36 protein-coding genes are annotated in these 43,788 nt (G+C 63.1%); 16 read left to right on the top strand and 20 right to left on the bottom strand.

Features of this window, described 5'->3' with window-relative positions; all coding sequences use genetic code 11:
- Positions 1-391 (bottom strand): (4Fe-4S)-binding protein (locus tag QZY07_RS03700; RefSeq protein WP_295399851.1); only part of this gene is annotated, 391 nt, incomplete at its 3' end.
- A gap of 367 nt (positions 392-758) precedes the next feature.
- Here QZY07_RS03700 and QZY07_RS03695 point away from each other — a divergent pair.
- A complete protein-coding gene (locus QZY07_RS03695; RefSeq protein WP_363183679.1) occupies positions 759-1,178 on the top strand; it encodes a Uma2 family endonuclease in 420 nt (139 codons plus the stop codon).
- Between the two features lie 227 nt (positions 1,179-1,405).
- Entirely contained in the window at positions 1,406-1,537 is a 132-nt protein-coding gene (locus tag QZY07_RS03690) for a hypothetical protein (RefSeq protein ID WP_295399849.1), read from the top strand.
- Between the two features lie 25 nt (positions 1,538-1,562).
- Here the strand turns inward: QZY07_RS03690 and QZY07_RS03685 are convergent, their stop codons facing one another.
- The 4 genes from QZY07_RS03685 to sat form a co-directional block, all read right to left on the bottom strand.
- Entirely contained in the window at positions 1,563-2,540 is a 978-nt protein-coding gene (locus tag QZY07_RS03685) for a diguanylate cyclase (RefSeq protein WP_295399848.1), read from the bottom strand.
- An 11-nt stretch (positions 2,541-2,551) separates the two neighbouring features.
- Positions 2,552-7,243, bottom strand: coding sequence for a CHASE domain-containing protein (locus tag QZY07_RS03680; protein ID WP_295399846.1), 4,692 nt, complete (start codon positions 7,241-7,243; stop codon positions 2,552-2,554).
- A 35-nt stretch (positions 7,244-7,278) separates the two neighbouring features.
- Positions 7,279-8,553, bottom strand: a complete 1,275-nt coding sequence (locus QZY07_RS03675; RefSeq protein WP_295399844.1) for an aminotransferase class I/II-fold pyridoxal phosphate-dependent enzyme — start codon at positions 8,551-8,553, stop codon at positions 7,279-7,281.
- A gap of 421 nt (positions 8,554-8,974) precedes the next feature.
- Entirely contained in the window at positions 8,975-10,162 is a 1,188-nt protein-coding gene (gene sat / locus QZY07_RS03670) for a sulfate adenylyltransferase (protein WP_295399842.1), read from the bottom strand.
- Positions 10,163-10,452: 290 nt separating this feature from the next.
- Here sat and QZY07_RS03665 point away from each other — a divergent pair, with 290 nt between their 5' ends.
- Positions 10,453-10,671, top strand: coding sequence for a hypothetical protein (locus QZY07_RS03665; protein WP_201095218.1), 219 nt, complete (start codon positions 10,453-10,455; stop codon positions 10,669-10,671).
- 41 nt (positions 10,672-10,712) lie between these two features.
- Here QZY07_RS03665 and QZY07_RS03660 read toward each other — a convergent pair whose 3' ends face one another.
- The gene (locus tag QZY07_RS03660) at positions 10,713-11,390 is read right to left on the bottom strand and encodes a lytic transglycosylase domain-containing protein (RefSeq protein ID WP_295399839.1); all 678 of its coding nucleotides are present in this window, start codon (positions 11,388-11,390) and stop codon (positions 10,713-10,715) included.
- Positions 11,391-11,696: 306 nt separating this feature from the next.
- On the opposite strand from QZY07_RS03660, the gene QZY07_RS03655 reads away from it, so the two are divergent.
- Positions 11,697-12,284, top strand: a complete 588-nt coding sequence (locus QZY07_RS03655) for a YcbK family protein (RefSeq protein WP_363183674.1) — start codon at positions 11,697-11,699, stop codon at positions 12,282-12,284.
- 184 nt (positions 12,285-12,468) lie between these two features.
- Here QZY07_RS03655 and QZY07_RS03650 read toward each other — a convergent pair whose 3' ends face one another.
- Together QZY07_RS03650 and QZY07_RS03645 are read right to left on the bottom strand one after the other, a co-directional pair.
- Positions 12,469-14,295 (bottom strand): RNB domain-containing ribonuclease, encoded by a 1,827-nt coding sequence (locus QZY07_RS03650; RefSeq protein WP_295399853.1) that lies wholly within the window; start codon positions 14,293-14,295, stop codon positions 12,469-12,471.
- A gap of 32 nt (positions 14,296-14,327) precedes the next feature.
- Positions 14,328-16,346 (bottom strand): ABC transporter ATP-binding protein, encoded by a 2,019-nt coding sequence (locus QZY07_RS03645; RefSeq protein WP_295399835.1) that lies wholly within the window; start codon positions 16,344-16,346, stop codon positions 14,328-14,330.
- A 259-nt stretch (positions 16,347-16,605) separates the two neighbouring features.
- On the opposite strand from QZY07_RS03645, the gene QZY07_RS03640 reads away from it, so the two are divergent.
- From QZY07_RS03640 to QZY07_RS03625, 4 genes are all read left to right on the top strand, one after another.
- Positions 16,606-17,787 (top strand): hypothetical protein, encoded by a 1,182-nt coding sequence (locus QZY07_RS03640; protein WP_295399833.1) that lies wholly within the window; start codon positions 16,606-16,608, stop codon positions 17,785-17,787.
- Positions 17,788-17,790: 3 nt separating this feature from the next.
- Entirely contained in the window at positions 17,791-19,422 is a 1,632-nt protein-coding gene (locus QZY07_RS03635; RefSeq protein WP_295399831.1) for an exonuclease domain-containing protein, read from the top strand.
- A gap of 116 nt (positions 19,423-19,538) precedes the next feature.
- A complete protein-coding gene (locus tag QZY07_RS03630) occupies positions 19,539-19,847 on the top strand; it encodes a BrnT family toxin (RefSeq protein ID WP_295399829.1) in 309 nt (102 codons plus the stop codon).
- Positions 19,828-20,055: a hypothetical protein gene (locus tag QZY07_RS03625; RefSeq protein WP_295399827.1), complete on the top strand. Its 228-nt coding sequence runs from the start codon at positions 19,828-19,830 to the stop codon at positions 20,053-20,055. Before QZY07_RS03630 ends, QZY07_RS03625 begins: the two co-directional genes overlap by 20 nt.
- 43 nt (positions 20,056-20,098) lie before the next feature.
- Here the strand turns inward: QZY07_RS03625 and QZY07_RS03620 are convergent, their stop codons facing one another.
- Genes QZY07_RS03620 through gltA form a run of 4 tightly spaced genes read right to left on the bottom strand, consistent with a single transcriptional unit; the run spans position 20,099 to position 27,024 of the window.
- On the bottom strand, positions 20,099-21,523 hold the full coding sequence (locus QZY07_RS03620) for an ABC transporter permease (protein ID WP_295399825.1): 1,425 nt from the start codon (positions 21,521-21,523) through the stop codon (positions 20,099-20,101).
- 13 nt (positions 21,524-21,536) lie between these two features.
- On the bottom strand, positions 21,537-22,514 hold the full coding sequence (locus tag QZY07_RS03615; protein ID WP_295399823.1) for an ABC transporter permease: 978 nt from the start codon (positions 22,512-22,514) through the stop codon (positions 21,537-21,539).
- Positions 22,511-24,679, bottom strand: coding sequence for an ABC transporter substrate-binding protein (locus tag QZY07_RS03610; RefSeq protein ID WP_295399821.1), 2,169 nt, complete (start codon positions 24,677-24,679; stop codon positions 22,511-22,513). The genes QZY07_RS03615 and QZY07_RS03610 overlap by 4 nt, the downstream gene beginning before the upstream one ends.
- Before the next feature lie 8 nt (positions 24,680-24,687).
- Positions 24,688-27,024 (bottom strand): NADPH-dependent glutamate synthase, encoded by a 2,337-nt coding sequence (gene gltA, locus QZY07_RS03605; RefSeq protein ID WP_295399819.1) that lies wholly within the window; start codon positions 27,022-27,024, stop codon positions 24,688-24,690.
- A gap of 353 nt (positions 27,025-27,377) precedes the next feature.
- On the opposite strand from gltA, the gene QZY07_RS03600 reads away from it, so the two are divergent.
- The 3 genes from QZY07_RS03600 (at position 27,378) to QZY07_RS03590 (ending at position 32,504) form a co-directional block, all read left to right on the top strand.
- Positions 27,378-28,154: an enoyl-ACP reductase gene (locus tag QZY07_RS03600; protein ID WP_295399817.1), complete on the top strand. Its 777-nt coding sequence runs from the start codon at positions 27,378-27,380 to the stop codon at positions 28,152-28,154.
- A 176-nt stretch (positions 28,155-28,330) separates the two neighbouring features.
- Complete coding sequence (locus QZY07_RS03595) at positions 28,331-29,791, top strand: deoxyribodipyrimidine photo-lyase (RefSeq protein WP_295399815.1); 1,461 nt, start codon at positions 28,331-28,333, stop codon at positions 29,789-29,791.
- A gap of 214 nt (positions 29,792-30,005) precedes the next feature.
- Complete coding sequence (locus QZY07_RS03590; protein WP_295399813.1) at positions 30,006-32,504, top strand: bifunctional diguanylate cyclase/phosphodiesterase; 2,499 nt, start codon at positions 30,006-30,008, stop codon at positions 32,502-32,504.
- A gap of 121 nt (positions 32,505-32,625) precedes the next feature.
- Here QZY07_RS03590 and QZY07_RS03585 read toward each other — a convergent pair whose 3' ends face one another.
- The 4 genes from QZY07_RS03585 to QZY07_RS03570 all read right to left on the bottom strand — a co-directional run bounded on the left by QZY07_RS03585 (position 32,626) and on the right by QZY07_RS03570 (position 35,516).
- Complete coding sequence (locus tag QZY07_RS03585; protein ID WP_295399805.1) at positions 32,626-33,360, bottom strand: tRNA threonylcarbamoyladenosine dehydratase; 735 nt, start codon at positions 33,358-33,360, stop codon at positions 32,626-32,628.
- Positions 33,357-34,133, bottom strand: a complete 777-nt coding sequence (locus tag QZY07_RS03580) for a TatD family hydrolase (protein ID WP_295399803.1) — start codon at positions 34,131-34,133, stop codon at positions 33,357-33,359. The genes QZY07_RS03585 and QZY07_RS03580 overlap by 4 nt, the downstream gene beginning before the upstream one ends.
- An 84-nt stretch (positions 34,134-34,217) precedes the next feature.
- Positions 34,218-34,964: an NYN domain-containing protein gene (locus QZY07_RS03575; RefSeq protein WP_295399801.1), complete on the bottom strand. Its 747-nt coding sequence runs from the start codon at positions 34,962-34,964 to the stop codon at positions 34,218-34,220.
- A gap of 12 nt (positions 34,965-34,976) precedes the next feature.
- Positions 34,977-35,516: a DUF2058 domain-containing protein gene (locus tag QZY07_RS03570; RefSeq protein ID WP_295399799.1), complete on the bottom strand. Its 540-nt coding sequence runs from the start codon at positions 35,514-35,516 to the stop codon at positions 34,977-34,979.
- Between the two features lie 274 nt (positions 35,517-35,790).
- Between QZY07_RS03570 and QZY07_RS03565 the strand changes: the two genes are divergently transcribed.
- The 4 genes from QZY07_RS03565 (at position 35,791) to QZY07_RS03550 (ending at position 40,410) form a co-directional block, all read left to right on the top strand.
- Positions 35,791-36,306, top strand: coding sequence for an OmpH family outer membrane protein (locus QZY07_RS03565; RefSeq protein WP_295399798.1), 516 nt, complete (start codon positions 35,791-35,793; stop codon positions 36,304-36,306).
- 228 nt (positions 36,307-36,534) lie between these two features.
- Positions 36,535-36,771, top strand: a complete 237-nt coding sequence (locus tag QZY07_RS03560) for a DUF465 domain-containing protein (protein ID WP_295399797.1) — start codon at positions 36,535-36,537, stop codon at positions 36,769-36,771.
- 36 nt (positions 36,772-36,807) lie between these two features.
- Complete coding sequence (locus QZY07_RS03555) at positions 36,808-37,440, top strand: MBL fold metallo-hydrolase (protein WP_295399795.1); 633 nt, start codon at positions 36,808-36,810, stop codon at positions 37,438-37,440.
- Between the two features lie 78 nt (positions 37,441-37,518).
- Entirely contained in the window at positions 37,519-40,410 is a 2,892-nt protein-coding gene (locus QZY07_RS03550) for a DUF349 domain-containing protein (RefSeq protein ID WP_295399793.1), read from the top strand.
- A gap of 42 nt (positions 40,411-40,452) precedes the next feature.
- On the opposite strand, the gene QZY07_RS03545 is transcribed toward QZY07_RS03550, so the two are convergent.
- On the bottom strand, positions 40,453-40,926 hold the full coding sequence (locus QZY07_RS03545) for a universal stress protein (RefSeq protein ID WP_295399791.1): 474 nt from the start codon (positions 40,924-40,926) through the stop codon (positions 40,453-40,455).
- Between the two features lie 127 nt (positions 40,927-41,053).
- On the opposite strand from QZY07_RS03545, the gene arfB reads away from it, so the two are divergent.
- Positions 41,054-41,476: an alternative ribosome rescue aminoacyl-tRNA hydrolase ArfB gene (gene arfB, locus QZY07_RS03540; protein ID WP_295399789.1), complete on the top strand. Its 423-nt coding sequence runs from the start codon at positions 41,054-41,056 to the stop codon at positions 41,474-41,476.
- A gap of 7 nt (positions 41,477-41,483) precedes the next feature.
- Here the strand turns inward: arfB and QZY07_RS03535 are convergent, their stop codons facing one another.
- The 3 genes from QZY07_RS03535 to ispG form a co-directional block, all read right to left on the bottom strand.
- Positions 41,484-41,663: a hypothetical protein gene (locus QZY07_RS03535; protein WP_295399787.1), complete on the bottom strand. Its 180-nt coding sequence runs from the start codon at positions 41,661-41,663 to the stop codon at positions 41,484-41,486.
- A 126-nt stretch (positions 41,664-41,789) separates the two neighbouring features.
- Positions 41,790-42,281, bottom strand: a complete 492-nt coding sequence (locus QZY07_RS03530; protein WP_295399786.1) for a heme-binding protein — start codon at positions 42,279-42,281, stop codon at positions 41,790-41,792.
- A 118-nt stretch (positions 42,282-42,399) separates the two neighbouring features.
- Entirely contained in the window at positions 42,400-43,647 is a 1,248-nt protein-coding gene (gene ispG / locus QZY07_RS03525; protein WP_295399784.1) for a flavodoxin-dependent (E)-4-hydroxy-3-methylbut-2-enyl-diphosphate synthase, read from the bottom strand.
- Between the last annotated feature and the right edge of the window lie 141 nt (positions 43,648-43,788).

The raw sequence follows: 43,788 nt of genomic DNA, 5'->3' as shown, positions 1-43,788 counted from the left end.
TGTCGCAGAAAGGCTTGTTCCTGGACGCGCCGCAGCGACAGAGCGCGGCACGGGTGCGAACGCCGGGCATGTCCTCGCCAGCGCCCTCGATCCGCAGATCGCCGGTCAGATAGAGCGGACCGTTGTAGACGACCGTCACGGTGTTCCCGGCGGGTGCCGCTTCGGGTACCCCTGACTTGTCGGTATAGCTCAGCGCGCCGCTCGGACAGCGTTCCACCACCTCGCGGACCTCCGCCCTGCTCGCCGCATTGGGGAGGCACCAGGGCTCCCGTCCCCCGACGAAGAGATCCCCCTTGGCCAGGCCGCACTCGCCGATATGGAGACAGAGCCGCGCGTCCCAGCGGACATCGATCTCGCCGCCGGGATAGTCGATTGCCTGTTTGTCGCTCATGCCGATTTCCTCATCGTGACGTTGTGATAGGGAACGGACCTCTATCGCTTCGGCGGCTGCGGGAACGCATGTCCAAACCCATCGCGTGACCCACCTAGCGCAACGACCTCCATTTGCCGGAACTCGCCGAATGCATGCCGCAACGCCGCGACAAGAACAGTGCGCGGAGCAGAGGGAAAACCGCGAGTGGCATGCCGAAGTCCGTTGACTGACTTGTGCGAACGATTCGGCCGAGTTTCAATCCATGTCCCCGCAAGAAGGGCTCACGGATGACGTGGCTCCAGCAAGCGGGCTCCTATTGTACGGAACAGCGATCGGCGGTCAGGCGCGTATCCCAAGCAATTTTCAGTATGGCTGAACGTTCGCCATCGTCTCCGGAAGCCGTTCGTGGCGATCCGGGCGCGCAACGAGCCCTGGCATTCACTGTCCCTGCGAGGCGCTGTACGAGATCGATGTCGAGTTTGCCGAGGACACCGTCACGCGCCCGGATGTCATCGTCGTCTGCGGTGCGCTGGAAGGCGAGCGTATCGTGCGCGCGCCGGCGTTGATCGCCGAGGTGATCTCGCCGAAAACCGCGAGTCGCGACGAGCGGACCAAGTTCCAGCTTTACCGCGAGGAAGGTGTCGGCTACTACCTCCTGCTCTATCCCCGCCAGACCAAGGCCAAGGTGTATCGGCTGGTCGATGGCGAATATCGAAAAATCGGCGATTTCCAGCGCGAAACCTGCACCATCGAGTTGCCCGATTGCATCATCGACCTTGATATCGGCAAATTGTGGTCGCGTTGACCGCCCGGATACCCGACCGTTCGCGCCGCACGCCAGCGTCCCAAACCGCGCCGCCCAGGGTCAGCGAGCGAGGGCGGCGGCGGGGTGGCAATGTAGAAACAAGGCATTGCCCGGTGGCCGCCAGTTGCTTCCACGGCGCGCGGAAGAAGGATGGCGGATATCGCTCGACGACCAACAGGTCGGAAGGATGGCCCAGTTCTCGCGTCGTTCTGACCAACTGGACCGCCATGCTGCTCTGGGCCGCGCTGATCGTCCTGCTCGGCGGGATCGGTCTACTGACCCTGTTCGTCGGGATGATCCTGCTCTTTCCGGTCCTCGGATATGCCACCTGGCACAGCGATCGGCGGCTGGTCGCCTGACAGGACTCGGCATCAGGCTGTCCTGTCAGGAAATCGCCTCAGTCGTCGTCAACACGGTTCGATTGCGCCCCATTTCCTTGGCGCGATAGAGCATTCGATCGGCACTTTCCAGCAGATTCTCCGGCGAGTCGATGTCGCACAGGGCTTCCGCCGTGGTTCCACCGATGCTGACGCTCACCACCTGCGCGGCGCTCGAATACGCATGGGGGATGTTCAATTGCACGATGTTTTCGCGCAGTCGTTCGCCCAGTGCATAGGCATCGGCGCTGTCGGTCGCGGGCAGAATGACGACAAACTCTTCTCCGCCGTAGCGGGTGACCAGATCCCCTGGCCGGGACAGGCTGTTCATTAAGGACGAGGCGACCTGGCGCAGACAGACATCGCCCGCGCCGTGCCCGTAGTGGTCGTTGTAATCCTTGAAATGATCGATATCGACGATCAGGACCGAGAGCGACAGCCCCTCGCGCGCGGCGCGCTTGAACTCCATCTCGAAGGTGGTCGCCAACTGGCGTCGGTTCGCCAGGCCCGTGAGCTGATCGATGTGCGACAGTCTTTCCAGCGCGTCGGCCTGTCGCTTGAGCCGCAGGTGCGTGCGGACCCGCGCCTTCACGATGGGGACCGAAAACGGCTGGTGCGTGCGGACCCGCGCCTTCACGATGGGGACCGAAAACGGCTTGGTGATGTAATCCACGCAGCCTAGATTGAATCCCAGTTCCTCATCCTCCTCCGTATCCCGGGCCGTGACGAACATCACCGGAATGAACTCGGTGACCGGGTCGCTTTTCAGGCGTCGGCACACCTCGTAGCCATCCATCTCCGGCATCATCACATCCAGCAGGATCAGATCGGGGCGGGGCTCAAGCCGCGCGCCTTGCAGCGCGTCTTCGCCACAGCTGGCGACCTTGACCCGGTAGTCGTGCCGCAGCGCACGGGCGAGCAGTTTGATATTGGTCGGTACGTCGTCGACGATCAAGACAACCGGAATCGTCTCATTGGGCGTCATTGTCGGTATCCTTAATACGTCCGCTTTAGGTGAATCAACTGTTCCAGGCACACAATCGCTTGACGGTAGTCGATCTGATCGACCTGGCGTCTGAAGGCGCGGTAAAGCCCCTCGTCGCGGGCTGGAACCGCCGCCTTTAGTTCCTCCAACAACTGATCCGGGATCAAGTCCATCCCGCGCAGCAGCGTCTCGATTCGGGTCGCCAGTTCCACCAGCGCCTCGGAGGGCACGTCCGTCGCGTCGGCGGATGGCGGCTCGTCGGTGAGTGCCGCGATCTGGTCCAATGCTCGGGCATACGCCTGGCGCAACGCATCCAGCGCGGGTGTCGGATCATTCCCCTCTCCCAGTGCGGTGTCAAGCCGCTCCGCCGCCGCCGCCAGTTCGATGGCGCCGACATTGCCGGAGACGCCCTTGAGCTGATGCAGACGTTGACAGGTCCGCTGAAGATCGCCGACGGCGAGCGCGCCCCCGATCCCGTCCATATCGTCGCGAATCGTCTCGGCGAACTGGCGCAGCAGATCGATCGCGGACGCTCGATCCTCCAAGATGACCGCGAGATCGGTCAGATCGAATCCGGGCAGCACGGGCATCCAAGGCGCAGCCGGGGTGTCGAGGGCACCGATGTCGCTCGCGTCCGGCCCGAGGATCCAGCGCGCAAGCGTCGTCAGGAGTGCGTCGGGATGGATCGGCTTGCCGATGAAATCGTTCATTCCGCTGTCCATCGCCTGCTGGCGTTCCCCTGGAGTGATGCCCGCGGTCAAGGCAATCACCGGCAACGCCGCCAGCGATGCGTTCTCGCGAATCCGCCGGGTGGCGGTCATCCCATCCATCTCCGGCATCTGCACGTTCATCAGGACGGCATCGAAGCGTTCGCTCGCCAGCCGGTCCAGCGCCGCCTGACCATGCTCGGCCAAGGTGACCTGGATGCCCGAACGCTCCAGCAATTGCCGGACGATGCGTTGGTTAACGGGGTCGTTTTCAGCGATCAAGACCCGCGCGCCCGCCAGCGGAAAACGACACTCCATGCTAGTCCATCCATCCCAGGGCGGCGCCCCCTGGTCGGACGCTAGCACGGCTGCCCGTCCCAACGTTATGTCAAACGCGAACGCGCTGCCGCTTCCGGGCATAATCTCGATGTCGAACTGGCTGCCCATCAAGGACAGCAGTTCGCGACTGATGACCAGCCCCAGGCCAGTGCCGCCGAAGCGTCGCGAGATCGATCCGTCGGCCTGGGCGAAGGGCCGGAAAAGACCGGACAGCGTCTCCGGCGACATCCCGATCCCGGTATCCTCCACTCGCCAGCGCAGCCGGGCCTGCGTCGCGTCGACCGCAAGCGCGATAATCCGCAGCAAAACCCCGCCCTGCTCGGTGAACTTGATGGCATTGCCCAGCAGATTGGCAAGCACCTGTTGCAGACGCAGCGCGTCGCCGATCAAACGACGGGGCACCTCGGGCGCGACCTCGATCCGAAAAGCGAGTGCCTTTTCCTCGGCGGCGAAGGCAAACAACGCCTGGAGCGTCTTCAGCAATTCGTCCAGATCGAAGTCGGCCTGCTCGATGGTCATCCGCTCCGCTTCGATCTTCGAGTAATCGAGAATATCGTTCAGAATCCGCATCAGACTCCACGAGGAGCGATGAATCGTCTCCAGATCGTCGCGCACGTCGGGGGGCAGCGGTTTATCCAGCGCCAGTTGAGACAACCCGATGATCGCGTTCATGGGCGTGCGGATTTCATGGCTCATGTTGGCCAGGAATTCGGACTTCATCCGCGCCGACTCCTCGGCCAGTTCGCGCGCCCGCTCAATCTCGGTCACGTCATGGAAAGTCGCCAGATGCACACCCTCGAAGATTTGACCCGGCAGCGCGGTTAGGGCGACGACCACCGTGCGGATCGTGCCCTCTTTGCAGCGGATGTTCAGTTTCATCGGCTCGAATGTCCCGCCCTCGCGTTTGATCCTTGCCAGCCCATCGCACATGAAATTGCTGATCCAGTGGCGATACTCAGGATCGGGATAGGTCAGGCGCCGCCAAGCCGCCAAGGTCGGAATGTCTTCCAGGTTATAGCCGAAGGTCGCGACGAAGGCCGGGTTCAGATAGGTGATGTCGCGCATCGCATAGACGATAGCCAGGGGCGCCGGAGAGGCGTCGATGATGGCGTGCGCCTTCGCCTCGCTTTGTTCCAAGGCAAGTTGCGACTGCTTCCGCGCCGTGATGTCCGAATGCGTACCGATCATGCGCAGGGCTTGACCGTCGGCGGCACGGCTGACCACCATGCCGCGATCGAGTATCCATTTCCAACCGCCATCCTTACAGCGCATCCGATGCTCGTTCATGTAACTGGGCGTCTTGCCGTCGAGATGGGTCTGCACATCCGCTCGCGCTTGTGCCGCATCCTCCGGATGAACGCGCGTTTCCCATTCGTCGATGTGCTCGCCGATCTCGTTGTCGGCAAATCCCAACATGGCCTTCCAGCCGTTGGAAAAGAAGATCTTACCCGTCTGGAGATCCCAGTCCCACACCCCATCGCCTGGACCTTCCAGCGCGAATTGCCAGCGCCGCTCGCTGTCGATCAAGGCCGCTTCAGCCTCCTTTTGCGCGCTGATATCGTGCATGAAACCAAAGGCATACAGTATCTCGCCCGCGGCATTGCGCACCGCTCCGGCGCGCTCCCAGAGTGGGAAGCAACGCCCCGTGCGATCGCGGACTTCCAGCTCGCCTTCCCAGCTTTCGCCGCGCGCCAACCGGGGCGCGACCTCTTGATTCAGGCGCTCGACGGATTCCGGCGGATAATAACCGCGATAGTTCAGATGGAACGCCTGCTCCAGTGGCCACCCGAATAATGTTTCGTGCGCGGGATTGATGTAAACCAATGCGCCGTTCGGATCGCTGATCGCGATCGCTTCCTCGGAGGTTTCGACGACGGTCTTGAAGAGACGCAGCGTCTCTTCCGCCCGCTTGCGCTCCGTGATATCCACGAAGGCGATAACCACTCCATAGTCGGGATGATTGGAGAGCATGGCGCTGACCGAGAGCCAGGTGACGCCTTCGGGCCGGACGATGCCCATCTCCACGTCGCGCACCGCGCGCCGTTCGACCATCGCGCGCACGCTGGCGTATTCCTCCGACGGCATGGGCGAACCGTCCGGTCGAATGATCGCCCATTCCTTGCCGTCATAATCCCGCTGGAGATGTTCGTCCCGCGTGATGCCCAGCAGGGATTCCGAGGCGCGGTTGCAATCGACGAGATGCCCCGAGGGATCGGTGATAGAGATCCCTACCGGCACCAGATCGTAGACGGTCCGCAGCATGGTCTCGGACGCGCGCAGCGCCGCCTCGATCCGTCGACGCTCGGTGATGTCATGCACGATCGAATGCAGTAGGGTGCGCCCGCCGACGGTCACCGGGCCGGTATGGATTTCCACATCACGGATGTCACCGGACGCCAGGCGCTGCTGGCGCTGGCAATAGAGTCTTGTGCGCGCGACCGCGGCTGCCATCTCGCGGCGCATCTCCTCGGCGGGCAGCGGGTTGATGTCCGTGATGGACAACGCCAGGAGTTGCTCGCGCGGATACCCATAAAACGCGACGGCCGCCGAATTGGCATCGACGATCCGCCCGGTCTCCGGATCGATCAGCAGCTTGATCGCTCTATTGACCTCGAAGGCCTGGGCGATCTGCAAGGCGCGCGCGCGATTACGGATCAGAAGCCAGACCACCAGAGTCAGGGCGAGCGTCCCGGCGCCGCCGAGGATCGCAAGATCGCTTGCCCGCTCGCTCGGTTGTCTGGCGTCAAAACCGGGCAGCGAGCGCATCACAACGAACCAACGATGCCCGGCGATCTCGATCTCCCGCTCGACGCGAAAGGCCGCCCGGTCAGGCGTTTTTTCGAGATCGGACGCGAACAGCAGGGCGGCCGGCGCAGACGAGTCTCCATCATGGATGGCCAGGCTCATGGAGCGACCCATGTCCTCGTAGTGATCCTTGAGAATGCCCCGCATCAGATCGTTCATGCGAAACGGCGCATAGACCCAACCCAAAAGGTGACGTCGGCGTTCGTCCGGGGTCGCCTGCGGCGCCTGTTTGACGTACAGCGGCACGTACATCAGAAAACCGGCCTGCACGTCCTGTTCCGTCTCCTGCACCAGCGTGACCTTGCCGGAGATCGCCGGTTCGCCCCGATCCCGCGCGCGTTCCATGGCCGCCCGCCGCACCGGCTCCGAATACATGTCATAGCCAAAGGCGCGGAGATTGCGGTCGGCAAAGGGTTCCAGATAGAGGATCGAGGTCCAGTCTTCGCGGTCGTTCTCGGGCCAGATCCGATACTCCGGGAACCCTTCCCGGCGGACCCGGTCGAGATGCGCGGCCTTCTCGTGGGCCGGAATCCAGCGCGCGAAACCGATGCCCTGGATGCCCGGATAACGCTGCTGCAAATTCAGCCCGTTGACATACTCCCGAAACTCCTCGCGCGTGACTGTCTCGGAGACGTTGAACAGACCCGCCGTGCCCCGCAGAATCTCTTCGTAGCGACTCAGACGATCCCGAATATGGTCCAGGGTTTCGTTGGCGCGAAACTCGAATTCCGCCTGGAGTTGCTCCAGGGCATCCTGCCGCGCGTTGAACCAGCTCGCGTAAGCCACGATAAGACCGGCGACCAGCACAAGCCAGGGCAGGAGCCGAGTGGGCAGGAAGCGATCACGCTGCATGATGGATCGTCAGTGCGCGGAGATGAGCGGTGGATTTATGCTGCCGCCAGTGCCTGCTCCAGATCGGCAACGATGTCGTCGATGTGCTCGATGCCGATCGACAACCGGATCAGATCCGCCGAGACCCCGGCGCGCGCCAGTTCCTCCGGCGCAAGCTGACGATGGGTGGTGGTGGCCGGATGACAGGCGAGCGTCTTGGCGTCGCCGATATTGACCAGACGCACCGCAAGCTTGAGCGCGTCGATGAAGCGGGTGCCGGCCTCGATCCCGCCCTTGATCCCGAACGACAGAATGGAACTCGCCTTGGCGCCGTCCATGTACTTCTGGATCAGCGGATAATCCGGGCTGTCGGGCAGTCCGGCATAGCGAACCCAGCCCACTTTGGGATGATCCTTCAGGAAATTAGCCACCGCGACGGCGTTCTCGCAATGGCGGTCCATACGGACATGGATCGTCTCGATCCCTTGCAGGATCAGAAAGCTGTTAAAAGGCGAAATGGCGGCGCCCATGTTGCGCAGCGGTACCACGCGGGCGCGTCCGATAAAGGCCGCCGGACCGAACGCCTCGGGATAGACCACGCCGTGATAGGACACATCCGGCTGATTGAGCAGCGGAAAGCGCTCGGCATGCTCGGCCCAGGGGAATTTGCCCGAATCCACCAGCGCGCCGGCGAGGGTGGTGCCGTGACCGCCCATGTACTTGGTTAAGGCATGGACCACGATATCCGCGCCATGCTCGAAGGGACGGCAGAGATAGGGCGTGGGCACCGTGTTATCGACGATGAGCGGCACGCCATGCGCGTGGGCCATATCGGCGATGGACTGAATGTCGGCGACATTGCCCGCCGGGTTGCCGATGGATTCGCAGAAGACCGCGCGGGTGTGGGCGTCGATCTGGGCGTCCATCCCGGCGATGTCGTTGGGTGCCGCAAACCGCACCTGAATACCCAGCCGTGGCAGGGTGTGGGCAAACAGGTTGTAAGTTCCGCCATAAAGCGTCGCGACCGCGACGATGTTGTCGCCGGCCTGGGCGAGGGTCAGGAGCGCGGCGGTCACGGCGGCCATGCCCGAGGCCAGCGCCAGCGCCCCGACGCCGCCTTCCAGCGCGGCGACCCGCCGCTCCAGCACATCGCTGGTGGGATTCATCATGCGGGTATAGATGTTGCCCGCGACCTTCAGATCGAACAGATCGGCCCCGTGCTGAGTGTCGTCGAAGGCATAACTGGTGGTCTGATAGATGGGCGTGGCGACCGACTTGGTGGTGGGGTCCGGCGCGAAGCCGGCATGGATGGCGAGGGTTTCGAGCTTCATCTCAGGGTCCTGTCGGTGGTCGTTTTTGTGAGGAGAGACATCCGCGCGATGATCCCATGACGGGAGATGGTTCTCGCCAACGAATGGCGTGGATCTTATCCAGGGCATCCATGGCTGTCGATGCGGACGGTCATAGGCTGGGACGACACAGTGGCGGATCGGCAGACCGCTGATCAGGGAGTCCGGGATGTCTCATCCAGGATCTTCTTTCGGCAGGCGCCCGCAGTCATCGATGGCGGTCGCGCCTTATGAGGAACGTCAGACGCGAACCAAAACGAGATTAATCAATCTACTAGCGAAGTAACGCGGAGAGGGCAGGAATTCCGGGACGATTGAAGCGGCCTCCCGTCGGGCCGCCCCTCTCGTAAACTCGACGCACAGGCAGTCAGTGTGCATACAAAGGGTGCGTCAAGTCGTGCCCTCAATCCAGCGACTGATAATAATCCATCAGGATTTGGGCCACCTCCGGTCGCGAGAATTCGGGCGGCGGCGCCACCCCGCTACCGAGCAGTTCGCGCACCCTGGTGCCGGAGAGCAGCACGAAGTCTTCCTTGGTATGATCGGGCGCCTCGCACATCATCACCACTCGGTTGAGCTTCTTCGAGTAAGCGGTATGATCCGCTTTGAATATTTCGATCTGCATCGCGCCAGACGGAACCTCTTCATCGAAAATCACCTGAGCATCGAATGCGCCATAATAGTCGCCCACTCCAGCATGGTCGCGGCCGACGATAAAGTGGGTTGCGCCCATATTCTGTCGGAAATAGGCATGCAGTACCGCCTCGCGAGGCCCCGCGTAGAGCATATCGAAGCCATAGCCGGTCACCATGGCGCTGTTAGGCGGAAAATAGAGCTCGACCATCTTGCGGATCGCGGCGTCGCGGACCGGGGCGGGGATATCGCCCGGCTTCAGCTTCCCGAGGAGCATATGAATGACCAGGCCATCGCAATCGAGACGCTCCATGGCCATGTGACAAAGTTCTTCGTGCGCGAGATGCATGGGATTCCGGGTCTGGAAGGCCACCACACGCTGCCAGCCGTGCTCCGCGATCTCGTTTCTAATCTCGACCGCGGTCCGGAAGGTATCCGGGAAATCGTCCTGAAAATAGGAGAAATTCAGTACCTGGATCGGGCCGGACACGGCAAGACGCCCTTGGCTGTTGAAGGCTGCCACTCCGGGATGCGCGGGATCCAAGGTGCGATAGACCTTCTCGGTCATCAGGTTCATCTGAGCGTCGGAGATCTGTTCGATGGCCGCGACATCCATGATGGCCAGCACCGGATTTCCCGCGACGTTCGGATCGCGCAGGGCGATCCGCCGGGCATCGCCGATGGCCGCGACACTTTCCAGCAGGCAGAGAATCGGCACCGGGAAAAAGAGACCGTCGGTCATGCGCATGGTGTTGGCCACGCTGACGGCATCCGCTACATTCATGAATCCAGCGAGCGGACTGAAGTAACCGCCGCCCATCATGACGGCATTGCCGGCGGCCTGTGAACTGATGATGACCGATGGCAGGGTTTCAGCCTCGCTCATCAGTGCGTGGTGGCGGTCCGGGTCGTAGGCAAAAAGTGGTTTCAAGGTCTCGGAACCCACGGGTTTGATCATCGCCTGTCTCTCCTCTCGGCTGTCTCTAATTGGGTTGATCGCGCCGGAACCTTAGCACGACCATGGGCCAGTCTTGGCATGGTTCTGTTTATGGATCGAACAATTTTACAAGGGTTTGCGGCACAATCCGACGGAGGATTTACGCTAGACTCGACTCTGTTTAAACTGCCTCAAGCGTGATCGTTTGACGCGTGGCCGGAACCTACGCGGGCCATCTTGGATGCGGATGAAGATCGACAGGCTCCTGAGCGCGCATTGCACACCACCAACAGTCCATGGATTCTCTTGAAATGCCTTATTTCGTCTACAAAATATCTCCGCCTCGACAGCTCGAACACCTCGCAACGGTCGATCAGTATCAGGACGCGCGCGCGACCGTCCGCGGACGCCGCGAGCAGGAACCCCGCGAGACGGGAGTCGAGTACCGGCTTATTTTCGCGAGACAACAAGGCGAAGCGGAGAAAATCCTCTCGACCCCGCGCGATGAACGCGTGATCGGAGAGGATTGATTGGCGAGGCAGATGAATCCGCCGATCAGGGTGCCGAGCCCTCAGCGAACAGTCATCACGATGCTGGCGGGTTGTTCGTCACGGAAATATTGGAGAACCTTGCGAACGTAGCCCTGCGTCTCGGCATAGGGAGGAATCTTGCGACCATGTTTCATCACCGCGCCCTCCCCCGCATTGTAGCCCGCGAGCGCAAGCCGCAAATCCTGATCGAACATGTCAAGCAAATCGCGCAGATAGGCTGCCCCACCGCGAACATTCTCGACCGGATTGAAACTATCCGAGACCCCATAGCGAGCGGCGGTACCCGGCATCAATTGCATTAACCCCTGCGCACCCGCTGAAGAGACGGCTGATGGATTGTAGGCGGATTCTGCGTGGATCACGGCATGCAGAAGCCCCGGAGACAAGCGATAACGACGAGCGTTCGCCAGGATCAGGCTGTGATAGTTGGATCGGCGCTTCGACAGCGACTTGTTTGAAGGCGTTTTTGCAACGCCCGGTTTAAAAATAGCGTCGACCGCCTCCTGCTGAGACTTCATCGCCATTTTTTTCGCTTCTCGATGCCATTCCAGCCGATATCGGGTGCCCTTCAGCGGCGTGTCGGTGAAATAGACATTGCCCGCCCCGTCCACGTATTTGTAGACATCCGCCCAAGCCGGCTCTCCGCACATCGCCGCAACGAGACCAACCGTCAAAACAGCTCGCATTGCAACAAGCATCAATTAACCCCCCAGAAAGCCCGAACCGTTCCATCATAGTTCAATATCGCGCTCCACGACATCGCTGAAGCAAGTGTCTTGTTCGCGGATTATTGTACTTGCCCGAGGCGATGAAGTTCAGCCTTAAAACTCCTATTTTCAGACAAATTTCTTTATTCATTTAAGCAAGTTAAAGCTGAATCAAGTAGATTGTAAGCTGCCTATTCCCGAGACTTGTATATGAGCTAGTTATGTTTTTTACTTCATGTAAAACTTTAAGTTTTCTTGAGAAACTGCGCGAAGAAAATTTTTGATTGATTTCTAGATATGCATGCCTATAATCACAGGCTTAAAGTCAGTCAACGTCCAGAATGTACCGGGGGGAACATGAATCGACGTTATTTCCTTGGGACTTTATTGTCCTTGGCGTCCGCACCCGTCCTTGCGAAAAAAATCTACGAACGACCACGTCAACTTTCATTTCATCATTTGCATACGGAAGATCGTCTCAGCGTTGTCTATCGAATCGGCGACCGCTACCAATGGCGCGCGCTCCAGCAGTTGAACCACTTCTTCCGGGATTTCCGCACCGGCGAGACCCTCGCGATGGATCCCCAGCTTTTCGACCTGCTGTACGATGTCAAAACCCACTTGGGAGATCCGGACGCCCGTTTTGATGTCTTGAGCGCTTACCGTTCTCAAACAACCAACTCGATGCTTCGGCGCTCTTCGCGTGGCGTCGCAAGAAACAGCCTGCACCTCACTGGCCAGGCAGTCGATGTCCGTTTTCCCGACTTGTCCATCCGCCACATTCGCGACGCGGCTGTCGATCTTGGTCGAGGTGGCGTTGGCTATTACCCACGCTCGAATTTTGTCCATCTGGATACCGGTACAGTCAGGTGCTGGGGCGCTTAACGCGATACCGCTCGGGGCTGACGATGCGCCCCTTTAAGTCCTGAGTCACGGAGGAAACTCGGATCCATGGTCCGAGTTTCCAGCACTCCGCGGGAGCCTCTAATCTCCTTCTTTAGGCGAGGTTATACGTTGGTACCGCGATGCTCAATTGATCCAGATCATTTGATAGGGCGGTCGCTCCCGTTTAACCGAGGATCCGAAAGTTCGCTGTGAGTTCTGCGACATCGATCTCGCCCACCGCAACCTGCAGACGTTGATTCAGTTCCACCTCATCGCGAACCCTGACGCGGACCTCCATGGCCAACTCGGGCAGCAGCAGAACCGCTTTGCGATCCTCGCGGCCAACCACGACGCCCTCTCCTTTCCAGGTTGGATTGTCCCGTAAAAACAGCAGCTTCCAGTGTTGATTCGAGAGACGTTCGCCACGCCGAATGGCGATGGAAGCGGTATCGGCTTCACCGCTGCACTCGATGATCCGTTGCGCCGACAGCGGTTCGCGACCGCTGAGCCAGGCACGAATCTGCTGATGGACCAGCAAATCCGAATAGCGTCGCAGCGGACTCGTGGCGCGGGTATAGAGCGCCAACCCCAAGCCCGCATGAGGCTCCGGCACGACCGACAGACGGGTCGGCTTGAAGCAACGTCGCCGCGCGTACATCCCCGCGAGATCCGTCGACTCATCGCCATTCTCGGGCGGGGGCTGGGTCGCGAACGGGATCGGGAGACCCCGGTCGAGACAGAAGCGCGCCGCCGCCTCGCCGGCCATCAGCATCGCATCCATGACCATGGCGCGACTCTTGAGTCTTGGCAGCGGACGGATGATCACCTGCCCGTCAACGACACGAACGCTGACTTCCGGGAGTTCCAGACTGGTCGCGCCCTGTGCCGAGCGGCGATCCCGAAAGCGATTGGCGATCATGTGGAGCGCGGCGAATGGCATCCTATCCAGTTGCGTCTCGACTGCGTCGTAGCTCAACCGCTCGACCCGCACCCAACTCCGACACACCTCAATCTCCTCGATTTCGCCGGCATTCCCGCAGCGAAAACCGAAGGACAGCGCCGGCGAGACCGGTTGGAGACCAAGCCCCAGCCGGTCGGTCACGGCGCTCGGGAGCATGTTGACGACCCGCTCGGGAAGATAAAGATTCGCCCCCCGCGCGCGCGCCTCGCGTTCCAGATCGCTGTCCGGAGCGATCAGCGCGGCCACGTCGGCGACATGCACCCACAGCCGCTCGCCGTCGAGACTCAGCGCATCGTCCGGATCCTGGTTTCCCTCGTCGTCGATGGCATAGGCGGGCAGATGGGTGAGATCGACCCGTTCATCCTCGGGCAACGCCGGGACCGGGAGATCCGGATCCTGGGTGGGCGCGCCGCAGCGCACCGGATAGGGATTGTGGTTGCGCTCCCAGTAGCCGACCTGCACCAGCGTCCGATGCGCATTGCCCGGCGTCTGTTGATGGCCGAGGGCTTCAAGGATGCGGCTATGCTCGGACTGGCCGAGCGCCAGTCGTTCGACCTCGCCCAAACGATGGGTGTCTTCCGGTGCCGGACAGGCTGCCGCCAGGCGTTCCAGAAAGGCTTGCCAGTCGCGCTCCGCGGCTTCCTTCGCGGCGCGCTCGGCCTGCTCGCGCTCGACCAGTTCGCGGGTGCGGGCCTGGATCGCGCGCGGCGTGCCGCTGAAGGTCAGGCCCTCGGCAACGAGTTGCCAGGCGGCCCAGGCGGTGGCCGGCGTGAAAACGTTGAAGGCCAGTTCGGCGAGATCCTTCAGGGTGGTTTCGCTCCCTTCCAGGAGTTCCCATGCCTCGGTCAACTCGCCCTGCTGCGGTGCCAGTTCGGACAGACTGCGCAAAGGGCCGGGGTGGAGCAGCTCGACATCCTTGGCGCGCACCCGCTTACTGTGCCCGCCAGCGAGTTCGATCTCGATCTTCTCGCCGATGCTCACGACCCGCGCCGGGCGGATCTTGTAGAGCACGAGACTGTCAACGGGTGGATTGGCCTGATAAATCGACAAGGCGCGTTTAACCTCTGGTATTTTTTCGGTGGTCAAGATTGATGTTCGGCCCGGAAACAGTGCACCAGCCGCGAATCGCTCAGGCGTGTCTGGGCGGGATAGGCGTGTGCGCAGTCGGTCAGGGCCTCTGGGCAACGGGGATGAAAATAACACCCCGAGGGAGGATGCGCCGGCGACGGCATGTCGCCTTCCAGCCGAATGACCTGGCGTCGTTGCGCCGGGTCGATCACGGGGACCGCCGAGAGCAGCGCGCGGGTATAGGGATGACGCGGGTCGTCCAGAATCTCGTCGACCCGGCCCTGTTCGACCACCCGCCCAAGGTACATGACCGCGACCTCATGGGCCAGATAGGCGACCACCGAGAGGTTGTGGGTGATGAAGAGATAGGCGAGTCCGAGCCGGTCCTGAAGATCCTTGAGCAGATTGAGGATCTGTGCCTGAACGGAGACATCCAGCGCGCTGGTGGGTTCGTCGCAGACGATGATCCGCGGTTCCACCGCCAGCGCGCGGGCGATGCAGATGCGTTGGCGCTGTCCGCCGGAGAATTCGTGCGGATAGCGTTGCGCCGATGCGGGATCCATGCCGACCAGTTCCAGCAATTCGGCCACCCGGCGCATCCGGTTGGCGCGGCGCGGCTCGATCCCAAGTGCCTGCAAGCCCTCGCCGATCACGTCGCCCACCAGCATGCGGGGGTTCATGGCGGCATAGGGATCCTGGAAGATGATCTGTAAATCCTTGCGGAACGCGCGCATCCGGCGATGATCCAGTCCGACCAGTTCCTGGTCGCGATAGCGGATCGACCCGCCGGTGGGCGGGATCAATTGCAGAATGCCCTTGCCGGCGGTGGTCTTGCCGCAACCGGATTCACCGACGAGGGCGAGGGTTTGGCCCGCGCGCAGATCCAGCGAGACGCCATCCACGGCCTTGACATGACCGACCACCCGCCGTAGAACGCCGCGCTGGATCGGAAAATGGACCTTCAGATCCGTCGCGCGCAAGAGTAGCTCACTCTGCCGCGCGGTCGGTTCGGCGGCGGTCATGGACCCTGGCTCCGACCACGCATCGCTGACCGCCGACCGCTGACCGCTGTTCCAGAGATGGCAACGCACGCCCCGCCCCGCGCCGAGATCCAGCCAGCGCGGCGGCTCCTGGCGGCACAGATCCATGACCGCGGGGCAGCGATCGGCGAAGCGGCAGCCCGTAAAGACCGTCTCCAGCGGCGGTACCCGGCCTGGAATCACGGCCAGCCGTCCGCTGCGCTGGTCGGCGCTCGGCAGGCTTTCCATCAGACGGCGGCTGTAGGGATGGGCCGGGGCGGCGAAAAAATCCGCCACCGTCGCGGTCTCCACGAGCTGGCCGGCGTACATCACCGCCAGACGCTCGGCGGTTTCGGCCACCACGCCCAGATCGTGGGTAATCAGCAGCACGGCCATGCCGGTCTCGCGCTGAAGCTCCTTCAGCAGGCGCAGCACCTGCGCTTGGATGGTGACATCGAGCGCCGTGGTCGGCTCGTCGGCGATCAGGAGTCGCGGATCGCCGGCAAGCGCCATGGCGATCATGATGCGCTGTTTCATGCCGCCGGAAAGCTGATGCGGGTACTCGCCGACCCGTTGCTCGGGGTCCGGAATGCCCACGGCCCGCAGCAGGTCGACGACCCGCGCCGGCACCTGAGCGCGCGAGCGGCCTTCATGGACCCGCACCGCCTCAGCGATCTGATCGCCGACCGTCAGCACGGGATTCAGCGAGGTTTGGGGCTCCTGAAAGATCATCGCCATCTGACCGCCACGGATGCGGCGCATCTCGGTCTCGGTCAGACGCGGCAGATCGATCCCGTTGAGCCGAACCGAGCCCGCGACGATCCGGCCCGAGGGCGGCAGGAGTCGCATCAGCGACAGCGCGGTCATGGATTTGCCGCACCCCGATTCGCCGAGCAGCGCGAAGGTCTCGCCCGCGCGAATGGTCAGATCCAGTCCATCGACCACCCTCGCCGGGCGCTCGACGGCACCGAGCTGGGTGGTCAGACCTTCGACTTGCAGTAAGGGATCGGTCATATCGGTGGACGGAGCAAGTCGCGTGACGGGGGAGCTAACCACCAGGGGCTTCAAGATACAAGGCCCGGTTCGCTCGGTCGATGGGGCGAAGGACGAACCGCACCGATTCCAAGGATCGCCGAATGATGCGGTCGGGCGGACATCAGCGCCGATTATACGGGATGCCCGAAGGTTCGGTGAGAAGGGTTTGTAACGGACTAGCGTCCAGGGCGAACGGTGGTAGGCTGGCGCCATCCAGGCCACAGGGAGACCACCGCCGATGTCTTTAGACGATCATCAGGATTCCAGATCGAACGCCCTCGTGCCGCGTCCTGGCACGGACCTCGCCGAAACCGGGCGGCGTGCCAATCCGATCATCGCGCGCATGACTCGCGATGTGCTGGCGCGGGCGGAGTCGCAGGGACTCAGCACGGCACGCTATCGCATTGGAAAGTATGTGCTGCGCGAGCCGGATTACCGGCAGATTCTGGATTGGGCGGCGGCTCTGGGGAAGGCACCGGAATGGGTGTTGCAGAAGTTGGCGGATTCCAGATTAGAGCCGAAATCACGGAGAGATTTTGAGCCCATTGCCTTCCTCGTTGAGGATGGTGCCATCCTGAGCCTCGTTTGGGATTTCGGCCGCTTGTCCATCGCGCCCGAGCGGTGGCGGGATGGGTTGCTGATCCATACCTTGGGATTGAAAGGTAGTTGGCCCCAGGCGCTGAGTCCAACGTTGGCCCGGCTTCGGAGTCTCCACTGTCGTCAGGTTGGAATAACAGGGCTCGATCTCGCGCGTGTGCCAAGGCTGACCTCGCTCGCCTGCGTGAACAATCAACTCGCTGCGCTGGATTTCACCCCGGTAACGGGGCTGACCTCGCTCAACTGCTGTCTCAACGACCTCACCGCGCTGGACCTCACCCCGGTAACGGGGCTGACCTTTCTCAACTGTTCGTGGAACCGAATCACCGCCCTGGATCTAACACTGGCGCCGAGGCTGACCGATCTCAACTGCTCGCACAACCGACTCGCTGCGCTGAATCTCACCCCGGTAACGGGGCTGACCTCGCTCAACTGCGTGAACAATCAACTCGCTGCGCTGGATCTCACCCCGGTAACGGGGCTGACCTCGCTCAAATGCGCGGACAACCGACTCGCCGCCCTGGATCTGACGCCGGTAACGGGGCTGACCTCGCTCAACTGCGCGGACAACCGACTCGCCGCCCTGGATCTCACCCCGGTAACGGAGCTGACCTTTCTCAACTGCTCGCACAACCCACTCACCGCGCTGGATCTCACCCCGGTAACGGGGCTGACCACACTCGTCTGCTATCAAAGCCGATATCAACAACGACTCATCACCACACTGGATCTAACCCCGGTGCCGAGGCTGCGCTATCTCATTTGTGATTCGTCTGTCCTGCTCCTGAATGTCCCAACCAATCTCGAAGTCAATAGGCGATAACCCATGCACTTCATCCCCTGGCTCATCCTCGACACCGAGACCACCGGCTTCAAACCGCCGATCTACGTGGTAGAGCTGGCGGCGCAGCGCATGCGCGGCTGGGAGCCGGATGGTCCGCCCTTCGTGCGTCTGCTCGATCACGGGGTCGAAATCCCGCCCGAGGCGGCGCGGGTCAATGGCTACACCCGCGAGATCCTGGAGCGTGACGGCGAGCCGCCGCTGGCGGTCTATGACGCCTTCGCCGACTATGCGGGCGAGCGCCCGCTGGTGGCCTACAACCTGAGCTACGACCTTGACCAAGTGTTGCGCCCAGAGTGGCAGCGTCTGGGCCGCGCGTCCATCGGCCGCGCCGGGTTCTGCGCCCTGCGCCTCGCGCAACGGCTGCTCGATCCGGTTCCGGCTGGTAACTGCAAACTCCAGACCCTGCGCCAGTATTATCGCCTGCCCGCGCGCGGCGCCCATACCGCCCTGGGCGATGTCGAGACGGTGGCCGATCTGTTGCAACAGGTGTTGCGCCCGCTGGCCGAGGCGCACGGTCTCAGGACCTGGGAGGCGCTGAGCGCCTACGCTGCGGAAACGTGGTTTCCGTCCCGCATCGCCTTCGGCAAATACAAGGGTCGTGCCGTTCAGGACGCGCGCCACGACGTGGCGCTGCGCGCCTGGCTCGAATGGCTCGCCGGTTCCAGCAATCCGCGCAGCGCCGAGATGGGGCGCTGGTATCTGGGACGGCTTGCTGTCGACGCCGGGCGCGCGCCAGCCGACGCGCCAACCCTGGTCATCGAGACCGCGACAGGGGACGGCGCGGTCCTGGTGCTGTACCGCGACCCCGAACGCGCGACGCTGAACCGTCTGATCGAGGACGCGCGCGCCCGGCTGGCGGACCTGGAGGCGGAGTCCGCGCGCGAGCATCAGGCGGTGGCCGTGATCCAGTCGCGGCTGTTTTCGCTCCTGCGTCCGCACTACGAACGGCGCGACCGGCTGCGGCTGGTGATCGACTACCGCCGCCGCTATCTCGACCTCCTGCTGATCGAAGGCGAGGAGGCCGCCGAGGCGCTCGGGTCGGACTATGCGCAGGCGCGCGCCGAGACCGAGCGCGACTATGCCGAGGCCGCCGCCGAGGCCATCGCGCGGCGCGAACTGAACGCAGCCGAAGCGCACGAACTCAAGACGCTGTTTCGCTCACTGGTGCGGCTCTATCATCCCGACCGCTACGCTCACGACCCCGAACGGCAGGCGATCCACGAACGCCTGACCCAGGCGATCAATCAAGCCCGCGACCAGGGCGACATTCAGCGTCTACGCGAGATCGCCAACGATCCCAACGGTTACCTCGCCCGTCAGGGTCTGGGCGGTCTGGACTTCGCCGACGACGCGGATCTGACCAAGCTCCGGCAGCTCTATGAGAGCCTACAGGTGCGTCTCCTGGTCACGCTGGAGGAACTGGCGCGGCTGCGCGAGAGCAGCGACTATGAACTCCATCGACTCAGCCATGAGCGCCCGGAGTTGCTGGAGACCATCGCCGAACAGCAGGCCGAGGCGATTCGCGCCGAGATCGTGGCGTTGGATGAGGATGCCCGCCGACTGGCCGAAGAGATCGAGGGTCTGACCGGGGCGTCGGCGCCCGGCGCGGATTGAGCGGGACGCCGCGATGCGAATGGATCTGACTTCCTCTCCATCAACCTGCTGGAACGGCGTTTGGATTTGCTAGGCTAGACTTGCCCGAGTAGACACCATGATTCCTTGACCCGTGAATGCAACGGGAGACGGCTGATGTGAGCTTGATTTTCGAGTGGGATCAACACAAAGACATCCGCAACGCCAGCAAACATGGCCTAGCGTTCACTGACGTGACTGTCGTTTTCGACGATCCGCTCGCCAGAATCTTCCCTGATATCTGGCACTCGCAAGGGGAGCGGCGCGAGATCATGATCGGCCATTTGACCGATCGCAAGTTGTGTTTGGTCGTCTTCACAGAAGTCGATGACAACCGCATCCGAATCATCAGCGCCAGACTCGCAACGCCGAAAGAGCAAAGAGATTATGAACGAAACGCAAGATGAACTATTGCCGGAGTATCACTTTGACTACTCGGAGGCGAAACCCAACCGCTTTGCCGGACACGTGACCATCGCGGTGACGCTGCGAGCGGATGTGGCGGCCTATTTCGAGGCGCGTGCTGCGGCAAAAGGATTGCCGCTGGATGAAATGGTGAACGATCTGCTGAAAAAAGACATTGAGTTGATCGAGTCTGTCAGCATGGCCACATGACGGTCCTCTCCGAAACGAGGTAATGAAAAACACAGCACTCGCGTTAGTTTACCCCCCGCAAGCGCGGATCGAAGGCATCCCGGACCACGTCGGCGAAGAGGTTGGCCGCCAGCACCAGGGTGAACATAAACACAAAGGCGGCGGTCAGCGACCACCAGACCACTGGATCGCGCGCCAGTTCGAGGCGGGCGCTGTTGATCATGTTGCCCCAGGAATTCATGGTCGGGTCGACGCCGATGTTGACATAGGAGAGCACCGCCTCGGCCAGCACCAGTCCGCTGAAGTCCAGCACCAAGGTGATGAGCACGATATGCATCACGTTCGGCAGCAGATGGCGGCCGAGGATGGTGAAATGCCCGACCCCCAGGGCCGACGCGGCCTGGACATAATCGACCTCGCGCAGTTTCAGCGCCTCCCCGCGCAAGAGCCGGCACAGCCCGGTCCAACTGGTGACGCCCAGAATCAAACAGAGGAAGAGCAGGCGCAGATCGGCGCGCTCGACCAGACTCGCGAAGTCGTCCGCGTGGTTGCTCATGTAGACCTGAAGCATGAGGATGGCGGCGGCGATCAACAGCACGCCGGGGATCGAATTCAGCGTGGTGTAGAGATACTGGATGACATCGTCCACCCAGCCCCGGAAATAACCGGCCGCGATGCCGAGCAGGAGGGCGGCGGGGAGCATCACCAGGGTGGTGAGGGTGCCGATCAGCAGGCCGGTGCGGATGCTCTTGAGCGTCTGAAAAAAGACATCCTCGCCGACTTTGTCGGTGCCCAGGATGTGATAGCTCGCCGCGAGCTCGGCGGCGACGAAGCCGCCGACCAGGAGCAGACCGAGCATCGCCAGCGCGGTGCGCCAGGGGATCGCGGTGCGCCCAGCCAGGATGTCGGCCCGGATCGCCGCCATGGGCTCGCCACGCCGACGTGCGAGCCGCCAGAGGATTCCGGCGCCAATCAGACCCCAGGCGAGCAGCCCCTTGAACATCCCGAGCAGCGCGCGGAAGGCGATGTCCAGGCCGCGCTCGGTCGCGGGGTCGGCGAGATGGCTGCCGCCGTGTGCGAGTCGCGGATAATCGCGGATCAGGGGGCCGTCGGGCAGTTGAATGGCCTCCTTGACGAACAGATGCGTCGCGAAGGGCGCCGAATAGGTCTTTTCCTGACGCGCGCGCAATCCGCTCAGCGCCACGTCGAGCAGGCTCAGAACCTCGGGCGCGAACTGTGCGTGTTGAGGTTCGGTGCTGGCTGCCGGCTGATCCGTTTTGAGTCGAAAATGCACCGTATCGAGCAATCCGATCAGGCCGTATGCACTCAGCACGACCAGGGTCGCGACCCCGACCCGCGAGCGCACGACGCGCCGCCAAGGCGCGCGCAGATGTTCGTGGCGCGCGGCATGGAGACCGAAAATCAGCCCCAGCGCGATCAGCAGAAAGACCAGCGCATCGGTCCAGAGGACAACCGGCATCAAGGGCATGGCGACGGCGACCTCATTGCAGCCTGACCCGCGGGTCGACCAGGGTATAGGAGATGTCGGTCAGGATCAGCCCCAGGATGTAGAGCACGGCGCCCAGAAACACCATGGAACGGACAATAGCGAAATCCTGATTGCCGATGGCGTCGATGGTGTAGCTGCCAAGCCCCGGAATGCCGAAAAAGGACTCGGTGATGAGACTGCCCATGAACAGCAGCGGCAGCACCACCACCACGCCGGTCAGGATGGGGATGAGCGCGTTGCCCAGCACATGCCGAAAGAGCACGCGACTTTCGCTTAAGCCCTTGGCGCGCGCGGTGCGGACATAATCCTTGGCGATCTCTTCCAGAAAGAGTGTGCGATACCAGCGGGTGCCGGCGCCGATGCCGCCGATCACCCCGACGATCACGGGCAGGATGAGGAATTTCCAGGCGTTCAGGCCGGTGTCGTAGCCGGAGATCGGGGCCAGGTGGAACAGTTTGCCGAGGATGAACTGACCGCCAATGATGTAAAAGAGGCTGGAAATGGACAGCATGGCGACCAGCAGCACGACGCTGCCGATATCCACATAGGTCGCCCGGAACAGGACGATGAAGAGCGCATAGCTGATATTGAAGGCCAGCCCGACCAGCAGCACGGGGATTGCGATGGCGAGGCTGGGCCACATCCGCTGCGAAATGTCGTAGCCGATATCGCGCCCATCGTCGGAAGAGCCGAACTGGAAAGCGAACAGCCGGACCGATTTCTCGAAAAAGATGGTGTCGGTCAAGCGCGCGAGTCCAGTCGCCTCGGGATTGAAGATTAGCGGTTTATCGTAGCCATGCGACTGTTTCCAGGTCTGGACGGCCTCCTCGGTCACCCGTTTTTCGCCCAGATGCATGCGGGCCATGTCGTCGGGCGAATTGACCACGAAAAAGAGCACGAAGGTGAGCAGATTCACGCCGATCAGGATCGGCACGGCATAGAGCAGTCGACGCAGGAGATAGGCGGTCACAGGGCGGTCCTCCGCTCGCGCCGACGCACCAGCCACCAGGCCGGCAGCACCAGCGCCACCAGCAGACCGGCGCCGACCCACAGCGGCCAGAGCACCGGCTGGTTCCAGTCCTGGCGCAGCCGCTGGCGTAGCTCGGGATCGATCCGGCGATATTTCAGGGTGTTGTTGGCCATCTGATTGGGGTAGGCGTTCGCCATCCATTGATGATGCAGGCTGAATGCCTTGGGATGGAAGCCCCAGATCCAGGGCGCGTCGGTGCGCGCGATCTCCACCAGCCGATCGAGGATGGCCTGACGCTCGGGACCGTCGTCCATGAACTTCATCTCATCGAACAGTCGATCGAACTCGGGGTTGGCGTAATTGGCCGCGTTTTCGCCCTGATGCTCGACCTTGCCATTGGGTCCATACAGCAGAAAAAGGAAATTCTCGGGGTCCGGATAGTCCGCGTTCCAGCCGAACATGAAGACCTGTCCGGTGCCGTTGCGCAACTTATCCTGGAAACGGTTGTAGTCGGTCGAGCGGATGACGAGATCGATCCCGAGTTTGGCGAATTGTTTGCGAATCCAGTTCAGACGGGCGCGATCATCCGGCCCGGTCGCGACCGCCTCATAGTTGATGGTCAGCGTGCGGCCGGTCTCGCGCTCGATGCCGTCCGGATAGCCGGCCTGTTCCATCAGCACCTTGGCCTCGTCGAGACTCCGGCGTACCGGTCGACCGTCGCGCCATTCGTAGACGAAGGGGTTGATCCCCGACTCGCCCTCGCGATAGCCGAAAATCCCCGGCGGAATCGGCCCCTGCGCCACCACGCCGCGCCCATTCGTGAAGATCGAAATGAATTCCTCGTAATCCAGGGCGATGGAGATGGCGCGACGCAACAGATGGGCGCGCGGCGAATCGCCGCCGATGACCGGATCGAGCATGTTGAACCCCAGATAAAAGCTGGAAGGCTCCACCGAGGTCAGCAGCGAGATTCCTTGTTTGCGCATCGCATCGGTCAGGATCGGCTCGCCCTCGACATCGATCTGCACCGCCTGATCGAAGGCGTCCGAGGCGATGCCGGAACTGTCGTAATAGCCCTGAAGGAATTTGTTCCAGCGCGGGATTTCTTCTTTTTCAAGGCTGTAGATGGCGCGATCGACGAAGGGAATCGGTTTGCCTGCATCGGCCAGAATGCCGGATTCGACATCGCCCGGCATCCCCTCGGTCGGATAGGACTCGCCATGAAAATTCGGGTTGCGCTCCAGCACCATGCGCAGATTCGGATTGTTTTCGCTCAGGAAAAAGGGGCCGCTGCCAACCGGATACCAATCGAGCGTAATGTTGCGCTCGGCCAGCCCCGGCTGCGCGTAAAAGACCTCTGCCTCCCAGGGCATCGGAGCAAAAAAAGGCATCGCCAGCCAATAGGCGAATTGCGGATATTTCCCCTTGAGGCTGATCCGAAAGCGGTCGCGATCCACCGCCTCGACGCCCGCCAGACTGGACTGGCGCAGGGTTTCGGCCTGTTCCAGCGGCCCCTGCCCTGCCGCCGACTCAAGCTGCCCGGCAAGCTCCTGAAAACCGACAATATGCTGACCCATCACGCCCGCGATCGGCGAGTGCAGCCAGGACGCGGCGAGTCGTTTGATCTGATAAACGAAATCCTCGGCGGTCAGTTCGCGGGTGCCGACCTCCGGGAAGTCGGCCAGACGATTGATGCCATCCAGATCCGCCGCCGTCAGCGCGTGATACCGAAAGCGACCCTCGGCATCCTGGGCGAACGCCGGATGCGGCTGAAAACGCATCCCCGGCTGGATGCGAATCAGATAGTCGCTGCGGGCGATGTCCGCGGCGGGCGTATCCTCCGGCAAGGGATTGCCCGCCGCGTCGAAATAACGCGCGACCGGAACCTCGGCGGCCGACAGCGGCACCAGACGATAGGGGCGCAGCAGGAAATGATACTGAAGCGGCGGCTCGTAGATCTGCGCCAAAAAGGCGTATTCGTTGGCGCTGTAGGAACGCGCGGGATCCAGATGCTTGGGCCGTTCGTCAAACGAGCTGTACACCGTGTTGCTGTCGGCGTCCGACGCCGGATAGGGGTCGTTCCAGGGCGAGTCATCGCAGCCGGCGATCAGGAACGACAGCATTAGGGTCGCCAGGATCCAGGTTTTTTGGAGTCTGGCCGTCATGCTCACACTCAGCATTCTCCAGCCCGCCGCGTCGCCAGCTCCGCGACATCGGTCGCGGTGATGGGCCACTTCTTGCCAAGCCGCAGATAGGTTTCGATCGATCGGGCCGCGCGCCGCCCGGCGCCCATCGCCAGAATCACGGTGGCGCCGCCGTTGACGATATCGCCGCCCGCGAACACGCCGGGCAGATTGGTGGCCTGCGTCGATGCGTGACCGCCGTCGTCGGCCGCGATGTAGCCGCGGGTGTCGAGCGCGAGATTCGGGGTGGATTCGGTGACGAGCGTGTTGGCCCGGGTACCGAGCGCGGAGATGACGGTATCGCAGACGATGTCGAAACGTTCGCCGGTCGGCAAGGGACGGCGACGCCCGCGCTCGTCGGGCTCGCCCAGCGCCATCTTTTCGACCTTCATGCCGGTCACGTTGCCCTCGGCATCGACGAGCACCTCGACCGGGCTGTGCAGAAAGAAAAACTCGATGCCTTCCTCCCGGGCGTGCCGGAGTTCTTCGAGGCGCGCCGGCGCCTCGGCCTCGGAACGGCGATAGACGCAGGTCACCCGTTGAGCCCCCAGCCGCTTCGCGACGCGCAGACAGTCCATGGCGGTATTCCCGGCGCCGACCACCACCACGCCCTGGCCAACCCGGATCGGGGTATCGACATGGGGGAAGCGGTCGCCCCCCATCAAATTGACGCGGGTGAGAAATTCGTTGGCGCTGTAGACCGTGGCGGCGTGCTCGCCGGGAATCCCGAGAAAGGTCGGCGCGCCGGCGCCGATACCGAGAAAGACGGCATCGTAGCCCATCTCCTGGATCAGTTGCGGAACCGTGAAGGTGCGACCGATGACCTTATTGGTCGCGATCTCGACTCCCTGGTCGCGCAACTGCTGAACCTCGCGCGCGATGATCTCGCGGGGCAGACGGAAGGCGGGGATGCCGAACTGGAGGACGCCGCCGACCACATGGAGCGCCTCGTAGATCGTCACGTCGCAGCCCGCTTTCGCCAGATCGGCCGCGGCGGCCAAACCGGCGGGGCCAGATCCGCAGATGGCCACCCGCCCGAGCGGTTTCTCGACCGAGGTGGGCGCGATTCTGGCCGGCTTGGCGTGATCGCCGACGAAGCGCTCCAGGCGTCCGATAGCGACCGGCTCCACCTTCGCGCCGATGACGCAGTGCTCCTCGCACTGTGTCTCCTGGGGACAGACACGACCGCAAATGGAGGGAAAGGCGTTGGACTCGCGGATCACGGCCGCCGCGCCATCGATATCGCGCACCAGGAGATGGCGGATGAAGCGCGGGATATCGATCTGCACGGGACAGCCGGCAATGCACTTGGGATTGCCGCACTGGAGACACCGCTCGGCCTCCTGGAGCGCCATGTCAAGGGTGTAGCCGAGATTGACCTCCTGGAAATTCCCCGCGCGCTCCCGCGGATCGCGTTCCGGCATCGGCGTTTGCGTTGGGCTGATCTGCTTGATCTTTTTGTAATTTCGCTGATCTTCCTCGAAGAGTTTCCGTTCGAGTTCGCAGACATGCGCGTAGCCCTCGCTGGCCGTTGCCTCCTGCGACGTGAAGCGCTTCTGCCGCGCGATCAATTCCTGGAAATCGACCTGATGGCCATCGAAATCGGGGCCGTCGACACAGGCGAACCGAACCTCTCCGTTGACGCTCACGCGACAGGAGCCGCACATCCCCGTCCCGTCCACCATGATGCTGTTAAGGCTCACCAGGGTCTTGACGCCGAAGGGGCGTGTCGTTTCGACGCAGGCCTGCATCATCGGCGGCGGGCCGATGGCCACCACCAGATCCGGCGGATCGCGCTCCAGAAGCTCCCGCAGCGCCGCCGTGACGAAACCCGGCCTGCCATAGCTGCCGTCATCGGTGCAGACCATGAGTTCGTCGCAATAGGCGCGGAACCGGTCTTCCCAGAAGACCAGCGGCTTGGCGCGAAATCCGACGATGCCGGTGGTGCGGTTTCCCGCCGCCTTGAAGGCGCGCAGTTGCGGATAGATCGGCGCGATACCGAGACCGCCGCCGACAAGCGCCACATGCCCGACCTTCTCGATGTGCTGGGGCCGGCCGAGCGGACCGACGAAATCGGTGAACCGGTCGCCCTCCCGGTAATCGTTCGCCATCTCGCGCGTGGTCTTCCCGAACGCCTGGATGACCAGGGTGACGGTTCCCGCGCGGCGGTCGAAGTCGGCGACGGTCAGCGGGATCCGCTCCCCGCCCTCGTGGAGTCGGAGCATCACGAATTGACCGGGCTGCGCGGCCTGGGCCACGTCGGGGGCCAGCACCTCCCACAGGAAGGTGGTCTCGGAGAAAACCTGGTGACGAACGATGGTGTACATGACTCAGCAGCCTTGGCATGGGATCCGGGGACGTATACCAGCGTTCAATCTACAAGGTTAAACGGCAGTCGCCCACATCGCTGATTGTCAAAAGCCCCATGCGATCAGCGGATCGTGTCTGGTAGAGCGCGGCGAGGTCAGTCATTCTTTCGCTCCTTCCGTAAATCGTTAAACGCAAAATTGAGGTAGGGCTTGGCATCGCCGCCGAGTCCGATCGCCCTTTCACGAATTGTCGAGTTTCTGTAGTCTTGCGAACCAACCTGGGGCGCTATGATCGCACGGCGCCCATGGCATCGAAAGCAGCAAATCCCGGCGGCGCCCGCGCCGCCCGACGAACCGGAGAATTGACGCCCATGGGGTTTCTTCAAGACAAACGCATCCTGATTACCGGCGTGGCGAGCAATCGCTCCATTGCCTGGGGTTGCGCCGAGGCCATGCGCCGCGAAGGCGCTCAAATCGCCCTGACCTACCAAAACGACAAGCTCAAGTCCCGTGTCACGGACTTTGCCGCTCAACTGGGCTCTGACATCGCCCTCCCGCTCGACGTGAGCACCGATCGGCAGATTGCCCACTGCTTCGCGGAGTTGGAGGAACGCTGGGACGGACTGGACGCCATCGTCCATTCCATTGCCTATGCCCCCAAGCACGAGTTGGAAGGCGACTATGTGGACGCGCTGACGCGGGACGGTTTCATCACCGCCCACGAGATCTCTTCCTACAGCTTCGCCGCCCTGGCCAAAGCCAGCCGACACTTGATGGAGGGGCGCAACGGCGCGTTGCTCACCATGACCTTTCTCGGTGCCGTGCGGGCCGTGCCGTATTACAACGTGATGGGACTCGCCAAGGCCAGTCTGGAGGCCAATGTCCGCTATCTGGCCGCCTCGCTCGGGCCCAAGGGAACCCGCGTCAACGCCATTTCGGCGGGCCCGGTCTATACGCTGGCCGCGGCCGGCATCTCGCACTTTCGCGCGATGCTCAATCAAGTCGAGAAACACACCCCGCTGAGACGCACCGTGACCACCGAGGAAGTGGGTAACGCCGCCGCTTTTCTGTGCTCGGATCTGGCGAGCGGGATTACCGGGGACATCATGTACGTGGACACCGGGTTCAACATTTTGGGTCTGGGTTGAGCGACGGTCCTGTTCGATTTTCGTGCCGAGCCGCTCGCACTGAGCGGACCGAGGCAAGAACAGCGCCGACGCAGGGTGGAACCGTCGACGGATTCACGCTTGGATACTTCGGATTTCCCATTCGTCTTCGATAAACTCTGGTCGAATGGGAAATCCTTCGACTCTTCAGAGCCTGCATGCCTCAAACCACCCTCCTCTGGTTCCGCCGCGATCTGCGTCTCGACGACAACCGGGCACTGACTCATGCTCTGAAGACGGGCGCGCGGATCGTGCCGGTCTACATCCACGCGCCCGACGAGGAAGCGCCCTTCACGCCGGGCGCGGCCAGCCGCTGGTGGCTGCATGGCAGTCTGCTCGCGCTCGATGAATCGCTGCAACGCTTCGGCAGCCGTCTCTGGATCGCGCGCGGGGACAGCCTGACCGAACTGCGGCGCATCGTCGCGGCCACCGGCGCGACACAGGTGTCCTGGAACCGTCTCTATGATCCGGTGACGCGCGAACGCGATACCCGCATCAAACAGGCGCTGCGCTCCGACGGTCTGCGTTGCGAGAGCCATCGCTCGACCCTGCTTTTCGAGCCCTGGGACATCGCATCGCAAACCCGTTCGGCTGGCAAGACCGGCCAGCCCTATCGGGTCTTCAGCGCCTTCTGGCGCGCCTGCGTCCGGGAACTGTCCGGTATCCGACCCGAGGCGGCCCCAGATTCGCTTGCAGCCGGAGCCGCTCCGGTTGGCGGTCTGTCGGTGGAGGATCTGGGCCTCTTGCCGACGATCCCCTGGGATCGAGGCCTGCGCGCGACCTGGACGCCCGGCGAGTCCGCCGCGCTGGCGCGCGCCAGGGCCTTTCTCGATACCCGAATCGCGGACTACGGCGCGGCGCGCGACCGGCCCGACGCACCCGGAACCTCCCGACTTTCCCCGCATCTGCACGTCGGCGAGATCGGCCCCCGCCGTCTGCTGGCCATGATCGTCGAGCGTTTCGGCGACCCCACTGCCGGCCCCGCCGAACCCTTCGTGCGCGAACTCGGCTGGCGCGAATTCTCCTATCACCTGCTCTACCATTTCCCCCGAACACCCGCCGAATCGCTGGACCCGCGCTTCGCCGACTTTCCCTGGCGCACCGACGGCGTGGCCGAACGGCTCGACGCCTGGCAGCGTGGCCAGACTGGCATCCCGCTGGTCGATGCCGGGATGCGTGAACTCTGGCACACGGGCTGGATGCATAATCGGGTGCGGATGGTCGTCGCCTCCCTCCTGACCAAGAATCTGCGGCTCCCCTGGCAGGCGGGCGCGCGCTGGTTCTGGGACACGCTGGTGGACGCCGATCTGGCGAGTAACACGCAGGGCTGGCAGTGGACCGCCGGTTGCGGCGCCGACGCCGCGCCCTATTTCCGCGTCTTCAACCCGGTGCGTCAGGGCGAACGCTTCGATCCGGATGGCGGCTATGTCCGCCGCTGGTGCCCGGAGCTGGCGCGCCTCCCGAACCAATACATCCATCAGCCCTGGACAGCGCCGCCGCCCATCCTGACGGCGGCTGACATCCGGCTGGGAAGTCACTATCCTCTACCCATCGTGGACCTTGCGACCTCCCGCCAGGAGGCGCTCGCCGCCTGGGGCATGATCAAGCAACACCGTTAGTCTCTACCGTTCAGCCATCGAGGAGACACAGACGTCCCCGGTCTTCTCTCTCGTTCCCGCGCTCCCGCGCGGGAATGCCCTCTGGCCACTCCAGCGGCCCGATTCCAGACGCGACGCTGGAGCGTCGATACCCTGGCTCGCGCGCCTGAGCCTGGGAGCCAGAGAGCCAGAAAAACGGCGCATGACCGTCCACGCAGCCTAAAGGATCGCAGCGATGAAGCAGTCTCGGATCAGGATGGATGTCACGACTTTCGCAACGCTCGACGCACGCTCTCGGCTCTTGCGCGGCCTGCTGGACGCGAGTCGCGAGGGACTGCTCGCGGCGGACGCCCGCGACGGTCGGATTCTCCTGGCCAATGTCGCCGCTTGCGCCTTGCTTGCCACCGGCGAGGACCGCTTGCTCGGCGAGCCGGTCACATCCCTGCCCCTCTGGCCCGCGGACTGGTCCTTGCGATCCCTGCACGAGACAGGGCGCGAGCATGCCGGGGAGCGGGTCTGCCTCGCCACGGCGCCCAACGGCAACCCGCTGGAGATCCGTGCGCGCCGGTTGGCGATCGAGCAGACCGAGCTGTTGCTGATCGCGCTGAACGACCCTGGCGAGCGTCTGCGGGCGGAGACCGCGCTGCGCGAGAGCGAGGCGCGTTTTCGCGGCATTCTGGAGCAACTGCCCGCGATCTCGGTGCAGGGGTATGACGAGGAGCGCCGCGTCACTTTCTGGAACGACGCCAACGAACGCATTTATGGCTACCGTCGGGAAGAGGCCATGGGACGACGCCTTGAGGATCTGATCATCCCGGAGCCGATGCGCGAGGTCGTGGTTGCCGCCGTCATGGACTGGCTGGAGCGGGATCTTCCGATTCCAGCGGGCGAGTTGACGCTACGACGCAAGAACGGCTCGCCCGTGACCGTCTTCTCCAGCCATGTGATGCAGTGCAACAGCGCGGGCCGCAAGGAGATGTTCTGCGTCGATCTGGATCTGAGCGACATCCGCGCCGCCGAGGAACGCCTGCGTCTCACCGCCACGGTCTTCGACAGCACCGCCGAGGGGATCTATCTGACCGACGCCCGCTCGCGCATTCTCGAAGTCAATCGCGCCTGCCTGGAACTGACCGGTTATCCACGCGAGGCGCTCGTCGGCCAGTCACTGTCGCGCTTCAAATCGGGACGCCACCGTCCGGCCTTTTTCCAGGCCATCCGCCGCTCGTTGACCGAGACCGGCCAGTGGCGGGGCGAGATTTCGATCCGTTTCAGGGATCGCAGCCTTCATCCGATTCTGCTCCAGATCACCCAGGTCGCGAACGAACAGGGGCAGACCACCCATTATATCGGGGTCTTTTCCGATCTCAGTCAGGCCAAGCATACGCAGGACCGGCTGGATTTTCTCACGCACCACGACGCGCTCACCGGCCTGCCCAACCGGCTGCTGTTCGGTTCGCGCCTGGAGCATGCGATCCGACGCGCCGCGCGCGATCGCGACCAACTGGCGGTGCTCTTCGTGAATCTCGATCGTTTCAAGGGCATCAACGACAGCCTGGGCCATCCTGGCGGGGACCGGCTGCTGCGCGCCGTGGCGGAGCGCCTGCGCGAGCGGGTGCGCCGCGACGACACCGTCGCCCGTTTCGGCGGCGACGAATTAACCCTCATCCTCGAAAACGTTCGCGACGACGCGGGCGCGGGGCGGGTCGCCGAGACGCTGCTGCGCGCCATCGCCCAGCCCTTCCCGATCGGCGAACGCGATCTTTTCATCACCGCCAGCATCGGGGTCGCGCTCTATCCGCGCGACGGGGAGAACAGCGCCACCCTGCTGAGCAACGCCGGCTTCGCACTGCGCCAGGCCAAGAAGGCCGGCGGCAATGGCTACGCCTTCTATAGCAACGAACTAACCAAGGTGGTGCAGCACCGCGCCATGCTGGAGAACGGTCTGCGCCGCGCGGTCCAGGGCGGCGAGTTACGGCTGCACTATCAGCCGCAGATCCGGCTCGACACCGGGGAGATGATCGGGCTTGAAGCCCTGATCCGCTGGGAACATCCCGAGTTGGGATTCCTGCTGCCGGGGCATTTTATCGAGATTGCCGAAGAAGGCGGCAGTCTCGCCGCCATCGGCGAATGGGCGCTGTACAGCGCCTGCACGCAGGCGCGGCAGTGGCTCGATGCGGGCATCGCGTTTGGGCGGGTCTATGTCAACATCGCCCACTCGCAAATCCATCGCGGCGACCTGCACCGCGTCACGCAACGGATTCTCGCCGAGACCGGCCTGCCCGCCGGGTATCTGGGGTTGGAAATCACCGAGGGCGTCGCCATGGAACGCGGCGCCAGCCAGATCATCGAGGAGTTGGAGCGACTTAAGGCCGACGGGATCAGTCTCGCCATCGACGACTTCGGCACCGGCTATTCGTCGCTATCGCGGCTGAAACAACTCCCGGTGGACCAGCTCAAGATCGATCGTTCCTTCGTGCGCGACATCGGCACCAGCCGGCGCGATCTTGACATCGTGCGCGCCATCATCACCCTGGGGGCCACGCTCGGACTGGAGGTACTGGCGGAGGGCATCGAAACTCAGGACCAGGGGGCTTTACTCCTCGCCGAGGGCTGCCGTTTCGGTCAGGGCTATTTCTATGCTCGACCGATGCCGCCGGCGGATCTGCCGGGGTGGATGCGGGGACGAGCGCAGGCAGGGTTTCCGGCGATGGTTGGACATAATTCGCCCATGTAGGGACAAGCCATTGCCGTGTCTCGACGCTGATTCCTGTTCACGGACGTTCGCGAGTCACGAAACCTATCGCCCCCAAGGCCGATCACGGCCCCTTGAACGCCCACGGAACGCCAACGACAGGTCACGCCAGCAGACGACGCACCACGACCCCCGCCAGCATGAGCCCGAACAGCGAGGGCAGATAGCTCAACGAGCCATTGACCGCGCGTGGCCGGCCGCGATCGGTTGCTTCGGGGGATAAGGCTGGCCTGGGAGACTCGTCGGACCAGATCACGGTGACGCCGCGTCCGATGCCGCGCCGGCGCAGACGGCTGCGAACCTCGCGCGCCAGCGGACAGACCTGGGTATCCATCAGGTCGCCAACCTGGACCCGAGTCGGATCGAGACGCCCGCCGGCGCCCATGCTGCTGACGATGGGAACGCCCAGACGCACGGCGGTTTCGATCAGCGCGAGCTTGCTGTTGAGGCTGTCGATGGCATCGGCCACCTGATCGAACCCGCCGGTCAGGAGCGACTCCATCCCCTCCGCCGGCAGGAAGTCCTCGATCAGGGTCAGCCGACAGACCGGATTGATGTCGGCGATCCGCTCGGCCATGACCTCGGTTTTGCGCCGTCCGACCGTGGATGTCAGGGCAACCAGTTGACGGTTCAGGTTCGAGGGCGACACCCGATCATGATCGGCGAGCGTCAGCGCCCCGACGCCCGCGCGCGCCAGCGCCTCGGCGGCGAAGGAACCGACCCCACCCAGCCCGGCGAGCAGCACATGACTCGCGCGCAGACGCGCCACTCCGTCGTCGCCGACCAGGATGCGGGTGCGCTCCCAGAGAGGCGCGTCGGCGGGCAATTCGGGATTCATGGAAGAGCCAGCACCGCGCGGGCATTGGCCGTGGTGAAGGCCGCCAGTTCGCCGGGGTCGGCGTCGCGGACGCGGGCGAGCGCCGCGAGCACGTCCGGCAGATATTCCGGGCTGTTACGTTCGCCCCGATGCGCGGCGACCGTCAGGTCGGGCGCGTCCGTCTCCAGCACGATGGATTCCAGCGGGATCTGGGCGGCCAGACGCCCGAGTTTGGTGGAACGCGCGAAGGTCAGCATGCCGCCGAAACCGAGTTTGAACCCCAGATCCCGATACTGTTGGGCCTGTGGCAGACTGCCGTTGAAGGCATGGGCGATCCCGCCGACCACCGGGAGACGGCGCAAGGTGGTCAGCACCTCGTCGTGGGCCTTGCGGACATGCAGCAGCACCGGCAGACCCGTGCTCCGGGCGATCTCCAACTGGGCCTCGAACAAGGCCTGCTGGCGTGCCGGATCCAGCTCGCGGACAAAATAATCGAGCCCGATTTCGCCGATCGCCACCAGCTTGCGATCGGAGACCATCCGTTCCAGGGCGGCGATGTCCGTCTCGCGATGCCGGTCCAGATAGACCGGATGCAGCCCCAGGGCCGGATAGAGCGCCGGGCCGACCGCCGATCCGTCGGCGCACAGTGCGAGCAAATCCGGCCAGCCATCGGCATCAATCGCCGGAATGACGATCCCCACCAGACCCGCCGCCCCGCAGCGCTGCCTGACCGCCGCGCGGTCGGCGGCGAATTCGGGCACGTCCAGATGACAGTGGGTGTCGATCAGTTCCATCGTTCACCGCTCATAAAAAACCGACTCGACCGGATGTTGCGTGGCATCGCGCACCCAACGAAGGCGGGACGCCCTCGCTCCAACTCAGGCGCTGGCCGCCGTCTTTTGATCCCGCACATAGAGCGCCTTGTTCGGTCCCCGCCCGACCGGGCGCTCCTCCAGATCGAACAGTTGCACCGCCTTGAGCAGCCCGCTCAACTTGGCGTACCCGTAATTGCGTGAATCGAACTCCGGGCTGCGCTTGGCGATGGCCGTGCCAACCATGCCGAGCCCGGCCCAGCCGGTATCGTCGGCGGCGCTGTCGACCGCGTTGCGCAGCAGGGTGACGAGCTTGGGATCGCGCTTGAGTTCCTTGCCGCTCTTGCGGGTGGTGGCGTCGCCGCCGGCGTCCTCGCGCAGCACCTCGGTGTAGACGAACTTGTCGCAGGCGGCGACGAAGGGCTCGGGGGTCTTCTGCTCGCCAAAGCCGTAGACCGTCATGCCGGACTCGCGCAGCCGCGAGGCCAGCCGGGTGAAGTCGCTGTCGCTGGAGACGATGCAGAAGCCGTCGAAATTGCGCGAGTAGAGCAGGTCCATGGCGTCGATCATCATGGCCCCATCGGTTGCGTTCTTGCCCTTGGTATAGCGGAACTGCTGCATGGGCTGAATCGAATGGCGCAGCAGCGTGTCTTTCCAGGAACCCAGATTGGGCAGGGTCCAGTCACCATAGATGCGCTTGACATGGGCGGTGCCGTACTTGGCGATTTCGGCCAGCAGCCCCTCGACGATGCTCGCCTGGGCGTTGTCGGCGTCGATCAGGACCGCGAGCTTGAGATTGATGGGGTCGGACATGGATGCGCCCTCCTACCACATGAGATCGTCGGGAACCTGAAAGTCGGCATAGGGGTCGTCGGCATCCGGCGGTGCCGTCGGCTGGTTGAAGACCAGCACCAGACTGGCGTCGCGGGCGCGCACCCGCTCGACGATTTCGGCCGGAATGACCTCGTAGAAGGTATCCTGACGCACCACCGCCAGCCGCCCGGCGACCAGCTTGGTATGTTGCTCCTTGTTGACATAGATGCGCTTGAGCGTCGCCCCGTCGGTGAAGTTGTAGACCAGATCGCCGCCGTCGCGGACCACCCGGTTGGCATGGATGAGCTGACGGATCTCGTTTTCGGCGGCATGCAGCGCCGCCTCCTCCTGACGCTGGCGATTGAGTTCGCGGTCGCGCTCGGCCTTCTCGACGCGCGCCCGTTCAGCCGCCTGACGTGCCTCGGCGTCGACTTGAGGACCGCGTTTGCCGGCCTGCTTGCCTTGTTTGTGTTGCGTCGAACGCGACTGCTTGAGCTTGTGCTGATCGACCAGGCCGGCCTTGAGGAGTTGGTCTTGCAGTGAATTACCCACGATGAGGTGCTCCAGGATGGGAGTTTGGGAATAATCGATTGCTAGAGCATCCGACAGGCGCGACCTTGACGCAAGCCCGGCGGTCTCGACTCACGGCTCTTTGCCGATCCGCCAGGCGGTCTCGACCTTGTTCTGGAATTATACAATTCTGTCGCCACACGCCCGGCATGGTTACAATCGCGGATCCCGATGGAGGCATCCGCGCCCCGCGTGCCCGGATAAACCCTCGATGTTTTCATCCCAACCTCAAGCCATTTTCTCGGAGTGCCATTCCATGCCCCGTCCGATTCTGTTCCTCGCGCTTTCCCTCTTCATGGTTCTGCCGACACTGGCGGCCAACAATGGCGGCGTCGGCTACGTCGACATGCAGAAAGTGCTGGAGCAAAGCAAGCTCGGTCAGCGTTTACAGGAACAATTGCGCAAGGAGTTCGAGCCGAAAGCCAGGCAGTTCGCGGAAGACGAAAAACAGATTCAGACCATGCAACAATCGCTGGAGCGCGACAAGGCGCTGATGAGCAAGGACCAACTCGCCAAAAAGGAAAAGGAGATCCAGGCACTGATCGCGGACTATCAGAAAAAAACGATGCCGATTCAGCAGGAACTGATGAAAGTGCAGCAGGAAAAAGGCCGGGAAATCGTCGGCCCCGCCCGCGAGGCGGTCAACGCGGTGGCGAAACAGAAAAAGCTTGGCATGGTGGTGGAACGCGGCCTGTCGGGCCTGCTCTATCTCGACGAATCGCTGGAGATCACCGCCGAGGTGATCAAGGAAATAGATGCCAAAACGAAGTAAGGTTTAGGCAAGACCGGAGCAATGCGCGCGCAACGCCGGTCATCCAGGGACGCGGCTTGCAAGCGGCAACCGCGCGAATGTGACCGGACTATTTCGGATCTCGCGTCCTGGAGTATACTTTTCGGACGTTGTGCCCCCGTTGCGGGCGCCCGAAACCAATCGATTTCGACCAACCACCCGCCGCCCGCGCCCTCCGCGCGGCGGCGCCCCTGAAGAGGAAGCGACATCATGCTCGGCGAATCGCACGACCTGCTCCATGAATTTCCGGATCTGGAAAACAAGATCGCGGCACTCCGCTCCGCCAACCCCGAGTTCGCGCAACGCATGGACGACTATGACGAACTCGATGCCCGCGTGCGGAGCATCGAGGAACTCGGAACCCCGGTCGCCGATGAAACCATCGAGGAACTGAAGAAAGAACGCCTTCTGCTCAAGGACTCGCTCTATCTGATGCTGCGCGCCTGAGTCGGCCTCCCAGGGCCATCTGAACGCCAAACCGACGTGGACTATCGCATCCTGCCCGTCACCCCGTTCCAGCAGAACTGTACCCTGTTCTGGTGCGAACGGACCCGGCGCGCCGCCATCGTCGATCCCGGCGGCGAGCCTGAGCGCATCCTCGCGCTGCTCGCCGAGTTGAACCTTGAGCCCGAATGCATCCTCCTGACCCACGGTCATCTGGATCATGTGGGCGCGAGCGGCGATCTGGCCGAGCGGCTTGGGTTGCCCATTGTCGGGCCGCATCCCGACGACGCCTTTCTGATCCATGCGCTACCGGACCAGTGTCGGATGTTCGGATTTGCGCCGGTGCGCGATTTCGAGCCAGACCAGTGGCTGCAACAGGGCGATATTGTCAAGGTCGGCGAGGAACGCCTGGAGGTGCTGCATTGTCCGGGGCACACCCCTGGCCATGTGGTGTTCGTCGACACCGCGAATCGACTGGCGCAGGTCGGCGACGTGCTCTTTCGGGGATCCATCGGCCGCACCGACTTTCCGCGCGGCAATCACCGCCAGCTCCTCGATTCGATTCAACAGCAACTCTTCGCGCTGGGCGACGATCTCCGCTTCATCCCGGGGCATGGCCCCATGTCCACCATCGGGCACGAACGACGCGCCAATCCCTACCTTCGCGGATAACGCCTCGCAGCCTGGGGCCGACGTCGCTATTGGCTCAGGTACAATGGCGCGTTGCAAGCAACAGTTGACGGAGCTGACATGCTATTCGAGCGATTCCTCAAAAAAAGACAACAGGCCGCGGCCGAAACCAAACAGGCAGTCGTCTCCAAGAGCCAGGAAGTCCTCGCCGAACAGGCGCAGCATCCCGCGGACCCCGCGATACGACGCAACGCCGCGCGCCAACTCCAGCAGCTTCCGTTGCTTCGCCAACTCCTGAGCGATGACGCCGATGCCGGAGTGCGCGAAACCGCTGCCACGCGTTTGCGCTTCTTACTGTGCGAAGGCGATCAGGAGACAATCCCGCTTGCGGAGCGGATCGGCGAGCTGTCCCAAATCGAAGATCTTGATCTCGTCGAGCGGATCGCCAGCCAGGCCAACGCCCCCGAGATTCGACGCGCCGCGCTCGTCCGGATTCAATCCCCGGCGGTGTTGGCTCAATGTGCCGTGCAGGATTCTCTGGCGGCGAACCGCGGCCTTGCGGTCGAGCGTTTGAATGACAAAGCGGGGCTGGAACTCGTCGTTCGACAGATCGGCAAAAAAGATAAAAACGTCTATCGCGCCGCACGCGACAAACTGCGCCTGATCGCCGAGCGCGAAGAGCTGCCGCAGCGGATTCGCGCCCAACGCGAGGACATCTGCGCCAAGGCCGAGCGACTGGGACGCCTGGGCAACTGGAGTCAGGACCGCGCGCTCCTGGAATATCTGGACCGCCAATGGGCGTCGCTCGCCGCCGAGACAGAGGCCGACGCCGACGCCGACTTGCAGGCACGTTATCAAGCCGAGCGCGAGCGTTTTCTGGCAGCCCATGCCGACGATCGTCAAGAAAATGCAAACCAGATCGCGCGGCATGATGCCCAGGATGCGGTGCGGGCAGAGCGTCAAGCGTTGCTTGACGAATTCTCAGGCGTTGTCAACCTGACCGAGGAGAGCGAAATCGATGCCCTGCGCGCGCGGATCGACAGGGCCTGGAGCGCACTCCCGGCCCTTGCGGATCCTCTGCAGCGTCGCCTCGAAGAACGCTATCGAGCGCTCGTTCAAACCGCGGAGACCACGCGGCAAGCACTGACCGAACAACGTCAGACTGTCGAAAGTCTGCGGCGAACGGTCGCGCAGGCCCAACGGCTCCTTGACGAAACCAGGACGCCGGATCATCGCAAGGCCAGGGCAATCCTCGATCAGGGTCGCGCACTGGTGGCCAGGCAGCCCGAATCGGCGGCGACACGGGATTTTCTGACGCTGGCAGAACGGCTCGAATCCCGGCTCGAACAGCAGCGCCGGCACGCCGAGCAACGCCTGCAACAGCTTCCGGAGCGGCTGATCGAACTGGAGACCCGTCTCGCGGCCGGCGAACTCAAAAAAGCCGATCCACTGTACCAAAGCCTGCAAGCCGGACTCGAACTGATCCAGGCAAGCGAATTGCCCAGGGATGCCACAACCGAGATTGCCAGCCGTCTGCGCATTCTGGCCCCCCAACTGCGCGAACTTCAGCATTGGCGACGCTGGGGCGCGGATCAGCATCGCGAGGGGCTGTGCGCGAACATGGAAGCGCTCATTGAACAGGAGCTGCCGCTCGCGGCACTGGCCGATCAATTGCACACACTGCAACTGGACTGGAAGGGACTCGACCAATCCGGCTCGCCCGCCAACCAGGCACTCTGGGAACGTTTTCATGCCGCCTCGGAGTCTGTTTATGCGCGCTGCCGTCCCTTTATGGAAGCCCGGGCCGCCGAGCGCGAGTCGAACCGGCTCGCGCGCGAAAGTGTCTGCCAGCAGATCGAGGACTTTTTAAGCAAGGTCGATTGGGAGCGGGTGGACTGGAAAAAGATCCTGCGTGCCGAGCGCGAAACCCGTCAGACCTGGGCCGCCATCGGCGCGACCGAGGGTCGGCATCGCAAGACGCTGGAGCGCCGTTTCCACCAATCGCTCAAACAGATCGACCAGCGCCTGGAGACCGAACGCAAGCTTAATCAGGCGCACAAACACAACCTGATCGAACGCGTGCGGGCGCTCGCCGATGCCCCTAACCTGGATGCCGCCATCGAACAGACCAAGGCGCTGCAACGCGAATGGCGCACGACGGTCCCGGCGCGCCAGAAAGACGAAAACAGACTCTGGCAGAACTTCCGTGCGGCCTGCGACGCCGTCTTCGAACGGCGGACCGCGCTGTACGAGGCTCAGACGAACGAACTCAAGGACCATCTCGCCACTCGCGAGAACCTCTGCGCCGAGGCACGGGCATTGGCCGCGAGCGACGCCGTTCCGCAGCGATTGGCCGCCGGATTGCGGGAACTCGACGAGCGCTGGCGCACCGCCCAGGCACTTCCGGTCCCTCGCCAGTCCGCCAGTCAATTGGCGCGTCAATGGCACGACTGCCGCGACGAACTGGAACAACGCATTCGCGCAGGCGAGGACCAGCAACGGCAAGCCGTGCTGGATCTCGTGCAGCGCCAGGCTGAACTCTGCGAACGGCTTGAGCTCAGTGCGCTCGGCGCGACCTCCGAACCGATCGACCCCGCCGCCGCGCGACACTTGTGGAGCGAATTGCAACAAGAGCCGCCGGCAAGTCAGGCGCTGTCGGCACGTTTCGAATACGCGCTCGACGCCGCGCAGAATCCCGCGCGACTGGCCGAACTCAAGCGTCGTTTTGCGGAAAACGACTCGCAACGCAGCCGGCTTTGCCTCCAGTTGGAGATCATCGCTGGCGTGGAATCGCCGCCGGAGCTTGCGCAACAACGATTGGAGTTCCAGGTTGCAAGGCTTGCCGAACGCATGGGCGCGGGCGAGGAGGATCGGCTCCAAGGCGCAACCCAGCTGCTGCAACAGTGGTATCTGTGCGGCCCCGCGCCTCGCAACGAGAGTCTGAACGCACGCTTCCAGCGGGTTCGCCGCGCCCTGGAGCCCCAGCGAACTCGCGAAGCAGAGGCTGTTTAGCCGAGTCTGTGCTGACTTGCGTTTCGACCGCGCTGTCCAGGTTCAAGCATTCTTTTCGTCGATCTTGACGCAGAGAACATCGCAGGTGGAGTGACGCAGTACCGTTCGCGCCGTTGACCCGAATATGCCAAGCAGGCCGTGACGCCCGTGACTTCCCAGCACCACCAGATCCACGTCCAGTTCGGCCGCGACCTCATCGATGAGATGTCCGGTCGAGCCAACCCGGATCAACCGATCAATTGTTGCGACATCGAGTTGCTCGCCCAAGACGTCCATCTGGCGCATGGCAATCGCCATCAGTTCGGCCTCCAGCTCGTGGTTCTCCGGCAAGGCGATCTCGCCGGAATAGCCCAGAGTCATGTACTCCATGGCCGGCGGGATGTGTTCGATGACATGCAGCAAGGTCAGCCGCGCACCGGTGAGACGACGTAAACCTTGGGCGCGGGTCACGACGGGAGCGCTCTCCCGCTCGAAATCCACGGCGAGTAACAGATGTTTATAATCCCCGGTTTGCATCGCGCACCTCACTGATTGTTCGCGTATTGTCCAAATCGGACGCACTTTAAGTATAACGAGCGATAGCGGTCTTTTCGCCCCGCTGCAAACATCGTCGGCTTGCGTGAGAATTCCAGGAATGGCCTGCATGCTTCAGATTACCCACCGCATCCAGATCGACGAGTCCGAACTGCGGGAACACTTTATCCGCTCGCCCGGTCCGGGTGGTCAGAATGTCAACAAGGTCGAGACCGCGGTGCAGTTACGGTTTGACGTGGCGGGGTCGCCTTCGCTGCCGGAGGACGTGCGACAGCGGCTGTTGCGCCTGGGCGGCAGGCGGGTGGATTCGGCGGGAGTGCTCATGATCGAGGCGCATCGTTTTCGCACCCGCGAGCGCAACCGCCAAGACGCGCGGGAACGTCTGGCCGCGCTACTCGTGCAGGCCGCGCATCGCCCCAAACCGCGCATTGCCACTCGCCCGACCAAGGCATCGAAAGAACGACGCCTCGAAGCAAAGCGCCGCACGAGCACCAACACGCGACTGCGGACGAACCGGCCAGGCGAGGACTGAACGCGGTCTATTCGTCGACCTCGACCAGAATTCCCGAGCCATTGGGCGCTGTGACGAGCACCAGCTTGCCCAGGGTCGGGTGTCGGGCCGTGTAGACCGTGATCCCTGCTACGCGCTTCTCGGCGATGATCTCGCTTTCTTCCTTCAAATCCTCAATGATGGCCGCCTCGGCATCGATCAAGCGCATGGGGTAATCCTCTGGCTTAGAGAATGGTTGGTGGAAGGAGGATGGCCCCTGTCAAACCGGGGCCAGGTTGACATGGAGCGTATCCGGCGGCCCCAACGGCGTCGCGACGAGACGACCGCAATCGATCTACAGTGCCATATCCAGATCGTCCTGGATCCTGGCGACCCCGGCCAGCGCGCACGCTTCGTCATCCGCGCCATCCGGCGCGCCACTGACGCCCACGCCAGCGACTAGCGCGGAACCGCCCACCAGCACGGGCACGCCACCGGCGGACATCACCAGGCCTTCCACGCGCCCGATCGGCGACTCGGCGCGGGCCGCCATCGCCGAGGTCGCGGCATTGAAGTTGACAGCGGTAAAGGCTTTCATCCGGCTGATTGTTAGAGTGATCGGAGCCGCGATGGTGTCGCGCAGGGCGACCTGCACGTTGCCCTCGCGATCGACCACCGTGACCGCGATCTGAATCCCCTTCTCGCGACAGGCCGCGATCGCGCCCTGGGCAACCTGGACGGCCGCATCGAGCGACAGTCGCTTCAGCGGCACCGTCAACGCCTCCTCCGCCAGCACGGGCGCGGCCAAACCGAACGCAACAAAGCCCGCCATCAAACGCTTGTTCATCTTGCTCTCCTCATGAAGTTTGACGTGATCGCAAAAGGCGCGGTTGTTCGTTTCCGGTTCCCGGCGCGGCGCGCGTTAACGGAAAGTTGCGCAATCGTGGCCGCCCGGAACACGTCACTCAGACGCCAGGTCGCGGTCCCTGGCCATAGTGAGCCTCGATATAGTCATCCACCATGCGCTTGAACTGCTCGGCGATTCCCTCGCCCTTGAGCGTCGCCACCTTCTCCCCATCCACATAGACCGGAGCGGACGGCCGCTCGCCGCTGCCCGGCAGACTGATGCCGATATTGGCATGCTTGCTCTCGCCGGGACCGTTGACCACGCAGCCCATGACGGCCACCTGCATGGTCTCGACGCCCGGATACTGCGTGCGCCATGCCGGCATCTGGTCGCGCAGATAACCCTGAATATTCTGCGCCAGATGCTGGAAGGTATCGCTGGTGGTGCGACCGCAGCCCGGACAGGCGGTGACCATGGGCGCGAAGGCGCGCAGTCCCATGGTCTGAAGGATTTCCTGGGCCACCACCACCTCGCGGGTGCGCGCCTCGCCGGGGGCCGGGGTCAGCGAAACCCGGATGGTATCGCCGATCCCTTCCTGCAGCAGCACCGCTAGCGCGGCGGTGGAGCCGACGATTCCCTTGGAGCCCATGCCGGCCTCGGTCAGGCCGAGATGCAGGGCATAGTCGCCGCGTTCGGCCAGTTTGCGGTAGACCGCGATCAGATCCTGAACGCCGCTCATTTTGCAGGACAGGATGATCCGGTCTTTCGGCAAACCCAGCGCCATCGCGCGTTCGGCGCTGGAGATGGCCGATTGAACCATCGCCTCGTGCATCACCTGATCGGCCTCGCGCGGCGCGGCGGAACAGGCGTTGTCGTCCATCAGGCGCACGATCAGATCCTGATCCAGGCTGCCCCAATTGACCCCGATGCGCACCGGCCGCTCATAGCGGCAGGCCAGCTCGATCATGGTCGCGAACTGACTGTCCTTTTTCTCGCCGGTGCCGACATTGCCCGGATTGATCCGGTATTTGGCCAGCGCCTGCGCGCACTCGGGATAATCGGTCAGCAGACGATGTCCGTTGAAATGGAAATCGCCCACCAGCGGCACGCCGCAACCCTGGGCGTCGAGCGCCTCGCGGATGGCCGGGACCGCCCGCGCGGCCGATTCATGATTGACCGTGATCCGCACCAGTTCCGACCCCGCCCGCGCCAGATCGGCGACCTGGCGTACCGTGGCGTCCACGTCCGCGGTGTCGGTGTTGGTCATGGACTGGACCACGATCGGCGCCAGACCGCCGACGGTCACTGGGCCGATGGCCACGGGAACGGTGATGCGTCTTTTGATCGGTTGTCGAACTGGGCTCATGGTGCCTTATTCCGCAAATACGATGAAAACTCTATTTTGACAGTTTTAGATGGTTTTTGCCTGCCTAGCGCAACTATGCGAAAGCATCAAGACCGTCTCAGGTCGTTGTCGTTGTCGTTGTCGTTGTCGTTGTCGTTGTGG

Origin of the sequence: uncultured Thiocystis sp. (genome assembly GCF_903866365.1) — a bacterium.
Taxonomy (GTDB): Bacteria; Pseudomonadota; Gammaproteobacteria; order Chromatiales; family Chromatiaceae; genus Chromatium.
This window is presented reverse-complemented; position numbering and strand designations above follow the sequence as displayed.

Coding starts and splice junctions, on each gene's coding strand:
- QZY07_RS03595 (WP_295399815.1), top strand. CDS start 28,331: ATGCCTCAAACCACCCTCCTCTGGTTCCGCCGCGATCTGCGTCTCGAC.
- QZY07_RS03630 (WP_295399829.1), top strand. CDS start 19,539: ATGCAACGGGAGACGGCTGATGTGAGCTTGATTTTCGAGTGGGATCAA.
- QZY07_RS03685 (WP_295399848.1), bottom strand. CDS start 2,540: ATGACGCCCAATGAGACGATTCCGGTTGTCTTGATCGTCGACGACGTA.
- QZY07_RS03580 (WP_295399803.1), bottom strand. CDS start 34,133: ATGGAACTGATCGACACCCACTGTCATCTGGACGTGCCCGAATTCGCC.
- QZY07_RS03550 (WP_295399793.1), top strand. CDS start 37,519: ATGCTATTCGAGCGATTCCTCAAAAAAAGACAACAGGCCGCGGCCGAA.
- QZY07_RS03590 (WP_295399813.1), top strand. CDS start 30,006: ATGAAGCAGTCTCGGATCAGGATGGATGTCACGACTTTCGCAACGCTC.
- QZY07_RS03655 (WP_363183674.1), top strand. CDS start 11,697: ATGCATGCCTATAATCACAGGCTTAAAGTCAGTCAACGTCCAGAATGT.
- QZY07_RS03585 (WP_295399805.1), bottom strand. CDS start 33,360: ATGAATCCCGAATTGCCCGCCGACGCGCCTCTCTGGGAGCGCACCCGC.
- QZY07_RS03530 (WP_295399786.1), bottom strand. CDS start 42,281: ATGAACAAGCGTTTGATGGCGGGCTTTGTTGCGTTCGGTTTGGCCGCG.
- QZY07_RS03560 (WP_295399797.1), top strand. CDS start 36,535: ATGCTCGGCGAATCGCACGACCTGCTCCATGAATTTCCGGATCTGGAA.
- gltA (WP_295399819.1), bottom strand. CDS start 27,024: ATGTACACCATCGTTCGTCACCAGGTTTTCTCCGAGACCACCTTCCTG.
- QZY07_RS03545 (WP_295399791.1), bottom strand. CDS start 40,926: ATGCAAACCGGGGATTATAAACATCTGTTACTCGCCGTGGATTTCGAG.
- QZY07_RS03660 (WP_295399839.1), bottom strand. CDS start 11,390: ATGCTTGTTGCAATGCGAGCTGTTTTGACGGTTGGTCTCGTTGCGGCG.
- QZY07_RS03640 (WP_295399833.1), top strand. CDS start 16,606: ATGTCTTTAGACGATCATCAGGATTCCAGATCGAACGCCCTCGTGCCG.
- QZY07_RS03600 (WP_295399817.1), top strand. CDS start 27,378: ATGGGGTTTCTTCAAGACAAACGCATCCTGATTACCGGCGTGGCGAGC.
- sat (WP_295399842.1), bottom strand. CDS start 10,162: ATGATCAAACCCGTGGGTTCCGAGACCTTGAAACCACTTTTTGCCTAC.
- QZY07_RS03610 (WP_295399821.1), bottom strand. CDS start 24,679: ATGACGGCCAGACTCCAAAAAACCTGGATCCTGGCGACCCTAATGCTG.
- QZY07_RS03665 (WP_201095218.1), top strand. CDS start 10,453: ATGCCTTATTTCGTCTACAAAATATCTCCGCCTCGACAGCTCGAACAC.
- QZY07_RS03675 (WP_295399844.1), bottom strand. CDS start 8,553: ATGAAGCTCGAAACCCTCGCCATCCATGCCGGCTTCGCGCCGGACCCC.
- QZY07_RS03625 (WP_295399827.1), top strand. CDS start 19,828: ATGAACGAAACGCAAGATGAACTATTGCCGGAGTATCACTTTGACTAC.
- arfB (WP_295399789.1), top strand. CDS start 41,054: ATGCTTCAGATTACCCACCGCATCCAGATCGACGAGTCCGAACTGCGG.
- ispG (WP_295399784.1), bottom strand. CDS start 43,647: ATGAGCCCAGTTCGACAACCGATCAAAAGACGCATCACCGTTCCCGTG.
- QZY07_RS03620 (WP_295399825.1), bottom strand. CDS start 21,523: ATGCCCTTGATGCCGGTTGTCCTCTGGACCGATGCGCTGGTCTTTCTG.
- QZY07_RS03680 (WP_295399846.1), bottom strand. CDS start 7,243: ATGCAGCGTGATCGCTTCCTGCCCACTCGGCTCCTGCCCTGGCTTGTG.
- QZY07_RS03635 (WP_295399831.1), top strand. CDS start 17,791: ATGCACTTCATCCCCTGGCTCATCCTCGACACCGAGACCACCGGCTTC.
- QZY07_RS03535 (WP_295399787.1), bottom strand. CDS start 41,663: ATGCGCTTGATCGATGCCGAGGCGGCCATCATTGAGGATTTGAAGGAA.
- QZY07_RS03575 (WP_295399801.1), bottom strand. CDS start 34,964: ATGTCCGACCCCATCAATCTCAAGCTCGCGGTCCTGATCGACGCCGAC.
- QZY07_RS03645 (WP_295399835.1), bottom strand. CDS start 16,346: ATGACCGATCCCTTACTGCAAGTCGAAGGTCTGACCACCCAGCTCGGT.
- QZY07_RS03565 (WP_295399798.1), top strand. CDS start 35,791: ATGCCCCGTCCGATTCTGTTCCTCGCGCTTTCCCTCTTCATGGTTCTG.
- QZY07_RS03690 (WP_295399849.1), top strand. CDS start 1,406: ATGCTGCTCTGGGCCGCGCTGATCGTCCTGCTCGGCGGGATCGGTCTA.